Annotated in this window: 60 protein-coding genes and 2 pseudogenes (2 of these 62 running past the window's edge); 37 read left to right on the top strand and 25 right to left on the bottom strand. The window is 72.4% G+C overall.

Translation table 11 applies throughout. The annotated features are described in order from the left end of the window. From EV384_RS11245 to EV384_RS34770, 3 genes are all read left to right on the top strand, one after another. On the top strand, positions 1-143 hold the 3' portion of the coding sequence (locus tag EV384_RS11245; protein ID WP_130332691.1) for a DUF202 domain-containing protein. It extends 157 nt beyond the left edge of the window; 143 of the gene's 300 nt are visible here — the last part of the coding sequence; its start codon lies beyond the left edge, outside the window; the stop codon is at positions 141-143. A 28-nt stretch (positions 144-171) separates the two neighbouring features. Continuing rightward, positions 172-582 carry a PLD nuclease N-terminal domain-containing protein gene (locus EV384_RS11240; RefSeq protein WP_130332689.1) on the top strand — a complete coding sequence of 137 codons (411 nt, stop codon included), beginning with the start codon at positions 172-174 and terminating at the stop codon, positions 580-582. A 75-nt stretch (positions 583-657) separates the two neighbouring features. Then, a complete protein-coding gene (locus tag EV384_RS34770; protein WP_165439918.1) occupies positions 658-990 on the top strand; it encodes a hypothetical protein in 333 nt (110 codons plus the stop codon). Here the strand turns inward: EV384_RS34770 and EV384_RS11230 are convergent. The 4 genes from EV384_RS11230 to EV384_RS11215 form a co-directional block, all read right to left on the bottom strand. Next, positions 974-1,786: an ABC transporter permease gene (locus EV384_RS11230; protein ID WP_130332687.1), complete on the bottom strand. Its 813-nt coding sequence runs from the start codon at positions 1,784-1,786 to the stop codon at positions 974-976. The two genes, EV384_RS34770 and EV384_RS11230, sit on opposite strands and share 17 nt — an antisense overlap. Beyond that, positions 1,783-2,757, bottom strand: a complete 975-nt coding sequence (locus EV384_RS11225; protein ID WP_130332685.1) for an ATP-binding cassette domain-containing protein — start codon at positions 2,755-2,757, stop codon at positions 1,783-1,785. The genes EV384_RS11230 and EV384_RS11225 overlap by 4 nt, the downstream gene beginning before the upstream one ends. 149 nt (positions 2,758-2,906) lie before the next feature. Continuing rightward, positions 2,907-4,529, bottom strand: a complete 1,623-nt coding sequence (locus EV384_RS11220; RefSeq protein WP_130332683.1) for an acetolactate synthase — start codon at positions 4,527-4,529, stop codon at positions 2,907-2,909. Between the two features lie 108 nt (positions 4,530-4,637). Then, the gene (locus EV384_RS11215) at positions 4,638-5,411 is read right to left on the bottom strand and encodes an enoyl-CoA hydratase-related protein (RefSeq protein WP_130332681.1); all 774 of its coding nucleotides are present in this window, start codon (positions 5,409-5,411) and stop codon (positions 4,638-4,640) included. 97 nt (positions 5,412-5,508) lie between these two features. Between EV384_RS11215 and EV384_RS11210 the strand changes: the two genes are divergently transcribed. After that, the gene (locus EV384_RS11210) at positions 5,509-6,027 is read left to right on the top strand and encodes a DUF6232 family protein (protein WP_130332679.1); all 519 of its coding nucleotides are present in this window, start codon (positions 5,509-5,511) and stop codon (positions 6,025-6,027) included. On the opposite strand, the gene EV384_RS11205 is transcribed toward EV384_RS11210, so the two are convergent. Then, positions 5,925-6,380, bottom strand: coding sequence for a nuclear transport factor 2 family protein (locus tag EV384_RS11205; protein ID WP_130332677.1), 456 nt, complete (start codon positions 6,378-6,380; stop codon positions 5,925-5,927). The two genes, EV384_RS11210 and EV384_RS11205, sit on opposite strands and share 103 nt — an antisense overlap. A 325-nt stretch (positions 6,381-6,705) precedes the next feature. Between EV384_RS11205 and EV384_RS11200 the strand changes: the two genes are divergently transcribed. Next, complete coding sequence (locus tag EV384_RS11200; protein ID WP_130332675.1) at positions 6,706-7,476, top strand: hypothetical protein; 771 nt, start codon at positions 6,706-6,708, stop codon at positions 7,474-7,476. 28 nt (positions 7,477-7,504) lie between these two features. Here the strand turns inward: EV384_RS11200 and EV384_RS11195 are convergent, their stop codons facing one another. Beyond that, positions 7,505-8,404, bottom strand: coding sequence for a ribokinase (locus tag EV384_RS11195; RefSeq protein ID WP_130332673.1), 900 nt, complete (start codon positions 8,402-8,404; stop codon positions 7,505-7,507). Positions 8,405-8,420: 16 nt separating this feature from the next. After that, positions 8,421-9,263: an ABC transporter ATP-binding protein gene (locus EV384_RS11190; protein WP_130332671.1), complete on the bottom strand. Its 843-nt coding sequence runs from the start codon at positions 9,261-9,263 to the stop codon at positions 8,421-8,423. A gap of 125 nt (positions 9,264-9,388) precedes the next feature. Here EV384_RS11190 and EV384_RS11185 point away from each other — a divergent pair, with 125 nt between their 5' ends. Next, a complete protein-coding gene (locus EV384_RS11185) occupies positions 9,389-10,408 on the top strand; it encodes an ABC transporter ATP-binding protein (RefSeq protein ID WP_130332669.1) in 1,020 nt (339 codons plus the stop codon). Beyond that, positions 10,405-11,415 carry an ABC transporter permease subunit gene (locus EV384_RS11180; protein WP_130332667.1) on the top strand — a complete coding sequence of 337 codons (1,011 nt, stop codon included), beginning with the start codon at positions 10,405-10,407 and terminating at the stop codon, positions 11,413-11,415. The genes EV384_RS11185 and EV384_RS11180 overlap by 4 nt, the downstream gene beginning before the upstream one ends. Before the next feature lie 139 nt (positions 11,416-11,554). Here EV384_RS11180 and EV384_RS11175 read toward each other — a convergent pair whose 3' ends face one another. Next, the gene (locus tag EV384_RS11175; RefSeq protein WP_130332665.1) at positions 11,555-12,730 is read right to left on the bottom strand and encodes an ROK family transcriptional regulator; all 1,176 of its coding nucleotides are present in this window, start codon (positions 12,728-12,730) and stop codon (positions 11,555-11,557) included. 173 nt (positions 12,731-12,903) lie between these two features. Here EV384_RS11175 and EV384_RS11170 point away from each other — a divergent pair, with 173 nt between their 5' ends. Both EV384_RS11170 and EV384_RS11165 read left to right on the top strand, forming a co-directional pair. Next, entirely contained in the window at positions 12,904-14,355 is a 1,452-nt protein-coding gene (locus EV384_RS11170; RefSeq protein ID WP_130332663.1) for a glycoside hydrolase family 3 N-terminal domain-containing protein, read from the top strand. A gap of 39 nt (positions 14,356-14,394) precedes the next feature. Next, positions 14,395-15,591, top strand: a complete 1,197-nt coding sequence (locus tag EV384_RS11165) for a PP2C family protein-serine/threonine phosphatase (protein WP_130332661.1) — start codon at positions 14,395-14,397, stop codon at positions 15,589-15,591. A 12-nt stretch (positions 15,592-15,603) separates the two neighbouring features. On the opposite strand, the gene EV384_RS11160 is transcribed toward EV384_RS11165, so the two are convergent. Then, positions 15,604-15,960, bottom strand: coding sequence for an STAS domain-containing protein (locus tag EV384_RS11160; RefSeq protein ID WP_130332659.1), 357 nt, complete (start codon positions 15,958-15,960; stop codon positions 15,604-15,606). Positions 15,961-16,135: 175 nt separating this feature from the next. Here EV384_RS11160 and EV384_RS11155 point away from each other — a divergent pair, with 175 nt between their 5' ends. The 3 genes from EV384_RS11155 to EV384_RS11145 are packed head-to-tail and all read left to right on the top strand — an operon-like array spanning position 16,136 to position 17,785. Then, on the top strand, positions 16,136-16,630 hold the full coding sequence (locus EV384_RS11155) for a hypothetical protein (protein WP_130332657.1): 495 nt from the start codon (positions 16,136-16,138) through the stop codon (positions 16,628-16,630). Continuing rightward, positions 16,627-17,145, top strand: a complete 519-nt coding sequence (locus EV384_RS11150) for a thiol-disulfide oxidoreductase DCC family protein (protein WP_130332655.1) — start codon at positions 16,627-16,629, stop codon at positions 17,143-17,145. Before EV384_RS11155 ends, EV384_RS11150 begins: the two co-directional genes overlap by 4 nt. Next, positions 17,072-17,785 carry a TetR family transcriptional regulator gene (locus tag EV384_RS11145; RefSeq protein ID WP_130332653.1) on the top strand — a complete coding sequence of 238 codons (714 nt, stop codon included), beginning with the start codon at positions 17,072-17,074 and terminating at the stop codon, positions 17,783-17,785. Before EV384_RS11150 ends, EV384_RS11145 begins: the two co-directional genes overlap by 74 nt. 134 nt (positions 17,786-17,919) lie before the next feature. Here the strand turns inward: EV384_RS11145 and EV384_RS11140 are convergent, their stop codons facing one another. The 4 genes from EV384_RS11140 to EV384_RS11125 all read right to left on the bottom strand — a co-directional run bounded on the left by EV384_RS11140 (position 17,920) and on the right by EV384_RS11125 (position 20,924). Continuing rightward, positions 17,920-18,585: a GNAT family N-acetyltransferase gene (locus EV384_RS11140; RefSeq protein ID WP_130340441.1), complete on the bottom strand. Its 666-nt coding sequence runs from the start codon at positions 18,583-18,585 to the stop codon at positions 17,920-17,922. Between the two features lie 199 nt (positions 18,586-18,784). Next, positions 18,785-19,456, bottom strand: coding sequence for a class I SAM-dependent methyltransferase (locus EV384_RS11135; RefSeq protein ID WP_130332651.1), 672 nt, complete (start codon positions 19,454-19,456; stop codon positions 18,785-18,787). Beyond that, the gene (locus tag EV384_RS11130) at positions 19,453-20,205 is read right to left on the bottom strand and encodes a TIGR04282 family arsenosugar biosynthesis glycosyltransferase (RefSeq protein WP_130332649.1); all 753 of its coding nucleotides are present in this window, start codon (positions 20,203-20,205) and stop codon (positions 19,453-19,455) included. The genes EV384_RS11135 and EV384_RS11130 overlap by 4 nt, the downstream gene beginning before the upstream one ends. Beyond that, positions 20,202-20,924, bottom strand: a complete 723-nt coding sequence (locus EV384_RS11125; RefSeq protein ID WP_130332647.1) for a glycosyltransferase family 2 protein — start codon at positions 20,922-20,924, stop codon at positions 20,202-20,204. Before EV384_RS11125 ends, EV384_RS11130 begins: the two co-directional genes overlap by 4 nt. Positions 20,925-21,072: 148 nt before the next feature. On the opposite strand from EV384_RS11125, the gene EV384_RS11120 reads away from it, so the two are divergent. The 5 genes from EV384_RS11120 to EV384_RS11100 all read left to right on the top strand — a co-directional run bounded on the left by EV384_RS11120 (position 21,073) and on the right by EV384_RS11100 (position 25,148). Beyond that, entirely contained in the window at positions 21,073-22,452 is a 1,380-nt protein-coding gene (locus EV384_RS11120; protein ID WP_130332645.1) for a hypothetical protein, read from the top strand. 96 nt (positions 22,453-22,548) lie between these two features. Next, a complete protein-coding gene (locus EV384_RS11115) occupies positions 22,549-23,241 on the top strand; it encodes a response regulator transcription factor (RefSeq protein WP_130332643.1) in 693 nt (230 codons plus the stop codon). After that, the gene (locus EV384_RS11110) at positions 23,234-24,262 is read left to right on the top strand and encodes a sensor histidine kinase (RefSeq protein ID WP_130332641.1); all 1,029 of its coding nucleotides are present in this window, start codon (positions 23,234-23,236) and stop codon (positions 24,260-24,262) included. The genes EV384_RS11115 and EV384_RS11110 overlap by 8 nt, the downstream gene beginning before the upstream one ends. 64 nt (positions 24,263-24,326) lie before the next feature. After that, the gene (locus EV384_RS11105) at positions 24,327-24,512 is read left to right on the top strand and encodes a DNA repair protein (protein ID WP_130332639.1); all 186 of its coding nucleotides are present in this window, start codon (positions 24,327-24,329) and stop codon (positions 24,510-24,512) included. 117 nt (positions 24,513-24,629) lie between these two features. Next, complete coding sequence (locus EV384_RS11100) at positions 24,630-25,148, top strand: hypothetical protein (protein WP_130332637.1); 519 nt, start codon at positions 24,630-24,632, stop codon at positions 25,146-25,148. Between the two features lie 47 nt (positions 25,149-25,195). Here the strand turns inward: EV384_RS11100 and EV384_RS11095 are convergent, their stop codons facing one another. Beyond that, complete coding sequence (locus EV384_RS11095; protein WP_130332635.1) at positions 25,196-25,930, bottom strand: Clp protease N-terminal domain-containing protein; 735 nt, start codon at positions 25,928-25,930, stop codon at positions 25,196-25,198. 82 nt (positions 25,931-26,012) lie between these two features. Continuing rightward, on the bottom strand, positions 26,013-26,936 hold the full coding sequence (locus EV384_RS11090) for a LysR family transcriptional regulator (RefSeq protein WP_130332633.1): 924 nt from the start codon (positions 26,934-26,936) through the stop codon (positions 26,013-26,015). 71 nt (positions 26,937-27,007) lie between these two features. Between EV384_RS11090 and EV384_RS11085 the strand changes: the two genes are divergently transcribed. Beyond that, on the top strand, positions 27,008-27,979 hold the full coding sequence (locus EV384_RS11085) for a Rossmann-fold NAD(P)-binding domain-containing protein (protein ID WP_130332631.1): 972 nt from the start codon (positions 27,008-27,010) through the stop codon (positions 27,977-27,979). Then, on the top strand, positions 27,957-28,844 hold the full coding sequence (locus tag EV384_RS11080) for an aldo/keto reductase (protein WP_130332629.1): 888 nt from the start codon (positions 27,957-27,959) through the stop codon (positions 28,842-28,844). Before EV384_RS11085 ends, EV384_RS11080 begins: the two co-directional genes overlap by 23 nt. Before the next feature lie 192 nt (positions 28,845-29,036). Here the strand turns inward: EV384_RS11080 and EV384_RS11075 are convergent, their stop codons facing one another. Continuing rightward, positions 29,037-29,384 carry a hypothetical protein gene (locus EV384_RS11075; RefSeq protein WP_130332627.1) on the bottom strand — a complete coding sequence of 116 codons (348 nt, stop codon included), beginning with the start codon at positions 29,382-29,384 and terminating at the stop codon, positions 29,037-29,039. Further along, a complete protein-coding gene (gene amcA, locus EV384_RS37045; protein WP_341273626.1) occupies positions 29,381-29,548 on the bottom strand; it encodes a multiple cyclophane-containing RiPP AmcA in 168 nt (55 codons plus the stop codon). The genes EV384_RS11075 and amcA overlap by 4 nt, the downstream gene beginning before the upstream one ends. A gap of 418 nt (positions 29,549-29,966) precedes the next feature. On the opposite strand from amcA, the gene EV384_RS11070 reads away from it, so the two are divergent. The 3 genes from EV384_RS11070 to EV384_RS11060 all read left to right on the top strand — a co-directional run bounded on the left by EV384_RS11070 (position 29,967) and on the right by EV384_RS11060 (position 32,905). Next, positions 29,967-31,313 (top strand): hypothetical protein, encoded by a 1,347-nt coding sequence (locus EV384_RS11070; RefSeq protein WP_130332625.1) that lies wholly within the window; start codon positions 29,967-29,969, stop codon positions 31,311-31,313. Continuing rightward, entirely contained in the window at positions 31,310-31,885 is a 576-nt protein-coding gene (locus EV384_RS11065; protein ID WP_130332623.1) for a flavoprotein, read from the top strand. Before EV384_RS11070 ends, EV384_RS11065 begins: the two co-directional genes overlap by 4 nt. 615 nt (positions 31,886-32,500) lie before the next feature. Further along, a complete protein-coding gene (locus EV384_RS11060) occupies positions 32,501-32,905 on the top strand; it encodes a hypothetical protein (protein ID WP_130332621.1) in 405 nt (134 codons plus the stop codon). A 134-nt stretch (positions 32,906-33,039) separates the two neighbouring features. On the opposite strand, the gene EV384_RS34765 is transcribed toward EV384_RS11060, so the two are convergent. After that, entirely contained in the window at positions 33,040-33,216 is a 177-nt protein-coding gene (locus tag EV384_RS34765; RefSeq protein ID WP_165439917.1) for a hypothetical protein, read from the bottom strand. A gap of 223 nt (positions 33,217-33,439) precedes the next feature. On the opposite strand from EV384_RS34765, the gene EV384_RS11055 reads away from it, so the two are divergent. The 7 genes from EV384_RS11055 to EV384_RS11025 all read left to right on the top strand — a co-directional run bounded on the left by EV384_RS11055 (position 33,440) and on the right by EV384_RS11025 (position 37,863). Next, the gene (locus EV384_RS11055; RefSeq protein WP_130332619.1) at positions 33,440-33,844 is read left to right on the top strand and encodes a hypothetical protein; all 405 of its coding nucleotides are present in this window, start codon (positions 33,440-33,442) and stop codon (positions 33,842-33,844) included. Between the two features lie 94 nt (positions 33,845-33,938). Next, entirely contained in the window at positions 33,939-34,235 is a 297-nt protein-coding gene (locus tag EV384_RS11050; RefSeq protein WP_130332617.1) for a hypothetical protein, read from the top strand. 189 nt (positions 34,236-34,424) lie between these two features. Continuing rightward, positions 34,425-34,934, top strand: a complete 510-nt coding sequence (locus tag EV384_RS11045) for a DUF1877 domain-containing protein (RefSeq protein ID WP_130332615.1) — start codon at positions 34,425-34,427, stop codon at positions 34,932-34,934. Continuing rightward, the gene (locus EV384_RS11040; protein ID WP_242624014.1) at positions 34,925-35,572 is read left to right on the top strand and encodes a DinB family protein; all 648 of its coding nucleotides are present in this window, start codon (positions 34,925-34,927) and stop codon (positions 35,570-35,572) included. The genes EV384_RS11045 and EV384_RS11040 overlap by 10 nt, the downstream gene beginning before the upstream one ends. 314 nt (positions 35,573-35,886) lie before the next feature. Continuing rightward, positions 35,887-36,507, top strand: a complete 621-nt coding sequence (locus tag EV384_RS11035) for a YdeI/OmpD-associated family protein (RefSeq protein ID WP_130332613.1) — start codon at positions 35,887-35,889, stop codon at positions 36,505-36,507. 279 nt (positions 36,508-36,786) lie between these two features. Beyond that, positions 36,787-37,173, top strand: coding sequence for a hypothetical protein (locus tag EV384_RS11030; RefSeq protein WP_130332611.1), 387 nt, complete (start codon positions 36,787-36,789; stop codon positions 37,171-37,173). Between the two features lie 231 nt (positions 37,174-37,404). Next, entirely contained in the window at positions 37,405-37,863 is a 459-nt protein-coding gene (locus EV384_RS11025) for a DUF4156 domain-containing protein (RefSeq protein WP_130332609.1), read from the top strand. A 152-nt stretch (positions 37,864-38,015) separates the two neighbouring features. Here the strand turns inward: EV384_RS11025 and EV384_RS11020 are convergent, their stop codons facing one another. From EV384_RS11020 to EV384_RS10995, 5 genes are all read right to left on the bottom strand, one after another. After that, positions 38,016-39,278: an MFS transporter gene (locus EV384_RS11020; RefSeq protein ID WP_242624013.1), complete on the bottom strand. Its 1,263-nt coding sequence runs from the start codon at positions 39,276-39,278 to the stop codon at positions 38,016-38,018. Positions 39,279-40,089: 811 nt separating this feature from the next. Then, positions 40,090-40,821 carry a sigma factor-like helix-turn-helix DNA-binding protein gene (locus EV384_RS11010; protein WP_130332607.1) on the bottom strand — a complete coding sequence of 244 codons (732 nt, stop codon included), beginning with the start codon at positions 40,819-40,821 and terminating at the stop codon, positions 40,090-40,092. A gap of 81 nt (positions 40,822-40,902) precedes the next feature. Beyond that, the gene (eccCb, locus tag EV384_RS11005; RefSeq protein ID WP_130332605.1) at positions 40,903-45,228 is read right to left on the bottom strand and encodes a type VII secretion protein EccCb; all 4,326 of its coding nucleotides are present in this window, start codon (positions 45,226-45,228) and stop codon (positions 40,903-40,905) included. Between the two features lie 3 nt (positions 45,229-45,231). After that, positions 45,232-45,675 carry a hypothetical protein gene (locus EV384_RS11000; RefSeq protein WP_130332603.1) on the bottom strand — a complete coding sequence of 148 codons (444 nt, stop codon included), beginning with the start codon at positions 45,673-45,675 and terminating at the stop codon, positions 45,232-45,234. Between the two features lie 231 nt (positions 45,676-45,906). Continuing rightward, positions 45,907-46,491 carry a hypothetical protein gene (locus tag EV384_RS10995; RefSeq protein ID WP_130332601.1) on the bottom strand — a complete coding sequence of 195 codons (585 nt, stop codon included), beginning with the start codon at positions 46,489-46,491 and terminating at the stop codon, positions 45,907-45,909. Between the two features lie 966 nt (positions 46,492-47,457). On the opposite strand from EV384_RS10995, the gene EV384_RS10990 reads away from it, so the two are divergent. The 3 genes from EV384_RS10990 to EV384_RS10980 all read left to right on the top strand — a co-directional run bounded on the left by EV384_RS10990 (position 47,458) and on the right by EV384_RS10980 (position 49,998). Further along, the gene (locus tag EV384_RS10990) at positions 47,458-48,276 is read left to right on the top strand and encodes a basic amino acid ABC transporter substrate-binding protein (protein ID WP_130332599.1); all 819 of its coding nucleotides are present in this window, start codon (positions 47,458-47,460) and stop codon (positions 48,274-48,276) included. An 82-nt stretch (positions 48,277-48,358) separates the two neighbouring features. After that, the gene (locus tag EV384_RS10985) at positions 48,359-49,153 is read left to right on the top strand and encodes an amino acid ABC transporter permease (RefSeq protein WP_130332597.1); all 795 of its coding nucleotides are present in this window, start codon (positions 48,359-48,361) and stop codon (positions 49,151-49,153) included. A 5-nt stretch (positions 49,154-49,158) separates the two neighbouring features. Beyond that, positions 49,159-49,998 (top strand): amino acid ABC transporter ATP-binding protein, encoded by an 840-nt coding sequence (locus EV384_RS10980; protein ID WP_130332595.1) that lies wholly within the window; start codon positions 49,159-49,161, stop codon positions 49,996-49,998. Between the two features lie 668 nt (positions 49,999-50,666). Here the strand turns inward: EV384_RS10980 and EV384_RS10975 are convergent. Continuing rightward, entirely contained in the window at positions 50,667-51,017 is a 351-nt protein-coding gene (locus EV384_RS10975; RefSeq protein ID WP_130332593.1) for a DoxX family protein, read from the bottom strand. Positions 51,018-51,154: 137 nt separating this feature from the next. On the opposite strand from EV384_RS10975, the gene EV384_RS10970 reads away from it, so the two are divergent. Then, complete coding sequence (locus EV384_RS10970; protein WP_242624012.1) at positions 51,155-52,351, top strand: protein phosphatase 2C domain-containing protein; 1,197 nt, start codon at positions 51,155-51,157, stop codon at positions 52,349-52,351. Positions 52,352-52,570: 219 nt separating this feature from the next. After that, positions 52,571-52,868 (top strand): annotated as a pseudogene (locus tag EV384_RS10965) (transposase); the annotation flags it as partial. On the opposite strand, the pseudogene EV384_RS37220 reads toward EV384_RS10965, so the two are convergent. After that, positions 52,823-52,957: pseudogene (locus EV384_RS37220) on the bottom strand (cyclophane-forming radical SAM peptide maturase AmcB); the annotation flags it as partial. The pseudogenes EV384_RS10965 and EV384_RS37220 overlap by 46 nt on opposite strands. A gap of 110 nt (positions 52,958-53,067) precedes the next feature. Between EV384_RS37220 and EV384_RS10960 the strand changes: the two are divergent. The 3 genes in view from EV384_RS10960 to EV384_RS10950 are tightly spaced (each overlapping or abutting the next) and all read left to right on the top strand, a layout consistent with a single transcriptional unit that may run on beyond the window. Further along, entirely contained in the window at positions 53,068-53,592 is a 525-nt protein-coding gene (locus EV384_RS10960; RefSeq protein ID WP_130332589.1) for a PadR family transcriptional regulator, read from the top strand. Beyond that, positions 53,589-54,269: an ABC transporter ATP-binding protein gene (locus EV384_RS10955; RefSeq protein WP_130332587.1), complete on the top strand. Its 681-nt coding sequence runs from the start codon at positions 53,589-53,591 to the stop codon at positions 54,267-54,269. Before EV384_RS10960 ends, EV384_RS10955 begins: the two co-directional genes overlap by 4 nt. Next, positions 54,266-54,678, top strand: partial view of an ABC transporter permease gene (locus tag EV384_RS10950; RefSeq protein ID WP_130332585.1) — the 5' portion only. It continues 1,750 nt past the right edge of the window; the window shows 413 of its 2,163 coding nt (coding positions 1-413); the start codon lies at positions 54,266-54,268; the stop codon falls past the right edge of the window. Before EV384_RS10955 ends, EV384_RS10950 begins: the two co-directional genes overlap by 4 nt.

Genomic DNA, 54,678 nt, shown 5'->3' with positions numbered 1-54,678 from the left:
TCGGCACGCTCGCCCTGACCTGGCGGCGGGCCACCGGCGCCGGGCCGCGCCGGGCGCAACGCTGGTCGTTCCCGCTGACCGCGCTGGCCGCCGCCGGGTTCGCCGTGCTCGGCGTGCTGCTGGTGGTACGCGGGCTGCGCTGAACGGCATCGGTAGTCCATGATGTCCGACATGATTCGCCTGTACGGGCTTCTCTTCCTGGCCGAGGTCGTGCTCGGCATCTGCGCACTCATCAGCTGCCTCTCCGCGGAGGAGGGTGAGATCCGGGCCCTGCCCCGCATCGCCTGGGTGCTGATCATCCTGTTCTTCCCGCTGGTCGGGTCGATCGCCTGGTTCGTCGCCGGTCGGGAGGCGGGCGCGGGCCGCCCCCGGACCGCCTGGCCGATGGGGAACGGTTTCTCCGAGCGGGACCGTGGTCACCGCCAGGTGGCGCCGGACGACGACCCGGCGTTCCTGTCGTCCATCGGGGAGCGGCCCCGGCAGCAGGACCAGGAGCTCTTCCGCCGCTGGGAGGACGACCTGCGCCGCCGCGAGGAGGAGCTGCGCCGCCGGGAGACCGAGCAGGACCGGCCGGAGGTCTGAGCACCGGGTCGCGGCGGCGGCCGGGCAGAATCGACGGCGTGCAGATCTGCCTGCTCGGACCGCTGGAGGTCGGCCGTGGCCGGTGACCTGGTGGCCGCCCGGGCCCGCCAAGACCAGGCCCTGGAGCTGGCCGTCGGCTCGCAGGACGCCCCGGTGGTCGGCGCGGTGCTGGTGGGCGTCGCCGACCTGGCGCTGCGGCTGGGACGACCGGCCGCCGCCGCCCGGCTGCTCGGCGCGGCGACCGGGGTGCGGGGCGGCCCGGACCACTCGGTGCTGGACCGCCCCCGGGTGGAGGCCGCCGCCCGCGACGCGCTCGGCGAGGAGGCCTTCGCCGAGGCGTACGCGGGCGGGCTGGGCTATCGGCTGGAGACGGCCGCGGAGGCGGTCCGGGTCACACTCGACGCCTGAGCGCCCGCACGGCGAGCGGGGCGAACACGGCGGCGAGGGCGGCGGCCCAGATCAGCGACTGGACAACCGGCCCGGCCACCGGGCCGCCGACCAGCAGGCCACGCAGCGCGTCGGCCAGGATGGTGACCGGGTTGACGTCCACCCAGTGCTGCAGCCAGGACGGCATCTTGTCGGTCGGTACGAAGGCGTTGCTGGTGAACGAGAGTGGGAAGATCACCATGAAGCCGAAGATCTGCACCTTCTCCGGCTCGCTGACCAGCACCCCGACCAGCACCGAGATCCACGAGGCGGCCAGCGAGAAGGCGAGCAGCAGGGCGAACGCACCCAGCAGCCCGAACAGGCCCTGGTGCACCCGGAAGCCGAGGATCATCCCCACCCCGAGCAGCAGCGACACCGACCATGCCTGCTTCACCGTGTCGGCGACGATCCGCCCGGCCAGCGGCGACCAGCGGGCGATCGGCAGCGCGCGCAGCCGGTCGAAGACACCCTTGGTCAGGTCGTTGTTGAGCCCGAACCCGGTGGTCATGGTGGCGAAGAGGGCGTTCTGCACGATGATCCCGGGCAATGCGAACTGCAGGTAGTCGCCCGGGGAGCCGGAGATGGCCGTGCCGAAGACGTACGTGAAGAGCAGCACGAACATCACCGGCTGGATGCTCAGGTCGAGCAGCTCCATCGGGTTGTGCTTGATCTGCACCAGGCTGCGCCAGGCGAGCGTGAGGGTATGCCGCAGGCCGGCGGCGAGGCCCGGCCGGCGGGCCGGGGCCAGCGGGGCCGCGGTGAAGGTGGCGGCGGTCATGCCGGAATCCCTTCCAGTTCAACATCGGAGCGGCCGTCCTGCTCGGCCCGGTGGCCGGTCAGGGAGAGGAAGACCTCGTCCAGGCTGGAACCGCGCAGGGCCAGCTCGGCGATCGTGATCTCGGCCTGGTCGAGCCGGCGCACCACGGCCGGCAACACGCCGGGGTCGTTCACCGGCACGGTGACCGTGGTCTGGGCGACCTCCGGGCTCCCCCCGGCGACCTCCGCGGCGATGGACACCACGGTCGGCAGGTCGCTGGCGTCCGCCGGCCGGACTGTCAGGATCTGCCCGCCAGTCTTCGCCTTCAGCTCCTCCGGGGTGCCCTGGGCGATGACCCGGCCGTGGTCGACCACGGCGATCTCGCCGGCGAGCTGGTCGGCCTCCTCCAGGTACTGGGTGGTCAGCAGCACGGTCACCCCGTCGGCGACCAGGCCCCGGACGATGTCCCACAGCTCGTTGCGGCTGCGCGGGTCCAGGCCGGTGGTCGGCTCGTCGAGGAAGAGCACCTGCGGCCGGCCGACCAGGCTGGCGGCCAGGTCGAGGCGGCGGCGCATGCCGCCCGAGTAGGTCTTGGCCGCCCGGTCGGCGGCGTCGGTGAGGTGGAAATCGGCGAGCAGCTGCCGCGCGCGGGCCCGGGCGTCGGCCCGGCGCATCCCGAGCAGCCGGCCGATCAGCAGCAGGTTCTCGGTGCCGGTCAGCGTCTCGTCGACCGAGGCGTACTGGCCGGTCAGGCCGATCAGCTGGCGGACCCGGTGCGCGTCGCGGCGGACGTCGTACCCGCCCACCGTGGCGTGCCCCTCGTCGGCGGCGAGCAGGGTGGCGAGCACCCGTACCGCGGTGGTCTTGCCCGCCCCGTTCGGCCCGAGCAGACCGAAGACCGTCCCGGTGGGGACGGCGAGGTCGACTCCGGCGAGGGCGGTGGTCGCGCCGAAGCGGCGGACCAGACCCTCCGCCTGGATCGCGTATGTCATCGGAACTCCCGTCGTATCGCTGGCCACCCCACGATGAGCGACGGCGCTGACGTTACGTCGACACCCGCTGACATTCCGCTGATTTTGCTGAGGACAGAAACGCGACCGCCGCCGCCGGCCACCCGGCGACGGCGGTCCAGCGGTCGTGGTCAGGCCAGGTTCGACGAGCGGGGGTACGCGTCCGCGGGATCGGTCAGCACGTTGACCAGGTACGGCACGCCGGAGTCGAAGGCGCGGGTCAGGGCCGGGCCGAGGTCGGCCGCCTTCTCCACCGTCTCGCCGGCGCCGCCGAGCGCCTCGACCACCTTGTCGTAGCGCAGCCCGGGCTGGAGGTCGGCGGCGACGTCGTAGCCGTACATGGCCCGCATCGGGTGCTTCTCCAGGCCCCAGATGCCGTTGTTGCCGACCACGATGACCACCGGGAGCTGCTGGCGGGCCAGGGACTCGACGTCCATCAGCGAGAAGCCCGCCGCGCCGTCGCCCATCAGCACGCAGATCTGCCGGTCGGGGTGGCTGACCCGGGCCCCCATCGCGTAGCCCATGCCGGTGCCGAGGCAGCCGTACGGGCCGGGGTCGAGCCAGGTGCCGGGCTGCGCCGGCTCCAGGTAGCGGCCGGCGTACGAGACGAAGTCGCCGCCGTCGCCGATGGTGATGGCGTCGGGGGCGAGGACCTTGCGCAGCTCGCCGTAGACCCGGGCCGGGCGGATCGGGTCGGTCTCGGCGGCAATCTCCTCGGCGTCGCGGGCCCTGGCGGCGTCCTCGGCGACCCGGAGCTGGGCGATCCAGTCGGCGTGGTCGGCCCGGTCGCCGGGGTGCTCCGCGAAGGCGGTGAGGATGAGCCGCAGGTCGCCGGCGGGAGCGGCGGCGGGCTGCACGTGCCCGGCGCGCTGGCTGGGCGCGTCGACGACGTGCACGACCTGGGCGTCGCCGAAGTCGCCGAAGCCGAGCCGGAAGTCCAGCGGGGTGCCGATCACCACGACCACGTCCGCGCCCTTGAGCGCGACCCGGCGGGCCTTGGCGAAGGCGAGCGGGTGGGTGGGTGGCAGCGCGCCGCGCCCCATGCCGTTGGTGAAGACCGGCACCTGCAACGCCTCGGCGGCCGCCCGCAGGGCGTCGATCGCGTCACCGGCGTAGACGTCGGAACCGGCGATGATGACGGGCCGGCTCGCGCCGGCGATCAGGCCGGCGGCCTTCGCCACCTCCGCCGGGTCGGCCTCGATCGGGGCGATCGGCGACACCGCCGGCAGGTCGGCGTCGCCGACCGAGAAGACCGCTTCGAGGGGAAAGTCGAGGAAGGCCGGGCCGCGGTGCGGGGTGAGCGCCGCGGTGAGGGCGGCGGTGACCGCGCGCGGGATGTCGTCGGCGCTGAACACCGTCTCGGCGTGCTTGGTGACCGGAGCGACCAGCGGCAGGTGGTCCATCTCCTGGAGGCTGCCGGAGCCCCAGCGGAACTGCGGGGCCCGGCCCCCGAGCACCAGCACCGGGGAGGCGTTGAAGAAGGCGCTGGTCAGGCCGGAGACGCCGTTGGTGACGCCGGGTCCGGCGGTGAGCACGGCCAGGCCGGGCCGGCGCTGGAGCTTGGCCACCGCCTCGGCGGCGAAGACGGCCGACTGTTCGTGCCGGACGTCGTAGATCGGGAAGCCGGTCTTGTGCGCGGCGTCGTAGAGCGGGAAGACGTGCCCGCCGGAGAGGGTGAACATCTCCCGTACGCCGTGCGCGCGCAGCGCCGCCAGCGCCAGCTCCCCGCCGTGACCCTCGACCCGTTCCGTCATCGCCGCTCCCCTTCGTCACATGACCGGAGTCACACGCTACTGGCCGGTAGGAAGAATGTGAACCGTTCTCGGGTCGGCGGCGGGTCTCCGCCGCCGACCCGGACCGGCTCAGCGGCCGGTGAAGTCCGGCTTGCGCTTCTCGACGAACGCGGCCATGCCCTCGCGCCGGTCGTCGGTGGCGAAGAGCGCCGCGAAGAGCTGGCTCTCCCAGGCCAGGCCGGAGTTGAGGTCCATGTCGAGGCCGCCGTCGACGGCCAGCTTGGCCGCCCGCAGCGCCTGCACCGGGCCGGTCAGGAACGGCTTCACCAGGGCGACCGCGGCGTCGTAGACCTCGGCAGCCGGGACCACCCGGTCGGCCAGGCCGATCCGCAGCGCCTCCTCGGCGCCGACCATCCGGCCGGACATGATCAGGTCCTTGGCGCGGGCCGGGCCGACCAGCCGGGCCAGCCGCTGGGTGCCGCCGGCGCCGGGGATGATGCCGAGCTTGATCTCCGGCTGGCCGAGCTTGGCGTCCTCGGCCACCACCCGCCAGTCGCAGGCGAGGGCCAGCTCGCAGCCGCCACCGAGGGCGTACCCGGTGATGGCGGCGACCACCGGCTTGGGGATCCGGGCGATCGCGCCGAGCGCGCTGGAGAGGTCGGCGGCCCGCTCCGACATGTCCACGTAGGACATGTCGGCCATTTCCTTGATGTCCGCGCCGGCGGCGAAGACCTTCTCCCCGCCGTACACGATGACCGCGCGGACCTCCGGGTCGGCGGTGGCGGCGGCCGCGGCGGCGCGTAACTCCTCCTGCACCTGGGTGTTCAGCGCGTTCATCGGCGGCCGCTCCAGCCGGATGGTGCCGATGCCGTCCTTGGTTTCCAGCCGAACGAACTCGCCCACGCTGCCCTCACTTCCTCGTCGAAGTCGCGTGCCAACCTTACGACCCGGCTCGTTGGGGTAAGTAGTCTGGTGTCCGCCCGCCACCGGGAGTCAGGCCATGATCACTTACTACGACGACAGGTCGGTGCAGGTCACCTCCACCGCCATCCGGGTGGACGGCCGGACCTTCCCGCTCGCGGAGCTCACCATGGTGTGGCACCGGCGCGGCAGCCGCTCCTGGCGGGCGCTCGCCGGCCGGGGCGCGATCGGCGCCGCGCTGGCCGGGCCGCTGGTGGCCGCCCTGCTCGGTGTCGGGCTGGCGCTCTGGCTGCACCGCTCCCCCACCGTCACGGTCGCCATTGTCGGGGCGTCGGTGCTGGTCGGGCTCGGGGTCGGCCCGCTCGCCGACTTCCTCTTCGAACACCTGGACCGCTCGTACGCCCGGGGCGCCCGGCAGCTCGAGATGTGGGCCCGCTGGCGCGGCCAGCCGGTCCGGCTGCTGTGCACCGGCGACGCGCTGCGCTTCGGCCAGATCTACCGGGCCGTGCAGCGGGCGATGGAGTCCGCGCCGACCGCCGGCCGGCAGAACGTGATCGGCTCGTCCGGCAGCAGCCCGAGGCCGCGCAGCAGGCCGTAGGTGTCCTGCTCGCCCCAGAACTGCACGATCCGCCCGCCGGCCAGCCGGTACATCTTGCAGGCGCTCTGCACCGTGGTCGCCCCGGTCGCGTCCCGCCGGTACGTCTGCGCGAACGAGACGACCACCCGGTCGTCGACCGCGAGCAGCTCGACGATCCGCTGGTCGAGCACGGTCAGGCCCGGCGAGGAGACGGCGCCCTCGACGTGGTGCCGTCCCTGCACCGCCGTACCGGAGCCGTAGATCCGTACGTCCTCCGCGACGACCTCGCGCAGCTCGGCCATGTCCTTGGTGACGAAGGTCCGCAGGTACCGCCGGACCACCTCGACGTTGCGCTCCCGCTCATCGACCCCCATGCGCCCCGACCGTACGCCGGCCGACGCCTCCGCGCCGGCGCCGGCAGCGACGGCTGCGCACCGCCCACCCTCCGCTCGCCGACTACGAAGCTGATGACGTCAATGAATCACCCGTGGGGCCGGCCCCGGGTGCACACACCACCCGGCCGCGATTCATGCACGACATCAGCTTCGTAGCGTCGTGGCAGGACCTCCGGCGGCCGACCGGTCGAGGGGCGGCGAGCCGGTCATAACTCCGCCCCCCGGTCGGCCGGGCGCGGGACGTGGCGCGGACCGCGCCGTCGCCGCCGCGCGCCGCTGGCGGACCCGACGCACACTGGGGGACATGGCGATCCCCCTCCCCCGGCCCGGCGCCGTCGTCGGCCTCACCCGCTCCGCCCTGGACCAGGCGTTCGGCTCGGCCGCGTCGTTCGCCGCCGTGCCGGCCCGCGCCTTCGCGGTGCTCGACGGGGTGGAGGCGCTGCTGCACCGGATCAACGGGGTGGTGGACCGGATCGAGGGCACCCTGGACCGCACCGACCGGGTGCTCGACGACGCCGAGGCGGCGGTCCGCGAGGTCGCGGTGATCAGCGCGGCCGCCACCACCGCGATCGAGAGCGCCACCGAGGTCGCCGCGGCGGCCGCCGTGGTGGTGGGCGAGGCCGAGCGGGTCTCCGCCGCCGCGGCCGTGGTGGTCGGCGAGGCCGAGCGGGTGGCCCGGGCCGCCGGCACGGTGGTCGCGGAGGCGGACGCGGTGGCCGGGCGGGCCGCCGGCACGGTCCTCGCCGCCGAGGAGGCCGCCGGCACCGCCGCCGAGCTGCTGGCCGCGTACGAGCCGGCGCTGCGCCGGGCCGCGCCGATGGCGACCCGCTTCGTCGAGCAGCTCAGCCACGACGAGGTGACCGCGGCGATCCGGCTCGTCGACGAGCTGCCGAAACTCAAGGAGCACCTGACCGCGGACATCCTGCCGATCCTGGCCACCCTGGACCGGGTCGGCCCGGACCTGCACGACCTGCTCGACGTCACCCGCGACCTCAAGCTGGCCGTCGCCGGCATCCCCGGGCTGGGCATGCTGCGCCGCCGGGGTGAACGCCGCACCGACGAACCGGCCGACTGACCGCCCGGAACCGGAGCGGCGGGCCGGGTCAGGCGGGCGGGGCGTACAGCTCGTCGATCTCGACCCGGCGGGGCAGCGCCACCGAGGCGCCGAGCCGCCGTACGCAGGCCGCTCCGGCCGCCGCCGCCCAGTGCACCGCGTCGACCAGCTCCCGCCCCTCGCCCCAGGCGACGGCGAGGGCGGCGGTGAACGCGTCACCGGCCGCGGTGGAGTCCACCGCCTCGACCTTCACCGGCGGGACGTGCACCGACCGGCCGTCCCGGTCGCCGTACCAGGCGCCCTGCGCCCCGAGGGTGAGCACCGCGCGGGGCACCAGGTCGAGCAGCGCCGCGGGCTCGTCCCGGCCCCGGCCGGTGAGCGCCTGCGCCTCAGTCTCGTTGACGACCAGCAGGTCCACCGCGGCGAGCAGATCCGCCGGCACCTGCCGGGCCGGCGCCGCGTTGAGGATCACCCGGGTGCCGGCGTCCCGGGCCGCGACCGCCGCCTCGGTCACCGTCTCGACCGGCACCTCCAGCTGGGCGACCAGCACGTCCGCCTCGCGTACGGCGTGCAGCTCGCCCTCGGTCAGCCCGACGAACGCCCCGTTGGCGCCGGGCGTCACCAGGATCGCGTTCTCCCCCTCGGCGCCCACCATGACCAGCGCCACCCCGGAGGCCCCGTACACCACCCGGAGCTGGCCGGTGTCCACCCCGGCGGCGGTGATCCGGGCCTTGAGGGTGACCCCGAAGGCATCCGAGCCGATCGCGCCGAGGAAGACGCAGGACCCGCCGGCGCGGACCGCGGCGATCGCCTGGTTGGCGCCCTTGCCCCCGGGGAGCATGACGAAGTCGCTGCCGAGCAGCGTCTCGCCCGGCCGGGGCAGTGCGGGCGCGGTGCCGACCAGGTCCATGTTGGCGCTGCCCACCACGGCCACCCGGGTCTGCTGCACGGTGTTCCTTTCCGCCTCAGGCGGCGCGGGCGGTCCAGCGGTCGCCGGAGCACTCGACGACCAGGGGCAGGCCGAAGGTCTTCGAGAGGTTGTCGGCGGTGAGGGTGTCGGCGAGCAGGCCCTGCGCCACCACGCCGCCCTCGCGCAGCAGCAGCGCGTGGGTGAAGCCCGGCGGGATCTCCTCCACATGGTGGGTCACCAGCACCAGCGCCGGAGCGTCCGGGTCGTACGCCAGCTCGGCCAGCCGGGCCACCAGGTCCTCGCGACCGCCCAGGTCGAGACCGGCGGCCGGCTCGTCGAGGAGCAGCAGCTCGGGGTCGGTCATCAGCGCCCGGGCGATCTGCACCCGCTTGCGCTCCCCCTCGGAGAGCGTGCCGTACACGCGGTCGGCCAGGTGCCCGACGCCGAGCTGCCCGAGCAGGGCCCGGGCGCGGGCCTCGTCGGTGCGGTCGTAGCTCTCCCGCCAGCGGCCCACCACCGACCAGGCGGCGGTGACCACGACGTCACTGACCCGCTCGTCGGCGGGGACCCGCTCGGCCAGCGCGGCGGTGGAGAGGCCGATCCGCATCCGCAGCTCGTTGACGTCGGTGCGGCCGATCCGCTCGCCGAGCACGTACGCGGCGCCGGTGGTCGGGTGCAGCCGCCCGGCGGCCAGGTTGAGCAGGGTCGTCTTGCCGGCCCCGTTCGGCCCGAGCACCACCCAGCGCTCGTCCAGCTCGACCCGCCAGTCGACGTCGTGCAGCAACGCGGTGCCGGAGCGCTTGACGCCGACCCCGTCGAGGCTGACCACCAGATCCGCGTCCACGGTCGAGGGGGCGGCGGGGGCGCCGGCGGCGCCGGGGATCAGGTCACCAGTCACCGGTCCATCCAATCACGCACCGGGCGAGCTGCCCCCCACGGGCGGCGTCACCGCCATAGGGTGAGGCGCCGTGTCGTTGGTCACCTACCCGGAGGACGGTCCATGCCCTGTCAGGAGCCGCGCGGATGAGCGCGGTCATCGAGATCGACGGTCTCCGTAAGACCTTCCATACGCTCCGCCACGGGCGTCGGGTCGCCGTCGACGGTTTCGACCTGCTGGTCGAGGCCGGCCAGGTGCACGGCTTCCTCGGGCCCAACGGTTCGGGCAAGACCACCACGCTGCGCGCCCTGCTGGGGCTGGTCCGGGCGGACGGCGGCCGGATGAGCGTGCTCGGGGCGCGCTCGCCGGAGCGGCTGCCCGAGGTCGCCGGCCGGGTCGGCGCGATCGTGGAGAGCCCGCAGTTCTTCGGCAACTTCACCGCGCACCGGACGCTGCGGCTGCTCGCCGTGGCCGGGGGCGTGCCGACCAGCCGGGTGGACGAGGTGCTGGAGCAGGTCGGCCTGCGCGATCGGGGCAACGAGCGGGTCAAGGGCTACTCGCTGGGCATGAAGCAGCGGCTGGCGGTGGCGTCGGCGTTGCTGAAGAGCCCGGAGCTGCTGATCCTGGACGAGCCGGCGAACGGGCTGGATCCGGCGGGGATCCGGGAGATGCGGGACCTGATGCGGTCGCTCTCGGCGGCGGGCGTGACGGTGCTGCTCTCCAGCCACATCCTGGCCGAGATCCAGCTGATCTGCGACCACGTGACGATCATCAGCCGGGGCCGCCGGGTGGCGGCCGGGCCGGTGGGCGAGGTGCTCGCCGGTTTCGACCAGCACGAGTGGCAGGTCCGGGTGGCCGAGCCGGAGCGCGCGGCGGAGCTGCTGCGGGCGCTCGGGCTGGCGGTCACCGCGCACCCCGACCACCTGGTGGTCGCCGGGGTGGACGAGCCGGAGCTGATCAGCCGCACGCTGGGCGAGCAGGGCTTCTGGGTACGCGAGCTGGTCCCGCTCCGGCCGGACCTGGAGAGCGTCTTCCTGGAGCTGACCGGGACCATGCCGCACCCGACGGTGCCCCGCCAGCTGGACGGGTCGGTCCGGCCGGACGACGGGCCGGACGACGCGGTGATCGAACTCGACGCGCGCGAGAACCGGGAGGTGGGGGCGTGAACCTGGTCCGTGCCGAGTTGGAGCGGCTCTCCGCGCGCCGCTTCGTGCAGTTGATGGTGGTGCTGCTGCTGGCCGCGTTCGCGGTCACCGCGGCCACCACGCTCGCCGGGTCGCACCGGCCGAGCCCGGACGAGATGAGCCGGGCCCAGGCCCAGGCCGCCGAGCAGCGCAGCAGCATGGAGGCGGCGCACGACCGGTGCCTGCGGATCAAGGCGGGGACGGTCGCGCCGGACGAGAGCGACTACGTCCCCGCGGACTGCAGCGAGATCGACCCGGTCCGGATGGAGAGGGTGCCGGTTGCGGCGGACTTCCTCAGCGGCGTCTTCGTCTTCGCCAACCAGGCCCGCCCGCTGCTCTACTTCCTCGTCGCCTTCCTGATGCTCTTCGGCTTCCTGGTCGGGGCGTCGTACATCGGGGCCGACCTGAACTCCGGCGGGGTGGTGAACCTGCTGCTCTGGCGGCCCCGCCGGTGGGCGGTGCTCGGCGCGAAGCTCGGCACCCTGCTGGGCGCGCTGCTGGTGCTCTCGGCGGCGGCGTCGGCGGCGTACCTGGCCGTGTTCTGGATGATCGGGCAGACCGCCGGGCTGCCGGGGCGGCTGGACGGCGAGTTCTGGCAGTCGTTGAGCGCGACGTACGGGCGGGGACTGGTGCTGGTGCTGCTGGCCGCGGCGTTGGGCTTCGCGATCGCCACGCTGGGCCGGCACACGTCGGCGGCGCTGGGGACCGTGGCCGCGTACCTGGTGGTGTGGGAGCTGGGCGCCCGGCTGGTGCTGCAGATCGTCGGGGCGGCCCGCCCGGACCGGTGGATGCTCTCCAGCTACGTGGCCGCCTGGCTCACCGGGAGGGCCGAGTTCTGGGACAGCCACGCGTGTCGGGGGGACACGAGCGGCTTCTGCGACAACGTCTACACCCTCGGCTGGGCGTCGGGGCTGGTGATACTGCTCGGTCTGACCGCGGCGCTGGTGGTGGCCGCCTTCACCGCGTTCCGCCGCCGCGACCTGATCTGATCGCACGGAAACGGCCTCCGCCGCGGCGGGGGCCGTTCCGTGCGCGGCAACTCCTTGCAGAGACAAACCAGCTAGTGAAGAATTCCTTCACATGGCGGCGCCACCGACGACGGATCCGGCCGGCGGGGGCGCCGGCCGGTCAGCCGACCGTCGAGCCGAACACCTCGTCGCGGACCGCGTCCAGCGCGGTGCGCAGCGCGCCCCGGAGGATCGGCTCCTCGGTGAGCCCGGTGGGCACCACCCGGGGTCGGACCAGCGTGATCGCCGCGACCTCGTGCTGCACCCGCTCGGCCAGCGCCGCCCCGCCGGCCTGGCCCACCTCACCGGCGAGCACCACCAGCGGTGGATCGAGCACCACGCAGGTGCTGGCCACCCCGAGAGCCAGCCGGCGGGCCAACTCGTCGAGGACCGGTCCGCCCGCCGCGCCGGCGGCGATGGCGGCGCGCACCGCGTCGGCCGCGGTGTCGGCGGCGAAGCCGTGCTCGGCGGCGACCGCACCGACCGCGTCGGCGCCGGCGAGCTGCTGAAACGCCGGCTTGGCCCGCTTGGAGACGTCCCGCGGGATCGACGCCCCGGGGACCGGAAGGTAGCCGATCTCGCCGGCCGCGCCGCTGCTGCCGTGGTGCAGCCGGCCGCCGAGCACGATCGCCAGGCCGACGCCCGCCCCCACCCAGACCAGCACGAAGTCCGACACACCCTGCGCGGCGCCGGACTGCGCCTCGGCGACGGCGGCGAGGTTGACGTCGTTCTCGAAGACCACCGGGGTGTGCAGGTCCTCGCGGAGCGCGGCGAGCAGGCCGCTGTGCCAGCGCGGCAGGTTGAACGCGAAGGTGATGTCCCCGGTGCCCGGGTCGACCAGGCCGGGGGTGCCGAGCACGATCCGCCGTACGCTGGACAGCTCCGCGCCCGCGCTGCTCGCCGCCCGCACCACCGCGTTGTGCACCACGCCCACCGGGTCGTCGGTGTCCTTCGTGGACTGCTCGACCCGACCGATCACCGCGCCGGTGATGTCGGCGCAGGCCGCCACCACCCGCTCCGCGCCGACGTCCACCCCGACCACGTGGGCGCTGCCCGGCCGGACCGCGTAGAGCTGGGCGTTCGGGCCCCGCCCGCCGGCCTGCTCGCCGACCCGGGTGACCAGGCCCCGCTCCTCCAGCCGCTCCACCAGCTGGGAGGCGGTGACCTTGGACAGCCCGGTCAGCTCGCCGAGCCGGGCCCGGGTGAGGGGGCCTTGCTCGAGGAGGAGCTCCAGCGCCGCGCGGTCGTTGAGCGCCCGCAACAGGCGGGGGGTGCCGGGCAGCCGGGTCGCACTCATGCCACGTCCTCTATTTTCAGTAAACTTTGCTAACCACAAAAACCTGCAGACGGGTGCCCGCTAGCGTATCGGCCACCCGGATCCGGAGTCTTCGGACGACCCGGCAGCGACGCCGTCCGGGACGGCCGCTCCGGTGCGACACTCGTGCCGTCCGGCACCGAAAGGGGCAACACGTGGGGTTGGATCCAGGACTTCGCCGGCTCGCGCTGGGCACCCTGCTCGCCGCGTACCAGGGGCCGGTCCCGCCCGACTGGGCGGTGGACCTGCTGGCCGAGGGGCTCGCCGGGCACACCCTGTTCGGCACCAACATCCACGACCCGGCCCAGGTGGCGGCGGGCACCGCCGCGCTGCGGGCCGGCCGGCCGGACGTCATCATCGCGATCGACGAGGAGGGCGGTGACGTCACCCGGCTGGCCCACGCCACCGGCAGCCCGTACCCCGGCAACGCCGCGCTCGGCGCGGTCGACGACGTGGTGCTGACCCGCCAGGTCTACGCGGCGATCGGCGCGGAGCTGGCCGCCCTCGGCATCACCGTCGACCTGGCCCCCACCGTCGACGTCAACACCGCGGACGAGAACCCGGTCATCGGCACCCGCTCGTTCGGTGCCGACCCGGCCCGGGTGGCCGCCCACTCGGCCGCGGCGGTGGCCGGCCTCCAGTCGGCCGGGGTGGCCGCCTGCGCGAAGCACTTTCCCGGCCACGGCGCGACCGTCGCCGACTCCCACCACGAGCTGCCGACCGTCGACGTGCCGCCGGCCCTGCTGCGCCAGCGGGACCTGCCGCCGTTCGCGGCCGTCGTCGACGCCGGCGTCCGCGCGGTGATGACCGCGCACATCCGGGTGCCGGCGCTGACCGGCGACGGCCCGGCCACCTTCAGCCGGGCGGTCCTGGTCGACCTCCTCCGCCGGGAGTACGGCTTCACCGGCACCGTGATCACCGACGCGCTGGAGATGAAGGGCGCCGCGCTGGCCGCGGGCGGCGTCGGTCCGGCCGCCGTCCGGGCCCTGGCCGCCGGGGCCGACCTGCTCTGCATCGGCGCGAAGGTCGACGCCGACCTCGTCGAGCGGGTGGCGACGGAGATCGTCGAGGCGCTCACCGCCGGCCGGCTGGACCGGGGCCGGGTCGAGGAGGCCGCCGGGCGCGCCACCGACCTGGCCACCTGGACCAGCGCCCCCGGCATGCCGAAGCCCGGCGTCGACGGGCTCGGGTACGCCGCCGCGCTCCGGGCGGTACGCGTCGAGGGCGACGTCGCCGAGCTGGCCAAGCCGCTCGTGGTGCAGCTGCACGCGGATTCCACCATCGCCGAGGGCCGGGTTCCGTGGGGGCTGGGCCCGCACCTCGCCGACGCCGAGGAGGTCCGCGCGGTGGCCGGCGAGACCGACCCGGAGGCCCTGCGCCGGCTCGCCGGAGACCGGCCGATCGTGCTGGTCGGCCGGCACCTGCACCGGCTCCCGGGCGGCCCGGAGCTGGTCGACGCGCTCGCCGCCACGCATCCGGTCATCGTGGTGGAGATGGGCTGGCCGGGTCGCTGGCGGCCGACCGGCGCCCGGGCGTTCGTCAGCACGTACGGCGCCAGCCACGCCAATGGCCGGGCGGCGGCGCAGGTGCTCGGCATCGCCGGCTGAACTGGTCTGACCAGGCCCGATCCGGGGTACACCGTGGGAATGACCACCACCGAGCCCTGGCTCCGCGCGCTGGCCGACCTGCTCTTCCGGTCGCACCGACTGCCGCCGGACCAGCTCACGACCGTGGTGGACGCGGCGCTGGACGGGCTCGGCGTCACGGTGACGACCTACCTGGTCGACGCCGAGCAGGAGTCGCTGCACCCACTGCCCGGCCCGGGCCGGCCGGCGCCGCTGCCGCTGCCGATCGACACCAGCCTGCCCGGCCGTGCCTACACCGAGGTGCGGGTGCGCGCCGGGCAGGACGGGCGGCTCTGGGTGCCGGTGGTGGACGGCACCGACCGGCTGGGGCTGCTGGAGATGCTCCTCCCGCCCGGTCTCGACCCGACCGACGAGGCCGTACACGACGGTGCCCGGCTGATCGCCGGGCTGATCGGTCACCTGGTGGCCAGCAAGGCGGCGTACGCCGACGTCCTGCACCGGACCCGCCGCAGCCGCCCGATGACCGTCTCGGCCGAGCTGCTCTGGCAACTGCTGCCGCCGCTCACCTTCGCCACCGACACGGTGGTGGTCAGCGCCATCCTGGAACCCTGCTACGAGGTGGGCGGGGACGCCTTCGACTACTCGCTGAACGGTCCACGGACCGCGCTGGCGATCATGGACGGCGTGGGGCACGGGCTGCCCGCGGTGCTCACCACCTCGGTCGCGCTGTCCGCGCTCCGGGCGGCCCGGCGGGCCGGAGCGGACCTGCCCGACCAGGCGACGGCGGTCGACGCGGCGATCCGCGCGCAGTGGACCGACGGACGCTTCGTGACCGGGGTGCTCGCCGACCTTGACACCGCCACCGGCACCCTCCGGTACGTCAACGCCGGGCATCCCGCCCCGGTGGTGCTGCGTCACGGCCGGGCGGTGCGGGCGCTGGCCGGTGGCCGCCGGGCCCCGCTCGGCGTGTCGGCGGGTCCGACGACGGTGGCGGAGGTTCGGCTGGAGCCGGGCGACCGGCTGCTGCTGCACACGGACGGGGTGACCGAGGCCCGAAACGCGGCCGGGGAGATGTTCGGGCTGCCCCGTCTGGCGGACCTGGCCGAACGGCACATCCGCTCCGGCCTGCCCGCCCCTGAGACGCTGCGGCGGTTGAACCGGGCGGTAGCCGAGCACCGGGGCGGCGCGTCCCGGGACGACGAGACGATCGTGCTGGTGGAGTGGTCGGGCGGGGCCACGGCCCGGGCCGAGCCGTGACACCGGCCCCGGTCAGCTGAGCCCGCGCCAGCCCGGCCCGGCGGTGGAGCGGCCGTCGCCGTCGGTCAAGCCGAGCAGGACGTCCACTGCGGTGATCCGCAGGACCCGGGCCACCACCGGCCGCGGGTTGGCCACCCGCAGGGTCGCGCCGCGGCCGACCGCCTCGGCCGCGCCGCGCAGCAGGGCGGCCACCCCGGTCGAGTCGAGGAACAGGACGTCGGTCAGATCGATCAGGATCTCCACCACCCCGGGCCGGTCGAGGAGAGCGTCCAGCACCTGATCGAACACCGGGACGCTGGCCATGTCGATCTCGCCGACCGGGGCGAGGACCACCTGGCCGGGCCCCGCCTCGCGCGTTCCGACCTGCATGACCCGCCCTAGTGAGAGAACCGATTCCGCGACCGTCGATCGGCGCCGAGGCGACGATACCGGGCGGGGCCGGGTCCGGCCACGGACGACCGCGCCAGACCGTCTTGAACATGTTCAAAAACTGTCCTACGCTGAGCCCAACCTCAATTTGAACGCGTTCAAGAAGGGTGGCACGATGGACTTCAAGGTCTGGATGTACCTGATCTACCTGGCGGTCAGCATCGGCCTGACCGTGTGGGTGGCCCGGGCGCTCTCCCGCAACGGGCTGGTCTTCCTGGAGGAGGTCTTCGCCGACCGGCGGCTGGCCGACGCGGTCAACAGCCTCCTCGTGGTCGGCTTCTACCTGCTCAACCTCGGCTACGTGACGGTGGCGATGAAGCACGCCGACCCGGTGGTCACCGCCAGCCAGGCCCTGGAGGAGCTCTCCATGAAGGTCGGCCTGGTGCTGCTGGTCCTCGGCCTGCTGCACTTCTTCAACGTCTTCGCGCTGGGCCGGTACCGCCGCAACCGGCTGCGGCAGCTCGCCCCGCACCCGCCGATCGCGCCGGTGGGTCACCTGCCGGTGCAGCCCGGCTCCCGGCCGGTCGGCCCGGCGATGGCCGGCCCCGGGACGCCCGGGCCCGGTGGCCCCGCGCCGGCCGGCCCGACGCCGCCGCCACCGGCGCGATGAGCGCCACGCCGGACGGCGGAGCGGGACTGACCCCCGCGGACCCCACCGGGCACGGGGCCGGTGGGGTCCGTGGGTTCACCGTCCTCTACGACGCGCGCTGCCCGCTGTGCCGGGCGGCCCGGCGGTGGCTGGCGTCGCGGCCGCAGCTCGTACCCCTGGAGTTCGTGCCGGCCGGCTCGGCCGAGGCCCGGCGGCGCTTCCCCGGCCTCGATCACGAGGCGACCCTGCGGGACCTGACCGTCGTCGCCGACACCGGCGCGGTGTACGCGGGGGACGGTGCCTGGTTCGCCTGCCTCTGGGCGCTGGCCGACCACCGGTCCACCGCCGAACGACTGGCCCGCCCGCACCTGCTGCCGCTGGCCCGGCGGGTGGTGGCGACCGCCTCCTCGGTACGCGAGCTGGTCCGGGAACCATCGCCGGACCCGGGATACGGTGACGACGATGACCGAGCAGACTGCCCCGACGACCGGTGCGGGTGGCCCGACCACCGGCGAACCGGCGACCACCCGGGGTGAGCAGACCCGGCAGCTCATCCTGGACACGGCGATGCGGCTGTTCCGGGAGCGCGGCTACGCCCGGACCACGATGCGCGCGATCGCCCAGGAGGCGGGCGTGGCGGTGGGCAACGCCTACTACTACTTCGGCTCCAAGGACCACCTGATCCAGGAGTTCTACGCGGACACCCAGACCGAGCACCAGGCGGCGGCCGCGCCGGTGCTCGCCCGGGAACGCGAGTTCGCCGCGCGGCTGGCGGGGGTGCTGCACGCCGGCGTGGACGTGCTCACCCCGTACCACTCGTTCGCCGCGAGCTTCTTCAAGACGGCGGCCGAGCCCACCTCACCGATGAGCCCGTTCTCCGCCGAGTCCTCCGCGCCCCGGGAGGCGTCCATCGCGCTGTTCCGGGAGGTGCTGGAGGGTTCCACCGTCCGGGTCGACGCGGAGCTGCGCCCGGCGCTGCCCGAGCTGCTCTGGCTCGCGTACATGGGAGTGGTCCTCTACTGGGTGCACGACCGGTCCCCGGAGCAGGTCCGCACCCGCAAGCTGATCGACGGCGCGGTGCCGCTGGTCGACCGGCTGGTCGGGCTCTCCCGACTGCGGGTGCTGCGCCCGGTCACCCGCCAGGTGCTCGACCTGATCCGCACCCTGCGTCACTGACGCCGACGGCGTCGCCGACACGTAGCGTTACCACCATCGGGGCCTGGGGAGATGGCCGCGGACCGTGGATCCGGCCCGTGACACACGGTCCGCGACCGCCGGTGGCTCAGCTCGGCCCGGCGAACGGAGGGCGGTCAGCTCGGGAAAACCCCGTACGACGTCCAACCCCGGTCCGGGAAGCCGGCCGCCTCGGCCACCCGGGCCGACGCGGCGTTGCCGAAATCGTGCAGGTAGGTGGGGACGGCGCCCTCGTCGAGCACCCGCCGGGCCGCCTGCGCGACGAGCCGCCGGGCCAGCCCCCGCCCCCGGGCGGCCGGTGCCGTGCCGACGGCCAGCTCGTGCCCGTGGGCGTCGTGTCGTTTGATCCCCGCGCCGGCGAGGTATCCCCCGTCGGCGTCCCGCACCACCAGCACCTCCCGGTCGAAGAGCCGCAGCCAGGGCGGCAGCCCAGGCCCGGTCGGCGCGGACCACTCGCCGACGTCGGGCAGCGGCGCCGGGGCCAGGCTCCACCGGAAGGCGCCGCCGTGGGTGGGCCAGTCCGGCAGCCCGACCGCCGTCGGCAGCGCGGGCACCAGGCCCGCCAGCGGGCGTCCGCGGGCCACGGCCCGGACCGCCTCGACCCGGTCCGGCGGCACGGAAAGGACGGCGCAGCCGGGGGCGGCGACCGCGATGGCGGGGCGCAGCCGGCCGTCCCAGGCCGGGCGCGCGCGGCGGTGCGAGCGGACCACGTGCACCCCCGGACCGGCCGGCCACTGCCCCAGCCAGGTCGCCAGGTGCAGGAACAACCGCCGGTCGAGCACCGGGGCCACCTCCTCACCCGCCGGACCGTCCGCCACGCCGACGATCACGGTACGCCGGGCGGCCCGCCCGGATGTCCGGATCCCGACCGCCCCGGACGTGAGCCGGGCCTCCCGCTCGCGGCCACCCGGCCGTCGCACCGGCCAGCGGTCGGGTGGGCCGGCCGTCGGGTGAGCCGGCGGTCGGGCAGGGCTGCGGGGCCTACCGGCGGACCAGTTCGACGAACCAGCGGCGGTCGAGCGGCAACACGGCGGCGACCCGGAAGCCGGCGGCGGACGCCAACGGCTGGGCCAGTTCCATCCCCACCCGGGCCCAGCGGAACGCCGGCCCGCGCTCGTCGTCGCCGACACGTCCGCCCGAGCTGACGTACGCGCGCCCCCGCCACAGGCTTGCACCCGGCGGCGCCAGCTCGACCAGCGCCGTGCCGCCGGGACGCAGCAGGCCGGCACAGCGGCGCAGCAGGCGTACCGGGTCGCCGCCGATGCCGATGTTGCCGTCGACCAGCAGGGCGTGCGCCCAGCGCCCCTCGCCGGGCAGCGGCGCGAGGACGTCCCGGCGCAGGGCCGCCGCGCCCCGGCCCCGGGCCAGCCGGACGGCGACCGCCGAGACGTCCACGCCGAGGGCGACCAGCCCCCGCTCGGCCAGCGCGGCGGTGAGCCGGCCCGGCCCGCAGCCCAGGTCGACGGTCGGCCCGATGCACCGCCGCACCACCTCGGTCAGGGCCGGCTCGGGTGGCCCGTGCCACCGGCGCACCGGCAGCGGCACCCGCACCCCGTCGTCGAGCACCAGCCAGTGCGCGTCCTCGCCGCAGTGGTCGTCGGGGTCGGCCAGCGCGGCCTCGAAGCCCCCGGCGAGCAGCGCGGGCCCGGTCACCGGGTTGCCCCGCCCGCGCGCGCCGCGACCGCCCCCGGTCCGGCGGGTCGGCCCGCGATCTCCCGCCGCGTTCCGGCGAGGCGGCCGGTCAGCCCACGGTCGATCTCCCGTACCGCCGCGGCGAAGCGACCGGCCGGCGCGGCGGCGGCGACGGCGACGGCGGTCGGCCACTCGTCCACGTCGGCGAGCTCCGGCAGGGCGTCGACCCGCAGGCCCCGGCCGGCCAGCGCGGCCCGGGTCGACCGCCCGGTCACCGGGGTGGACATCGGCACCGCCCGCAGCACCACCGCCACCGCCGGGTCGCGCAGCCCCAGCGCCCACCAACCGCCGTCCGCGGCCGGGCCGAGCACCGCGTCCGTGCCGGCCAGCGCCGCCACGGCCGCGCCGAGCAGGTCCGCGTCGACCTGCGGGGTGTCCATGCCGAGCTGCAGCACCGGTCGGCCGGGGAACGCCGCGCCCGCGTCCACGTGCGCGGCGGCCAGCCGGTCGCCGAGGTTGCGGCCGCGCTGGGGCAGCAGGGTCCAGCCGGCCAGCGCGGCCCGGATCTCCGCACCCCGTACCGCGCGATTGAGGGGGCCGGCGTGGGCCAGCACCGGCGCCACGCCGGGCACCGCCCGGACCGCGTCAAGGGTGTCCAGCAGCGCGGCGGCGGCGACCGCCGCGGCCCGGTCGGGGTCGAGCGGCGGGCAGAGCCGGGTCTTCACCCGGCCCGGCACGGGCGCCTTCGCCATCACCAGCAGCACCGTCACGAGGGCCGTCCTTCGTTCGCGACCGCGGGGCAACGCCGTGCCGCCCTCACCGGAGCGACCCCTGCCCGCAGCACCGCCGTCATGTCGCGCACCGCGCGGGCGGTGCCCCGGACCGAGCCGGAGACCTTCGACCGGGTGCCGGCCGCCCGCGGCGCGTACGGCACGTCCAGCTCGACGATCCACCACCCGGCGGCGGCCGCGCGGAGCAGCAGCTCCAGCGGGTAGCCGAAGGCGCGGTCCGCGACGCCGAGGTCCAGCAGCGCCGCGCGGCGGGCCACCCGGATCGGGCTCAGGTCGTGCACCGGTACGCCCCGGCGGCGCAGCCCGGCGGCGAGCAGCGCGTTGCCGGCGCGGGCGTGCCAAGGCCAGGCGGCGCGGGTGACCGGCCGGCGCCGCCCGGCGACCAGGTCGGCCCGGCCCGCCAGCACCGGCCCGGCCAGCCTGGGCAGCTCCCCCGGGTCGAACGAGCCGTCCGCGTCCAGCACGCAGACCAGTTCGGTACGGGCGGTGAGCAGTCCGGTGTGGACAGCGGCGCCGTAGCCGCGTCGGGGTTCGTGCACCACCCGGGCGCCGTGTGCGGCAGCCACCTCGGGCGAGCCGTCGGTGGAGCCGTTGTCCACCACGACGGCGCGGTACCCGGGCGGCAGCCCGGCGAGCACACCGGGCAGGGCGGCCGCCTCGTCCAGGCACGGCAGCACCACGTCGACCTCTGTCTCCATGCCGGCGACGCTAGGCCGCCCCGGCCCTGGTCCGGGCCCTCGTCGCGGTTACGGAACCCTTACGCCGCAACGGTTCCTTACGAGTCGCTGACGTACCCGTCGGAGCGCTTCCGGCCGGCCGCCGGCGGCCGTAGCCTCGGCGGTCACCATGACCCGCCACCCGACCGCCGGCCGCCGCCGCGACCTGACCGTCCTCGCCGTCGAGGCGGCGCTGCTGGCCGCGGCGGTGGCGGTCGGCGCCGTGCTCAACCACCGCGACGCCGGGCTGCACGCCGACGCCGCGCCGCTCTACGCCACCTGGCGACCGCACGCCGGCTGGGGCACCCTCCCGGCGGTGCTGCTCGCCGCCGGCGTGGTGGCGCGCGGACCCCACCTCGCCCGGCGGCTCTCCTGGCCCCGGCTGCTGGCCGCCGGCTGGCTCGCCACGGTCGCCTGGACCCTGTCGCTGGCCCTGGTGGACGGTTGGCGGGCGGGGCTCACCGAGCGGCTCACCGTGCAGGCCGAGTACCTGCACGAGGTGCCCCGGGTGCGGGACGTGCCCGCCATGCTGGCCGGCTTCACCGAGCGGATCCTCGACTTCCGGCCGGACTCCTGGTCCACCCACACCGCCGGGCACCCGCCGGGCGCGCTGCTGGTCTTCGTCGGGCTGGACCGGATCGGCCTCGGCGGCGGTGCCGCGGCGGCCCTGGCCTGCGTCCTGGTCGGGGCGACGGTCAGCGTCTCGGTGCCGGTGACGCTGCGGGCGCTCGGTGCCGAGCCGGCCGCCCGCGCCGTGCTGCCGTTCCTGGTGCTGCTGCCCGGCGCGGTCTGGGTGGGCGCCTCCGCCGACGGGATCTTCGCCGCCGTGCTGGCCGCCGGGCTCGCCCTGCTGGCCCGTCCGGGACGCTGGGCGCCCGGGGTGGGTGGGCTGCTGCTCGGCGTCGCCCTGCACCTGTCGTACGGGCTGGTGCTGGCCGGGCTGCTGGCGCTGACCGTGCTGGCGCTGCGGGCCGCCGACCGGGTCCGCGCGCTGCTCACCGCCGGGCTGGGCGTGGCCGTGGTGACCGCCGGGTTCGTCGGCTACGGCTTCTGGTGGCTGGACGGGTACCACCTGGTCGTGCGGCGCTACTACCAGGGCTGGGCGGCGGATCGCCCGTACGCCTACTGGGTCTGGGCGAACCTGGCCGCGCTGCTGCTCAGCGCCGGCCCGGTGGCCGGCCCGGCCCTGGCCCGCACCCTCCGCCCGGCGCTGGCCGGCGCCCGCGCCCGGCTCGCCGCGCTGACCCGCGGCCCCGCCCGGACCGCCGCGCTGAGCCCGGCCGGCACGGCGGGGCCGGCCGTCTGGCTGCCGCTGGCCGCCGCGCTGACCGTGGCCGCCGCCGACCTCTCCGGGCTCTCCAAGGCCGAGGGGGAGCGGATCTGGTTGCCCTTCGCGGTCTGGCTGCTGGTCGCCGTCGCCCGACTCCCGGCCGGCGACCGGCGCTGGTGGCTGGCCGGGCAGGCGGTCACCGCGCTGGCGGTCAACCACCTGCTCTGGACCGTGTCCTGACCGGGTGCGGGAGCCTCGGGCGGCCCGTAAGAAACTCGCAATGGTTCGGCCGACCCGCCCGTCGATACGCTGGGCGACACCAGGGGGAGGTACGCGGTGGCGCAGCGGGTGCTGGTGGTCGACGACGACCGGACGGTCAGCGACGTGGTCTGCCGGTACCTGGAGCACGCCGGCTACCAGGTCGACCACGTCGGCGACGGGGCCGCCGCGCTGGCCGCCGTGGCGCGGCACCCACCGCACCTGGTGGTGCTCGACCTGATGCTGCCGGTGCTGGACGGGTTGGAGGTCTGCCGCCGGCTGCGGGAGCGGCCGGACGGCGTACCCATCGTCATGCTGACCGCGCGCGGCGACGAGGCCGACCGGATCCTCGGCCTCCAGCTGGGCGCGGACGACTACCTGAGCAAGCCCTTCTCCCCGCGGGAGCTGGTGCTGCGGGTGCGCTCGGTGCTGCGCCGGGCCGGCGGCGAGCCGGTCGCGCCACCGGAGGTGCTGAGCGACGACGGCCTGGAGGTGCAGACGGGCCCCCGGGTGGCCCGGCTGCACGGCCGGGAGCTGACCCTCACCCTGCGCGAGTTCGACCTGCTGGCCCACCTGATGCGGCATCCGGCGCGGGTGTTCCGCCGGGCGGAGCTGCTGGACCGGGTCTGGGGCTGGAGCTTCGGCGACCAGTCCACCGTCACCGTCCACGTCCGCCGGCTGCGGGAGAAGATCGAGGCCGACCCGGCCCACCCCCGCCGGATCGTCACCGTCTGGGGCGTCGGCTACCGGTACGAGCCGGCCGATGCGTGACCTGGCGCTGATCTTCGGGGCGGCGCTCGCCGCGGCGCTCTGCGTCGGGCTGCTCGGGGCGGTCGCCCTGCGGCTGCTGCGTGGCCGCTCGATCCTGGTGCACGTCGTCGTGCTGCTCGCCATGACCGTCTCCGCGGTGGTGGCCGGGGTGGCGGTGGTCGCCGAGGCGATGTTCCTCTCCCCGCACGACCTGGAGGTGGTGCTGATCACCGTCTCCGCCGCCGCCGTGGTGAGCCTCGCGGTCGGCTGGCTCTTCGGCCGCCGGCTGGCCGCCGCCGCGGTCTGGGCGGGCCAGGCGCGGGAGCGGGAGCGGCGGATCGAGAAGGGCCGCCGGGACCTGGTCGCGTGGGTCTCGCACGACCTGCGGACGCCGCTCGCCGGGCTGCGCGCCATGGCGGAGGCGCTGGAGGACCGGGTGGTCCGCGACCCGGAGACCGTCGACGAGTACCACCACCGGATCCGGGTGGAGACCGACCGGATGACCCGGCTGGTCGACGACCTGTTCGAGCTGTCCCGGATCAACGCGGGCGCGCTGCGGCTGTCGCTGTCCGCAGTGCCGCTGGGCGACGTGGTCTCCGACGCCCTCGCGAGCACCGCCCCGCTGGCCGCGGCCCGGCGGATCCGGCTGGTCGCCGCCGAGTCGGGCTGGCCGACGGTGACCGCCAGCGAGCCGGAGCTGGCCCGGGTGGTCGGCAACCTGCTGCTGAACGCGGTCCGTTACACGCCGGAGGACGGCACGGTCCGGGTGGACGCCGGCCGGGACGCGGAGACCGCCTGGCTGGCGGTGGCGGACACCTGCGGCGGCATCCCCGAGTCCGACCTGCCCCGCCTCTTCGACGTGGCGTTCCGGGGGGAGCCGGCGCGGACCCCGCGCCCCGGCAACGGCGGCGGGGAGGGCTCGGGCGGGCTGGGGCTGGCGATCGTGCGCGGGCTGATTGAGGCGCACGGCGGGCGGGTAGACGTACAGAACATCACCGATGGCTGCCGGTTCGTGGTCAGGTTGCCGGTCGCGGGAACCTGACGCATCGATCGAGCGTCATATCCATTTCCATACATGTACAACTTTCTCTGGGACGGTAATGGTCATGCCGAATCAGCCGAATGACCGGTACCAGCAGGACACCGAGCGGAGCTGGCGGGCGGCCGGGGTCGCCGGGCGGTTCCCGGCGCAACCGCCGTACCGGGAGGCCCGGAGCGGCGCCCCGCTCTCCTGGGCCGAGCTGAACGCACTACCACCGGCCGCCACCCGACGCGGCCTCAACGCCCACTGACCCGTACGCGGAGGAAAGCGGCGACACACCCGGACGCTCCAGCCGGGTCTTTCGCACACGTGTCGGGTAGCGTCTCCTGGTCCGAAAACTCGGCCTACGACAGGAGAAGCTCCGCGCATGGGCAAGAAGACGATCCACGTCTCCGACTTCAGTGGCACGGTTCTGCAGCGGGACGACGAGGTGGTCCGCGTCGTCGTGCTGGAGCACCCTGACCTGGTCGCCGGCCCCGTGCAACTGGATGCCACCCCGGTCGAGGTGGAGAGCATCGACGACGCTGCGCTGGACGTGGCGGTGGTGGAGATCCACGACCGGCACGGCGGCGGCGAGCCGCGCCGGGTGGTGCTGACCGCCAGCGAGTTCGACGCGATGGCCACCGACGTGCCGATGGCCCAGCTGCTGCGGACGGCCGAGCGGGTGAAGCCGCCGAAGGCCCGCAAGAGCGCGGAGAAGGTCGACTACGGCACCATCGAGCACGCCGGCAAGCCGCACCGCGGCCGGGTCACCGAGGAGGAGGCCCGGCTGGTACGGGAGCGGCTCGACGAGGTGAACAAGCGCCTCGCCGACGCCGGCATCCGCCAGGTCGACCCGGCCGACCCGGAGCACGCCGCCCGCTACGGCTTCCCCACCGCCGACTGAGCACGCCGCCCGCTCGGGTGCGCGCCGCACCTGAGTCGGGCGGGATGTCAGGACTGGGGCCGCCGCGCGACCTCGGCGAGGGCGCCGGTGACGGCCACCTCCATCTCCGACTTGTTCAGGCCGAGTCCCGTGAGGACGCCCTCCCCCGCCTCCTCCTCGAGCAGGGCGAGCAGGATGTGCTCGGTGCCGACGTAGTTGTGGCCGAGCCGCAGCGCCTCCCGGAAGGTCAGCTCGAGCACCTTCTTGGCGCGCGCGTCGTAGGGGATCAGCTCGGGGACCTGGTCGGCCGGCGCCGGGAAGGTCGCGGTGACGACCTCCCGCAGCCGCTCCAGCGGTACGCCTCGCGCCACGATCAGCCGGGCGGCGAGCCCGTCCGGCTCGGCGAGCAGCCCGAGGGCGACGTGTTCGGGGCGGATCTCCGGGCTGCCGGCGGCCCGCGCCTCGTTCTGGGAGGCGACCACCACGTTGCGGGCCCGGTCGGTGAAGCGGCCGAAGCCGGCGTTCGGGTCGAGGGCGGCGGCGGTCTCCGCCTTGGCGGCGGACCGCTTCTGGGCCGCCTGCTTGGTGACGCCCATGCTGCGCCCGATCTCGGTCCATGAGGCGCCGGAGCGGCGGGCCTGGTCGACGAAATGGCCGATCAGGTGGTCGGCGACGTCGCCGAGGTGGTCGGCGACCAGCACCGCGTCGCTGAGCTGGTCCAGCGCGTCGGTGTGCACCTTCTTGATGGCCTCGATCAGCTCGTCGAGGCGTACCGGGTTGCTGATCTGCACGGGATTCGTCATGCGTCAACCATAGGTTGACGGCCCGACTCCGTCAACCAGCGGTTGACGTTGCGGCTCGCGGCCCGCCGCGCCCCGCCGGACCTCAGCGGTGAACTGGCCCGGTCCGGTGCGGTGCCCCGGCGACGGCCCCCAGCTCCGTGACGAGCAGGTCCACCTCCGGGCGCGGCCGGCGACGGCGGGCGGTGACCACGCCGATGTGCCGAGTGGGCCGGGGCGGCTCGAGGGGGATGACGGCGAGCTCCGGCGCGGACGGGAGCAGCGCGATCTCCGGGATGAGCGACACGCCCACGCCCGCACCGACCAGCAGTTGGGCGAAGAAGTAGTCGCTCGTGCTGCCCGCGAACCGGGCCTCGAAGCCGGCGAGCGCGGCGAACCGCCGCAGGTACGCCTCCGTCCGGCGGCAACCCAGCACCCACCGCTCGTCGGCCAGGTCGAGCAGGTCGACCGACTCCTTGCCGGCCAACCGGTGGTTCCGCGGGGTCACCACGGACAGCGGGTCGGCGAGCAGCGGCGTCCACTCCAGGCCGGACCGGTCCCCGGTCCGTCCGGGTAGCGGACCGTCGAACTGGTACGCGACGGCGAGGTCCGCCGCCCCGTCGCGGACCGCCGGGAGGCTGCTCTCCGGTTCCATCTCCACCACGTTCACCTCGACATCGGGGTGTGCGGCGACGAAGCGGGTGAGCACGGCCGGCAGCAGGTGCCGGCCGCCGCTGCTGAAGGTGGCGATGGTCAGCCGGAGCGGCCCGGCCAGCCGGTCGATCTGCGCCTGGGCCTGGCGCAACTCGGCGGAGATCACCGCTGCCGCGTCGACCAGCAGCCGGCCCGCCTCGGTGAGCGTCACCCCGCGGGTGCTGCGGGCCACCACCGCGGTGCCGATGCTGCGCTCCAGCGCGGCGATCTGCTGCGAGACGGCGGACGGGGTGAGCCGCAGGGTCGCCGCCGCCCGGCTGAAGCTGCCGTGCAGCGCCACCGCCTCCAGGATCCGCAACCGGTGCGGGTCGATCATCAGATCTCCTAACAACGCGTTAATCAAATCGACAGTTCCGCTGGAAGCCACGGGCTGTCAAGGTCGATCGCATGCGAGAGGTGTTGGTCATCGGCGGTAGCCGGTACTTCGGCCGGCTGCTGGTCACCCTGCTCCAGGAGGCCGGCAGCCGGGTCACCGTCGTCAACCGTGGTTCCCCGCCCCCGGCCGGCGTCGCGCACCTGGTCGCCGACCGGGACGACGAGGCAGCGCTGCGGGCGGCGTGCGGCCCCCGTACCTTTGACGTGGTCATCGACCAGGTCTGCTACACCCCGACGCAGGCGGAGGTGGCGTGCCGCGTCTTCGCCGACCGCGTCGGGCGCTACATCATGACGTCCACCATGGAGGTGTACGACCCGGCCACCTCGCCGGGCGGCCTGCCGGCGGCCCCCGGCGTGCCGGTGGTGGAGGACGCGGTGCGGCCGGCGGACTGGCCCGTGCGACTGGACCTGCCCTGGCACGACCCCGAGCGGCTCGCCACGGTCTTCGACCCGGCCACCGGCTACGCGGAGGGGAAGCGGCAGGCGGAGGCGATGTTCACCCGATCGGCGCCGTTCCGGTATGCCAGCGTGCGCAGCGCGCACGTCCTCGGCGGCGGGGCCCGGGACTTCACCGGGCGGCTCGCCCACTACGTCGAGCGGGTGAGCGCCGGGCAACCGGTCGCTGTGCACCCTGATCCGCTGCCGACTTCGTTCATCCAGGAACGGGAGATCGCCGAGTTCCTCCGCTGGGCGGCCGCGGCGGACTTCGTCGGGCCGGTCAACGCGACGTCGCACGGCGAGCTGACGGCCATCGAGCTGTGCGACCTGGTAGCCACCCGGGTCGGCACGCCGCCCCGCTACCAGGTCGTCGCGGACGGCCCGGCGTCACCGTTCTCGTTCGACCGGTACTACGCGATGGACAACGGCCGGGCCGAGCGGCTCGGTTTCCGGTTCGGCGCCGTCCGGGACTGGCTCCCGACGGCCATCGACGACGCCCTGGCGGCGACACAGGAGGGCCGGCATGCGGTCACGCGCGATCGGTGACGTTCCGGTAAGCGCCATCGGCCTGGGCGCCATGCCGCTGTCCATCGAGGGCCGGCCGGCCGAGGACCGGGCCATCGCCACCATCCACGCCGCGCTCGACGCCGGCGTCACGCTGATCGACACCGCCGACTCCTATCACTGGTACGCCGGGGAGGCCGGCCACAACGAGGAACTGATCGCCAAAGCGCTCGCCGGGCATCCGGGGGCGGCCGAGGTGCTGGTGGCGACCAAGGGAGGGCGGGGCCGCCCGGGGGACGGCTCGTGGACCGTGACCGCCACCCCGGAGCACCTGCGACGGGCCTGCGACGCCTCACTGCGCCGGCTCGGGGTCGAGGCGATCGGCCTGTACCAGCTGCACAAGCCGGACCCGGAGATCTGGCCGGACTCGGTGGGCGCGGTGCGGGACCTGGTCGACGCCGGCAAGGTCCGGATGGCCGGCGTCTCGAACGTCACGGTCGACCAGCTCCGGCAGGCCCGGAAGATCCTCGGCGATCGGCTGGTCGCGGTACAGAACCGGTACTCGCCGGCAGTCCGGGACAGCGAGCCGGTGCTGCAGCTCTGCCACGACCTGGGGCTCGCCTTCCTGCCCTGGAGCCCGCTCGGCGGCATCTCACGCAGTTCCCTCGATGACCCGTCCGGACCAGCCTCAACCGGCACGGCGTTCCACGCGGTCGCCGCCGAGCACGGCGTGAGCCCGCAACGGGTCTGCCTGGCCTGGTTGCTCGCCCGGTCCCCGATGGTGGTGCCGATTCCCGGCGCCAGCCGGCCGGCAACGATCCGTGACTCGGCGGCGGCCGCCGACCTGCTCCTCGACCCGGCGGACCTGGCCCGGCTGGACGCGACGGAGCTCGCCATTTCGGCGTGACGGTGGTCGGGCAGCGACCCGCTGTCGATGCCCGGGTGCCCTTTGAGGTAGGCGGTCTCGCGGGCGGTGAACGTCGAGTGCTCGAAGTAGCGGTTGCCGGCTGGGCGCTCCACGGCAGAAGTCGTAGAAAGGCGCAGTGATCCGCGCATGTGTTGCGGGCGGTCACGAACTCGGCGATGAGACCAATGCCGTTCACGGTGACGGCTCCTCGGTCCGCGCGCCTTCGAAGGTGGTGACGCGGTAGGCGTGGGTGTGCCGGGCGGGCCAGCCGAGGAACCGGTCGAACATGTCCGCGGCACTGCCCGTCACGCTCGGGTTGAGCCGGTGCAGATCGTCGATCGCGTCGTGCAGGCAGCCGGCCAGATAGAGGAACAGGCTCACCGGCGCGTCCTGGTACTCGACTACCAGCGCGAGCTTCGCCGCACCGCAGGGCCACGGCTGCCCGCACCGGCGGCACAACCACAGCGGGCGCAACGGCAGATGCGCCACCGCAGCGGGCCCGATCCGGTGCGCCGACGGGCGGCGCTGCTGCCCGGTCACCGGCGATCACCCTCCCGGGCCTGCTGCTCGAACAGCCGCCGCCACACATGGGTGAGCAACGGCGGATCAGCAGGCCGCACCTGCCACTGCGAGGACGCATGCCCGGGCTCAGGCCGCCGCCGGGACTGGTCGGCCATCGCGTTACGCGAGACGTAAACCGTCATGCCGGCGCCCCCACCCGAGACGGCGGACGGTGGGCTCGCCGGGGGAAAGGCGAGCCCACCGCCGCATCACGGCGGCCGGGAGCAGCCCGCCGATCACCCACCGACGCAGCCCTCATGGCGGTACGCAGGCGGGGCGTCAAATGCACGCGTAAGGGAGCGGGCTGGGACGTCAGCGGCCGAAGCACCAGGGCGCACTCCTGTCTCCCGGCGATCCCGTCGTTCATCTCGAGCTCCCCGGCGTGAGGTTGCGATTGCGTGCCGGCCACCTACTCGCCGTGGGCGGCGCACCAGCACAATCAGGTTCGCCCGGTGAGCACGACGATGGGGATGACCTGTCGGTGCACTCACGGTGCACCTGCCAGCACGCCAATCGCCGTTACGATCGTCCGGCCGACTGTCCCCCTCGAGAGGACGTGCGATGGCCGCGGTGACGACCTGGACCGGCCGGGAAGCAAACGCTCTGCGCCAGGCCTTGCGGATGAGCGTTACCGGCTTCGCCGAACACCTGGGCGCGGCCCGGCGGACGGTGGCCAAGTGGAGCAGCCAGGGCGACAAGATCCATCTGCGTGCCGACATGCAGGCCGCCCTGGACACGGTGCTGACGCGGGCCACCCCGGACGTCCGCGAGCGCTTCGAAGCACTGGTGAAAGCAGGTACCAGCGGTGCACTTGCGGATCCCGCGACGCTGCCCGTCACCGACGCGCACATCCATACTGGCGAAGGCGGCATTGACGACATCGACTCGGACGGCGACGTGCGGCGCAGAGATCTCCTGACCGGCGTGACGATCAGCGGCATCACCCTGCCGACCGTCGCAACCCTGCTCGAAGCACTGGTCGCACCACGACCTCGCAACGCCGAGCCAGTTGCCCTACCCCTCCGACAGTTCGCACAAGATGTCGCCACCGCGAAGATCGACTACCAGGCATGCCGTTACGAGCAGGTTCTCGCCGGGCTCGTGGCCCTGTTGCCCGCCCTGGAACCAACTCGAGCGGACGCCGAAGGCGAGCAGCGAACGCGAGTCGATGCCCTGGCCAGCGACCTCTACCACGTCGTCGGCAGCGTGCTGCTCAAGGTCGGTGACAAGGGCATGGCCCTGGTCGCCGCCGAACGCAGCACCCGCGCCGCCTCGATCAGTCAGGACCCGGTGGCGATGGCCGCGAGCGCCCGGATCATGACCCACGCCCTCATGAGCAACGGCCACAGCACTCAGGCACGGCAGCTTGCCGAAGACGCGGCCGAGACCCTCCGACGCGGCACCCGACTTGCCTCGACCGACGCGGTGGCCGTCTACGGCGCCCTGCTGCTGCGCGGTGCTATCGCCGCCGCCCGCGACGAGAACCGAGACAGCGCACAAGCCATGCTCGACGAGGCCTCCCATGCCGCCGGACGACTCGGCTACGACGGCAACGACCGGTGGACCGGCTTCGGTGCCACCAACGTCCTGCTGCACCGCGTCAACATCGCGCTGACCCTGGGCGACGCCGGCACCGCCATCGCACTCGCCCGCCAGGTACCACTGGACAAGATCCGCCTCGCCGAACGCAAGGCCACCCTGTTCGTCGACATGGCCCGCGCCTACACGCAGTGGGGACGCTACGAGCACGGCCTGAACGCGCTACGCAGCGCGTACGACGTGGCACCAGAGGAGATCCGGTGCCGGCCAGCGGTTCAGCGCATCGTCAGCGACCTGGCAGTCCTTACCCGGGGGCACGTTCGCAGCGCTGCCCTCGACTTCGCCCAGCACGCCGGGATCCGCGTATGACTCGCGGCCACCTGCAGATCGTCGTCTGTGCTGCCGGGCCCGCCGCGGACGTGACACAACTGGTCACCACCGCGACACAGCATTCGTGGACAACGGCGGTCACCGCCACCCCCAGCGCCCTCGACTTCATCGACGCCGAAGCGATAGAGCGGCTAACCGGGCACCCGGTCCGGTCCGCCTACCGGTCGTCCCTCGGCACCCGCCGATCTCTCCCCGCCGCGGACGCGCTCATCATCGCCCCCGCCACCTACAACTCCGTCAACAAGATCGCCCTTGGCATCGCCGACAACTACGCGATGACGACGGTCGCCGAGCTGATCGGCCGGCAGGTGCCGACCGTGGTCGTCCCGTTCGTCAACGCCGCACTGGCCGCCCGCGCACCCTTCCAACGCGCCGTGGCGGGCCTCCGCGATGAGCGCGTCCGAGTCCTTCTCGGGACCGACGACGGATGGGAGCCACACCCACCGGGCAGCGGCAACAGTCGCCAGAAAGCCTTCCCGTGGACGACGGCGTTCAAAGCGGCGACCCGGCTGGCCGGCGAGGCGCCGGCCGGCAGCACTGACCGCAGCTGACTCCAAAGTGCATCACGGTTTCGGAGGCATGAGACGAGATCAAACCCCGAGGTCAGTCAGCCGCCGGGCGATGCCGTCCCCATTGGGCGAAGCGCCGGCGGGCCGGAGCACCCCCGGCGCGAGAACCGCTCGCCGCCGCCCGTCAGACCCGAGCACGTGTCCATGGTCACGGCACCACGTCCACCAACGGCCGGAACGGTCCCACCGCTCCCGAGCACCCACCGAGCAGCCGGCCATCGCCATGGACACGAAAAAGCTCTGGCCAGGTCGGCACGTGTTCTGAGCCATGCCGAGTGCCCTGCGGGGACGGACAGCGGTGGGCTGCACGTCCGGCGTAGCCGGCCGAGCGGCTGCGGTCGGCAGGTGGTCGACCCACCTCCGGCCGGGCGGTGCGCACCCACCACCTCGACCGCGTCGCTCCCGACAATGAGAGATCGGCCCGCACAGTGGTGCCAGGAAAGTTGCACTCATGATCAAGTTACCGGATCTGCCGAGTTGAGGATGCCGTTCGGACGATCTTCAGTGCGATCATCTCCTACGGAGAATGGCGCGAGTACGACGCGTGCCGTAAACAGCACGGGCGAGCGGACGGATCCGTGGCCGAGCGGAGCGCAGATGATCACGGGATACGACACGGTTCTCATCACCGGTGCGCCGGTCGAAACCGGCATCCGAGCGATGCTGGACGGTCTGCATGGCAGATGGCCGAACATGTTGGTCGCCTTGGGCGGGGAGCATGTCGGGCCGTTTCTCCCATGGGGGAGGACGCGTGCACAGGTGCCGGCCGGCGCAGGTGGGGTGTATGTCGCGCGCGATGCGGAGATGGAGCGGCGCTGGGACGATGTCGGGTACTCACTCATGGAGCACGCCGAGGGACCGTTCGCGGTGCTCTACGAGTCCTCCAGCCAGCCGGCGGTCGAGATCCAGCTCAATGAGAATCCCTACGAACGAAGGGGTTTTGGCTTCGAGCCGTACTCGGCGACGTTGGTCACCGCCGCTTGTCGCTGGTCACGATCGTGACGCCGGACGCGGACAGCCCCTTTAGCCGAGGGTTACTCGACGCGCTCAGACAGGCGCTGATCAGTCAGGCACACGGCTGATCTTTCCGCTGCGAGCTGCCGGCTCGACATCCTCATCTGCCGCGAGCGGGACACTCAGCGGTCCCAGTCCCAATCCTCCAGCCGGGCGTGAACTGGCACCAGGTTGATGCAGAGCTCTTCATAGCCGCCGGCTTGCCCCAAGGCCTCTAGAAGCCGCTGCGCTTCTTCTTCCGTCGTGAACGCTCCCGCTTGGAACCTCTCGCCCGGCTGGCGGCTGTCGAGGAACTCCACGAGCCATACCGAGATCGGCTCAACGTATCCCTCCGGTGGTCGATCACCCATACGCCGAGCATCTCAGGCTGGACGAGATGGCCGCACCCTCACAGCGGACGTCCGCACATGCCGCGATCCGCGCGCTACGCGGCGTTACGAAGTGCTGACTCGGCCGGCATACGCACATGTCGAGATGAGTGCGTTGTCCGTCGCTCCGATCGTGTAGGGCGCCCGAGAACTCGTGACCATCACCACCCGCCGGCCGGTTACCATCCTGGCAATGGCGGAGTTCGTGCACATCACCGTGGCGCAGTCGGCTCGACGCATCGAGCGCTCGGGAATCGGCGCGCGTAGTCACGGGTGGGCCGGCGGACGGGGCGTGTACTGCATGCCGGTGCTGCCGTCGTTCACTCTCACCTACCAGTGGGTTCGTGAGCTGCGGCGCTGGCACTCGGGCGTGCTGGTAGGGGTGCATCTGCGGCTGCCCGACGACGAGCCGGTGACCGTCGGGCGCTACGGTGCCCCACCGCGCGAGGCCGCCGCTGCACGAGCGGTCGCGGCGGTGCGTGAGCTCGACGATCCCGCGCGGCTACGAGGTGTTCGTGCCCCGCGCGATCACGAGCGCCGAGGTACGACGGATCCGTAACGTTCCGCAGGGAGTCGGTTGGCGGTACTTGCCGGCAGCCCACGGCCGGCGGCCCTGCCCGTGTCCATCCTGTCTCCCGCGCGGGGGGTACAAGGTGGCCAAGTTGCGCCGCCGGTTCCCTTACGACGAGCCACCCAAGCCGAAGCTTGAGCTGATGATGCGGTTGCGGACGGCGAGCACCGCCGACGAGATCATCGACGTGCTCTGCGAGCTGGGCCAAGGCCGGCGCGGCGGCGCCGAGGAGTTGGCATACCTGGCCGATCATCCCGATCCGGACGTACGCGACACCCTGGAAAGCGTCCTGCGGGTTTACCGCGGTCGCGAAGCGCGGCGGCTACGCGAGCGGTTACAGCTCAGCGATCCAACAGCGCCGGATGCGGACAACTGCTGATCGACACCATCGACTCGGCCGGCACCCGTCGTTGCCGACACTGCGGGCTCCTCGGCGTAGGTCGTACGGATCTGCCGCCGACCCGGTCTCGCCGTGCGTCACGAAGGGCCGGGCAGCGGGCGCGTGATCCTGCCGAGGTGAGTGCGTTCAGTAGGCGGTGGCAATCGACGGTCTGAGAAACTCTCGGGCGTGGCGGTAACGCAGCAATTGGCACGACTCTCGCCCGAGCAGCTTGCCGTGTGCCGCGGCTCGGTGGAGGAGTTGGACAAGCTCTGTTCGTTTGAGCTGCTGCCCTCATCGGACTACCTGGACCTCGATTGGGTGCCGGCACCGCTCGTCGGCGTCTTCGAACTAGCGCAGGTCAGTACGCCGATCCTCGTAGCGCTGCGGCGCGGGCTCGGCGGCGACGTGGAGATCAATCCTGCCTACCGCGGCCGCCAAAACACGGTGTGGGAGCACCCCGTGGCGGCGCTTGAACCGGACATCGTCGCTGAGGTTGCCAGGCTGCTTGGGCAGGTTGAGACGGAGGCGGTGCTGGCCGTCCTTCCTGAAGATGCAACGGCGGCGCTGCTGACCATCGACATGCGCGAGTTCGATGGGCACCCGGGGCCGTACCTGCACCGGCATTTCGCCGCGCTGCGCGACTTCTACGCACATGCGGCGCGGCGGCGGCTTGCCGTTGCCATCTGGTGGGACTGAGTCGCACCGAATCGGTCGCGCATACTCAACTGCCGCCGATCGGGCGTCAGGGGCCGCACCTGCGAGACCGACAAGTCAGCCGACCGCTCGTGCCGATGTCCGCTAGTTGCTCCTGGGCGACGGTCTGGAATGCTTCGCCCACGCCTTCCTACCCGCCTACCTTCGCCGACCAGGTCGTCGCACAGCCAGCCCGTGCCCAGTTCGAGGCGTTCCTCGACGAGCACCGCGGCGCGCTCAATGGCTGCTTGGACGGGCTGACAGAGGAACAGGTGCGCCGATCGTTGGTGGCCTCCCGGACCACGCTGCTGGGTCTTGTGAAGCACGCGACTTTCGTCGAGAAGGTCTGGTTTGACGAAGCCGTCACGTGCCGGTCGCGCGCTGAGATCGGCATCCCTGCGACGTCAGACGAGTCGTTCATCCTCGATGACGACGACACGATCGCCACCGTCCAGCACGCACACCGCGAAGCCTGCGAAGCATCACGCCATGCGACGTCATCCCTGGGTCTGGACGACATCCTTCACGGGCACCGGCGGGGCCCGCTTCCGCTGCGGTGGGTGTATCTCCACGTGCTGCGCGAGCTCGCCCAGCACTGTGGGCACGCAGACATTCTTCGAGAGCAGCTCATCAACGAGTAGTGCGCGGACGTCCGCTCACAGCCGCAGACCGAGCGGTTGAGGTGCACGGCTGGATCGCCGGGCGTGGCCGGCTCGTACGGCGTCTGGCCGCCACCGTGGATGGCGCTGGCGATTGTCAGAGGCCCGTGGTCGTGGACGACGCTCGCCGCAACCGGCCCGTGCACGAGGAGTCCGACATGCCGGCCCGACGTCGAGACCGTCCTGAGCGTCGAGGTCCTGCCCCGACGCCGAGCGACCGGCGCGCCGGCAGCCCGGCGAGTCGGTCTGGCCCACAGGCAGAGGCTGCGACAACGGCGCAGCGATAGCCTGCCGTCATGGGCAGCGCCGAACTGGATGAGTTGATCGTTGCGGACGCCGAGGCGCTGCGCGCGTGGTTGTCGGCCAACCACGCCACGTCGCCCGGTGTCTGGCTCGCCCTGGCCAAGAAGGGCGGCACAGTCACGACGCTGACGTGGCAGCAGGCGGTCGACGAGGCCCTGTGTTTCGGCTGGATCGACGGGCAGGCCCGGAAACGGGATCAGGAAACCTCCTGGATCCGGTTCACCCCTCGCAGGCCCCGCAGTTCCTGGTCACAACGCAACGTCGCCCACGTGGCCCGGCTGGAGGCGCAGGGGCGAATGCTGCCCCCAGGCCGCGTCGCGGTAGAAGCCGCGAAGGCGGACGGGCGGTGGGCGGCCGCCTACGCCCCGCCGTCGGAAGCCGAGGTGCCGGCCGACCTACTCGCCGCCATCGCTGCCGACCCCGCCGCCCAGGCCATGTTCGACGTACTCACCAAAACCAACCGGTTCGCTCTCATCCACCGCGTCAATGCCGTCAAACGGGCGCAGACCCGCGAGCGGAAGATCGGCGAGTTCGTTGCCATGCTGGCCCGTCACGAGACGATTTACCCGCAAAAGGCCAAGCCTCCGAACTCGCCGCAATCGGCATCTTCATGATCATGTGCACTCATCTGCCGCGGATAGGGCGCGTCGGTCTCAGCACACCCATCACCGTCCGTGGCCAGCCAGGCTGGCGCTAGGCGTCCTGTCGTGCCGAGATGAGGACGTCTGCCGACGCCGGCCCCGTCCCTTCGGTGTGCTCACGCTGTACCCTCCGGCTTGTGAAGCGCGGGGCGCCCCATGCCGACCGGGGCAGATACGTTCGAACCATCGCGACCCCCAACGGCCCTATCGTTCTTGCACCGTTCGTTGGCGGAACATGGCATGGACGTGGCAGTGAGTACCACAGACGTCGCAGGATCGCGATTGCCGCCGTTCTGGTCGTCACGCTTGCTGGCCGTGGCCTTGTCCGCGTTGTTCGTTGTCGGTCTTGCTCGCCCAGACACGTTGCCTGCCCGCCTGTTCGCCTCGGCGTACGGGCTGACCGCCCTAGCCGGTCTGGCGCTAGGCCGCAAGTGGATCGCGCAAGCGCCGATCCGGCCGCGGTGGGCCGACGACGGCCTGACTGCTTCACTCGGGATCACGATTTTCCTGCTGATCCCGGTCCTTGCCGGTTTTGGCATTGCTCTGCTGCCCGGACTGTTTGCCGCTGACTTTCCTGGCGAACGACGGGCGCGCGAACTCACCACCATGCTTCGGAACACGACGACCAGCAACCGCTAAGCTTGCTTGAGGGCTCCCGCGCCCTTCACCAGGCAGCATCGACGGCGAGCCGCAGCGGCAGCCACGCACGCACATGCCGCTGATCGCGCGGTTGTGCCGATGAGGGTGCGCTCGTTTTGTCGGAAGAGTCGCGCCGGTTGATCCTCGTCATGATCCTCCGCCTCGATAGGGTGACCGCTCATGGAGAGATGGGGAGCTGACCTCTACGGAAACCCTTGCCATGGTTGTGGCTTGAGCTGGGAGCTGACCCCAGCAGAAGCCGTCACTTTGGTCCGGGCGATGCCCGATGCGTACGCGAAGCGGCTAGCTGATGCGACTGGTCAGGAGAGACACCCGGACCTGACCTGGACGACCGCGGCGTACGTCAGCCACGTAACAGACAACCTCCGGACCTGGGCCGAACGCCTCGCTGGCGGCTACCTGGCCGGAGTCTCCGAGGTGCCGGGCTACGATCCCGACCTTCTGTCCCAGGCACGCCACTACAACAAGATCTCTCTGGCCGGCGCGTTGTGGTCGTTGCGCTGGGCCGTCGATGGCTGGGCGGAGTCCGTGGAAACTGCCCTTGCCTCTTGCGTGGTGCTGCAACACGCCACTCGGGGCGCACAGCGAGCGGAGGACGTGGCACGGAACAACGCCCACGACGCACACCACCACCTGTGGGATATCGACCGCATCCTCAGCGCCGAGTAAACCCGGCAACGTCCTCATTTAGCCGCGATCCGCGCGCTACGCAGCGTCACGCCGAGCTGGCCCGGTTGCCGTCCGGACGTGCCGAGAAGCGGACGCGTGGACTGCGCACGAGGGGCGTCATGGCGGGGTTCGACTCCGGAGCGCTACGAGCGCTACGTGCGAATGTCGCGCGGTTGAGGGAGGTTTCGCTGCGGCCCGTTACAGTTGTCCGTCACGGCGAAGCGGATTACGAGCGGACCCCGACGTCCCAGCGCCCACACGGTGAGCGCGAAGCAGCAAAGCGCCGCTCCCGCGATCGTGACCGCTGTCCAGCCGCCCGCGGACCAGAGCGTGGTCGCGGCGGCAGAGCCGATCGCACCGCCGATGAAGTTGCCGGTGCCCAGCGCCGTGTTGAGCCGGCTGCGGGCCTCGTGGGAGACGGCGAACAGCCGCGCCCGGTTGAGGAGGGCCTGCCCCTGGAGCGCGACATCGATCATGATGATCGCGGGGACGAGGAGCACGACGGACCGGCCGGCGAACGCCGCTACGACGAAGGAGCTGAGGGCCAATACCCATGCCACGCCGGTGGCCGGAAGCGACCAACCTCGGTCGTGCAGACGACCGGCGTGCTGGACGGCGAGGGCACCGGCGAGGCCGGCCAACCCGAACAGCCCGATCACCGGTGCCGGGTACCGGAACGGCGGGCCGCTGAGCAGGAACGTCAGCGCCGTCCAGAGCAACGAGAACGCGGCGAACCCGGTGGCGGCCAGGACCAGCGTCCATCGGGCCGCCCGCTCGCGCATGACCACCGCGCCGACCGAGGCGATGAGCGCCGGGTACGGCATGCGCGTCCGCGGTGCCAGCGGTGGAATCGCGCGATAGAGCAGGACCGCGAGCAGGACGGCGACGACCGCGGCGAGGGCGAAGATCGCACGCCACCCGGCGGCAACGGCGACGAACCCGCTGATCGTGCGGGAGGCCAGGATACCGGTGAGGGTCCCGGACCCGACGGCGCCGACAACCCGGCCGCGGTGGGCGTCGCCGGCAAGGTCCCCGGCGAGCGGTGTGAGGACCTGCCCGGAAATCGTCGTCACGCCGAGCACGCCCAGTGCGAGGAGGAGTACGCCGATCGACGGCGCCAGCGCGCACAGCAGCAGTGCGGCGGCCGAGGTCAGCAGCATCACCGGGACGAACCGGCGGCGGTCCAGGACGTCGCCGAGCGGCACGAGCAGCAGCACGCCGACGGCGTACCCGACCTGTGACGCGGTGACGAGCCAGCCGGCCGTCGCGGTCGCGGCGCGCAGGTCGCCTGCGATGAAGCTGAGCAGCGGCTGCGCCCAGTACAGGTTGCCGATGGCCACTCCCGCCGCCACCGCGAACAGGAACGTCAGCCGGCGGCTCATCTCCGACGGCGGTGCCATGCGGGGTGCTGCCACCCTGCCACGCTAAGGCGCGGGATCAAGGCGCGGGGCCCAGCGAGGGCCTGAGCGTGGCAAGGCCGCACCCGCCGAGATGTCCAAATCTCGGCCGGCACCCTTCAGGCGTGCCCGGACAGGTCAACACGGCAGGCAACGACATTCCCACCGGGATCGCAGTAGGGCACCAGACGCTGTCATGGCGATCGCGCGGGTATGGCTCGTCGCGTTCGCCGGCCAGCGGGCGACACCGTCGCCTTGGCATGATCGGGTGCGCACATCTGCCGCTTACCGTGCGCCGTAGTGCTCCAGCCCTTACTACCGGGGCAGCGGCACGAGGACCGGGACCTCGATGATCCCGCCGGACAAGGCATCGAAGCCGTACGGAAAATCTACGTCGGCCTCCACGACCGGATCGTGGCGCTCGCGGCCAGACTCCTGCCCACCAGGGAACCCGGGCCCAGCGTCCGCCCGAGACCGAACGTGGCTACGAACCGGCGTCGCCGCAGGTCAGGGGCGGCGCGACCGTATCATAAATTCGGACATTCCCATACAAGAATCCCGCTCGTGGACCCGATGTGGCAGAACCCGAACCGCATTCACGCTGTTCATGGACCAGTTGTGATTGTCTCGGCGGTCCGGCGACGGACCATGTGACTCAGGTTGGCGCGCGGCGCGGCTCCGAAGGGGCTGTGCCGCGCACTCGGGCCAGCCCCGACCACAACGCGACCACTGCAGCATTCGTCCCTCACTCACACAGGTTTAGTGGTACCTGCGACGCTGTCTCGGTCCATGTAGAGCTCGATGGTCACGTCAGCCTGGCGCGGCACGATCAGGCGGTGGTCCAGGGCCGGAGCTTCTCCGGGTTGCGTACCGCCCAGATCTGGTTGATGCGGTCACCGACGATGTCGAACGCGATCACCATCACGGTGACGCCGTCCCGCTGGGCCACCAGGCCGGGCCGGCCGTTGACCGTGCGCTCCAGCATCGTCATCCCGGGCGCACGGCCGGTGATGTCGACGGTGTAGCGCGCGATCTGCTCACTGCCCTCAACCGAGCGGAGCAGCGCGTTGACGAGGCCGCCGCCGTCGGCGATCGCCGTCGCGGCGGGGTCGAGGAGGCCGATGAGGGCCTCGATGTCCTTGGCCTCCCACGCCTGTTTGAAGGCTCTGACAACGTCGGCCTGCCGGGTCGCCGGGGTGGTGGGAGCCTGCGCGGCCTGGACGCGGCGACGGGCCGAGGAGGCCAGCTGGCGGCAGGCCGCCGGCGTACGCCCCACGATCTCGGCCACCTCCCCGAACGGGTAGCGGAAGACGTCGTGCAGGATGAACGTGACGCGCTCTGCCGGGGTCATCGACTCGAGCATCACCAGGAACGCCATGTTGATCGACTCGTCGAGGGTGACGCGGTCGGCCGGGTCGACCGGCCGTCCGGTCAGCCACTCCGCGGGTTCGGGCAGCGGCTCGGGGATCCACTCGCCCACATAGCGCTCCCGCCGGGCCCGCGCCGAGCCGAGCACGTCCAGACAGATACGGCTGGTGACCGTGGTCGATGGGGTGCTCATGGGCCCTCACATTTCGGGCGGGCGCGAGTGGCCGACCTGCTCGACGCCCTGCCCCCGCCGCGCTGACCTGCCCGGCGTCGGTCAGGGCTCCGACCAGGCGGTCTGGACGACCCGCGCGCCGTCCTGCCGGCGGACCAGGGTCCCCCGGCCGGCCGGCAGCGGCTGCGGTCGCAACCCGCCCAGGATCGCCCCCTCCTCCCGGTTGCCGGACATCAGCAGGCCCGGCGAATCCAACTCGCGCAGGTGTTGCAGCACCGGCTCGTAGAGCGCCCGGGCGGCGCCGCCCACCCGCCGGGCGATGATCAAATGCAGGCCGATGTCCCGGGCCTGCGGCAGCAGGTCGTAGAGCACGCTGAGCGGGTTGCTGCCGCCGCTGGCCACGAGGTCGTAGTCGTCCACCAGGAGGTACAGGTCGGGCCCGTGCCACCAGCTCCGGTCGCGCAGCTGCTGCGGAGTGACCTCCGGGCCGGGCAGCCGGTTCATCATCGCCTCGCGGATCGAGCCGAGCCCCTCCGCGAGGACCTGCCGGGAGTGGGCGTACTCCAGCAGGTGATCGCCCTCGACCGCGCCGAGCAGGCCACGGCGGTAGTCGGCGATGACCAGCCGGGCCTGGGCGGGCGTACGGCGGGCCACGATCTGCCGGGCGATCAGCCGGATCAGGTTCGTCTTGCCGCACTCCGCGTCCCCGAAGACGATAAGGTGCGGTTCCAGGTCCAGGTCGAGGTGGACCGGGGCGAGCGACGACTCGTCCAGCCCGATCGGCAGCCCGGTCCCGGACGGGTCGCTCAGCTCGTTCAGCTCGGCCACCAGCAGCTGACGCGGCAGCAGCCGCACCGGCGGGGCCGGCCGGCCCGGCCACGCCCCCGCGACCCGATCCGCCAGCTCGACCGTCGCCTCGGCCAGGTCCTCCACGCCGTTCCGGCCGTCGATCCGGGGCAGGGCGCTCAGGAAGTGCAGCCGGCCCGGGGCCAGCCCACGCCCCGGCGACCGGGGCACGTTCGCCGCCGCGCGCCGGTCGATCTCGGACTCGCTCGGGTCGCCGAGCCGCAGCTCCAACCGGCTGCCCAGCAGGTCCCGCAGGGTGGGCCGGATCTCCAGCCAACGGGCCGCGGTGAGCACCACGTGGATCCCGAAGCCCAGGCCACGCCGGGCGATGCCGGTGACGACCTCCTCCAGCTCCTCGTACTCCTGCCGCAACGCGCTCCACCCGTCCACGACGAGGAACACGTCACCGAACGGGTCGTCGGCGAACTCCCCCGCCGCCCGGCGCGCCCGGTACGCGGCCATGGACTCCACGCCGCCCGCGGCGAAGCGGGCCTCCCGGGCGTCGAGGACCGCGCTCACGTCGGCGACCGTACGCCGCACCGCCTCGGCGTCCCGGCGGGTGGCGACGCCGGAGACGTGCGGCAACCGCTCCAGCGCCCGCAGCGCCCCGCCACCCAGGTCGAGGCAGAAGAACTGCACCTCCCGCGGGGTGTGCGTCAGCGCCAGCGAGGCCACGATCGAGCGGAGCACGATGCTCTTGCCGGAGAGCGGCGCGCCCACCACGCCGACGTTGCCGCCGCCCCCGCCCAGCTCCAGGCGCAGCGGCTCGCGGCGCTGTTCCTTGGGCACGTCGGCCAGGCCGACGGTCGCGGTCAGCAGCCGCCGGTCCCGGGCGACCGTGAGGCCCCGGACCGGGTCCCGCGTCAGCGGCGGGAGAAGTTCGTCCAGGGTGGACGGTTCGGCCAGCGGCGGCACCCAGATCTGGTGGGCCCGGCTCCCCCGGCCGCGCAGCCGCTCCACCACGATGTCGAGCGGGCTGCGCCCGACCACCTCCGGCGGGACGGCGGCGCCGTCCGCCACCGGCGGCCCCGAGACGTACGAGGCGCGGAAGCGGGTCATCGTCGTACCCGCCTTCAGGTAGCCGTGGCCGGGCGCTCTCGGCAACTCGTACGCGTCCGGCACGCCGAGCACGACCCGGCTCTCCATCGCGGAGAAGGTCCGCAGGCCGATCCGGTACGACAGGTGGCTCTCCAGGCCCCGCAGCCGCCCCTCCTCGAGCCGCTGGCTGGCCAGCAGCAGGTGCACCCCGAGGGACCGGCCGACCCGGGCCAGCTGGACGAAGACGTCGATGAACTCGGGGCGCGCCGTGAGCAGCTCGGAGAACTCGTCGCAGATCACCAGCATCGTGGGCAGCGAGGGCAGCTCGGCGCCGGCCGCCCGGGCCCGCTCGTAGTCCCAGCGGCTGGCGTGGTTGCCGGCGGCGCGGAGCACCTCCTGCCGGCGGAGCAGCTCACTGGTCAGCGCGTCCGCCAGCCGGTCGATCAGCGCCAGGTCGTCGGCGAGGTTGGTGATCAACGCGCTCACGTGGGGCAGCTCGGCCAGCGGGCCGAACGTCGCGCCGCCCTTGAAGTCGATCAGCACGAGGTTGAGCTCGTCGGGGGAATGGGCCGCCGCGAGCGCCAGCACGATCGTCCGCAGCAGCTCGCTCTTGCCGGACCCGGTCGCCCCCACCAGCAGGCCGTGCGGGCCCATCCCGTCCTGGGCCGACTCCTTCAGGTCGAGCAGCAGCGGGCGCCCCCAGTTGTCGAGACCGACGGGCACCCGCAGGTGGTCCGGCCCGAGCGGCGTACGCCGTCCCTCGAAGTGCCACAGCGCCGCCCGGTCCGGCACACCGAGGACGAGCAGGGTCTCGTCCGGCTGCTCCGCGTCCGGGGTGGGACCGGTGGTGGGCGTCGTCCCCGCCGAGGCCGTCCCCCAGGCCTCGGCGATCACCGACACCATCACCCCGCCGCTGTCCGGCACGCCGGCCTCGATCTCCGCCTCGCCCTCGGCGTCGCCGGCCGACAAATCCGGCAGCGCGATGCGGAAGGTACGCCGCCCGTGGATGGCCCAGCCGGGCAGGTTGAGCGGCAGGCGCGCCGCCTGGTCCGGGTTGATCAGCGACTCGTGCGGCTTTGACAACCGCGTCTCGATCCGGGTCTGCGGCAGTTCCCGCAGCTCCTCCGGGATGGCCCGCCAGCTGCGCTCCGCGATGACGACGTGGAACCCGTACCCGAGGCCCTTGTTGGCCAGGTCGACCACGCGCGGGGTGAAGTCGGGCAGCAGGTTGGCGAAGTCCTGCCAGCGGTCGACGACCAGGAAGACGTCCGGGCAGGGCCCGGCGTCGAGGTCGGCCCGCCGGGCCCGCAGGCTCGCCGGCGACTCCAGCTCGTGGTGGCGGAAGAGCTGCTTGCGGTCGAGGACGTCCTGCTCCAGCCGGTCGAGGAGCTTGCTGACGTCGCCCACCTCGTCGTCGCCGCGCACCTCACGCACGTGCGGGAGCCGCCGCATCGGCCCGAGCCAGTTCCCGCCGGACTCCAGGCAGTTGAACGCCACCTCGTCGGCGGAGTGGGTGAGCGCCAGCCCGCCGATGATGGTGCGCAGCAGGGTGGTCTTGCCGGTGCCGGCCCCGCCGATGACCAGCAGGTGCCCCTCGGAGGAGGCCAGGTCCAGCCAGACCGGCTCCCCGGCGGGCTGGTCGATCCGCTGCGCCTGACCGACCGGCACCTTGAGCAGGCCGCGCCGCCGCCAGGCCGTGGCGCAGAGCTTCACCTCGCCGGTCGGCTCCAGCGGCCCGAGCAGGTCGCCGAGGCGGGGATCCCGCTGGTCCCGACGGTGCCGGTGGCGGTGGTGCCCGTCCCGGGAGAGGGCGATGTGGATCTCGTCGCTCGCGCTGCCGAACTGGCACGGCGTCTGCGCCGACCGCTTGGGCAGCTCCAGGTGCACGTACCGCCAGAGGTCGTCCGGGGTGATCCGGCCCTGGCCGCTGATGTCCGCGGCGCCGGTGCTCAGCCCCTGGATGATCGTCTCAGTGAAGGCCGACCGCAGCCGGGGCTCGGTGTCGGAGGCCGGGCGCCCGTCGTCGGCCCGCTCCACGGAGTTGGTCGCGGTGATGACGTACCGGCCGTAGCCGGTCTTCAGCTCGCCGTCGATGGCGAGGTCGTCGGTGGTCTTCAGGCCGTGCCCCTCGAACGCCCCGCTGTAGCAGCAGTCGAGCAGGATGACCGAGCTGGCCGCGTCCGACTCGTCGAGCAGTTCCCGGACGAAGGAGGCGGAGATGGCGGTCGACGAGAGGTGGTCCAGCTCGGTGTTGGCCACCGCCAGGTGCAACCGGCCCCGCTTGCTGGTGCGGACACCGTGCCCGCTGAAGTAGAGCAGGACGAGGTCCTCCGGGCCGGCCGCCCGGAGCATCGACTCGATCGCCCGCTCGATGGAGCTCTTCGACTCGTTCTCCAGCAGCACGGTCTGGTCGAAGGCGCCGACGTCCGCGTCGGCCAGCAGGCTCAGCAGGTCCCGCGCCTCCTCCCGCGGAGCGTAGAGGTCCGCCAGCGAGTCGTCGATGTACCGGTCGTTGGCGATCAGCAGCGCCCGTCGCTGTCCCACGCCTCAGCTCCCGGTGGGGGTGCCCCCGCGGTTCCCGGGCGCCGCGGGCAGCGCGGCGCCCGCCGAAGGATCGGTCGTCGCGGGTACGGCCAGCAGCCGGGCCAGCTGCTCGACGAGCTGCGGGTCCACCCGGGTCGACCCGGTCACGACCAGCTCGTTGTCGCCGCTGCGGAGCCGGATCGAGCGCGCCCGGACCCGGTCCGCGTACGCGACCGCGATCCGGGCGATCGCCTGCATCGTGGTGGCGGAGAAGAGCCCGCCGACGGCGAGCATCCCCAGCTCCCAGGCCTGCGGCGACTTGCCGTGCGTGGTGGCCGGCGACTGCGCGTACCCGATCTGCAACCCTCGGACCGTGCGCAGGTCCTCGGCGAGCCCGGTGGCGAGCGCCTCGACCCGGTCGTCGGGCAACGGCGCGGACGGCTCGATCAGCAGGGAGAGTTCGGGCACAGCACACCTCCGGCAGCAGACTGTCTACATTCAACACCACGGACGCGGGTGCCCCGGTTCCACCTGGACCGGGGGCACCCGCAGAATGGGCGTTACGGCGAACCGGGACAATCGACCGCCGGGTGGCCCACGTCTGAGGGTCTCCATGATGGCGGGTCGCCCGAAGCTGAATACGCCGCTGGCCGGCACCCCTGTCTTGGGGTGCCGGCCAGCGGCGTGTTGCTTTATGGGTCAGCTGTTCCAGTGCTGGGCGACGATGTGGGCGGCCTGCTTCTCCCACTGGGCGTAGGCGTCCGGGTAGGCCGACACCTGCACCGTCTGCGCGGCCTCGGTCAGCGGCATGTCCTGCCACCCGTCGACCTGCTTCAGACCCTTCAGGAACGCCAGGGTCGCGTACTCGGGGTCGGTGATCTGCTCCGGCGTACCCCAACCCGAGGACGGCCGCTGCTGGAACAGGCCCAGCGAGTCGTGGTCGTTGCGGTCACCCAGGTGACCCAGGTTCTCCAGCTTCGACTCCTGCAGGCTCGTGGCGATCGAGATCACCGCGGCCCGCTCCGGCAGACCCGCCTTCTTCGTCGCGGCGATGATCGCCTTCGCGTTGCCGGTCTGCTCATCGTTCAGGGAGATCTTCGACTGCTCGCCCTGCACACCGTGCGGGATCAGCTTGCCCATGTCGGGCTTGTCGGCCTGCACGGCGGCCGGGGTCATCGCGCTGGTCGGGGTGGCGTCGTGGTGGTTCAGCGGACCGGCGGCCAGACCACCGGCGAACGCCAGACCAGCAATACCGAGCACGCTCTTACGCAGCATCGTGTTCATGGGAAAGCTCCTTGGGGGGTTGGCGCACACCCGGTGGGGGCCGGGACATGCGCAAGCACCGTCAGGCGCTGACACGTACAAGGGGGGAAAGTCTCTGCCCGGTTCGACCGCGGGGCGGGGGCCTCTTCGCGGCGCCGGGACCATGTGTAACGACCGGCAGGCCACCATCATTCCCGGGGCCTGTCCGGCCCCTCGAGCGGGCCAGGTACTCGGTCGTACGCCAGATGTAACGACCCCGCCCCCGCCACGATTCCGGCCCGGGGATGCCGCCGGTCACACCCCGAACCGGGCATCCGGCCCACGCGGCAAGTCGCCGGTCAGCCGAACCGGACAGCCGGCACCAACGCCGACCTGACGGTATCCGCGCCCCCGGGACACCGCCACATCGGCGACATGCAGCCGACACACCCATCGAGCACCGAACACGCGGGCGGAGGCGAAGCGGAACCCGTACCGAGGAATTGCCCGACGCCCGAACCCGGCACCGACGCGCGGACCCGCCCACGACGGGGTCCGGCCCGCCCTGGCCGGCGCAGGGATCAGGCCTGACCGCCCGAGCCGGACACAACGGGTCATACGGCCCCACCGTGGAACCGCGTGGGGTCGGCTGGGACGGCGCGACATCTGGCCCGATAGCCGGCGGGAGCGCGGGAGGCCACCCAGCCGAACGGCAGTCGCGGCGAGAGTGGCACCGGCAACGGTGAGTGCGCGGCGTCTGCGCCACCCACGGCCGGACGGGTTGACGCGGACAGAGGTCCGCCGCTGGTCACGGTCTGCTCCTCCGAAGACCGCGTCCGATTGCTTGCCGAGTGTCGGGTTTACCGACCGTGACGGTCACAGCATCGACTCAACGACCCGGCGTGATCTAGGTACGGCTCGTCAGATCAGGTAGCGTCGCCTGTCACACCGTCTTTGCACCAACCCTGGCTGCCCGTCATAAGGGGGCCGAATCGGAGGGACACAGCCGTGAGGTTCGATAGCGCAGTCCGCAAGGCTGGCCTCGTCGTGGCGATCGCCGCCCTCGCGGTGAGCGCGGGATGCGCCAAGAAGGACGAGAGCGAGGTCCAGGCGAACGGGGTCAAGCTCATCGAGAAGGGCAAGCTGACCGTCTGCACCCACCTGCCGTACGCGCCCTTCCAGTCGAAGGATGCCAGCGGCAAGGTGATCGGGTTCGACGTCGACGTGATGGACCTGGTCGCCAAGGATCTGGGCGTCGAGCAGACGATCGTCGACACGCCGTTCGAGGGCATCAAGTCCGGCCAGGATCTGAACACGGGCAAGTGCGACGCGGCCGCCGCCGGCATGACGATCACCGAGGAACGGCAGAAGGTGATGAACTTCTCCGATCCGTACTTCGACGCGACCCAGGCGATGTTGGTCAAGACCGGCAAGCCGTACAAGTCGCTCGACGACCTCAAGGGCAAGAAGCTCGGCGTCCAGGCCGCGACCACGGGCCGTGACTACGCCCGGAAGTTCGAGAAGGAGAAGGGCCTGCAGCTCGTCGAGTTCGAGGATCTCGCCGCCCTGCAGCAGGCCCTCGCCAACGGCCAGATCGAGGCCGCCGTCAACGACCTGCCGGTCTGGACCGAGTACATCAAGGAGCACCCGGGCGGGTTCGAGGTGACCGCCGAGTTCGACACCGGCGAGCAGTACGGGTTCTCGGTGAAGAAGGACAGCAACCCGGAACTGCTCAAGAAGATCAACGAGGTGCTGGCCAAGGCCAAGCAGGACGGCACCTACGACAAGATCTACGAGAAGTGGATCGGCAAGCAGCCGAACTCCTGATTGAAGCTCGTGGTGGGAGGGCGCGCGCCGAGCGCGCCCTCCGCGTACGCAACCTCCCCGTAGGCAAGGAGCGTCTCGAACCGTGAAGCTGCGACGCCGCCAGCGAGAGCGGCTGTCCCTCTGGCTCCAGTACCTGGCCTTCATCGCCATCATCGCCGTGGTGATCTTCGCCGCGGACTGGGGCAGGCTGAGAGACGCGTTCTTCCGCGTCGACATCATCGAGTCGATGTTCCCGACGATCATCACCGTCGCGCTGCGCAACACGATCCTCTACACGCTGGGTGCGTTCGCCTTCGGCCTCGTGTTCGGCACCATCCTCGCGCTGATGCGGCTGTCCCGGGTGGCTCCGTACCGCTGGTTGGCGACGGCGTACATCGAGCTGTTCCGGGGTCTGCCCGCGCTGCTGGTGCTCTTCCTCGTCGGGTACGGCATTCCCATCGCCTTCCCGGAGCGGGAGATCCCGGGCGGCGTGTTCGGTTCGATCGCGATCGGTCTCGGGTTGACCGCCGCGGCGTACATGGCCGAGACCATCCGGGCCGGCATCCAGGCCGTGCCGAAGGGACAGATGGAGGCGGCGCGCACCCTCGGCATGTCGCACTTCACCGCGATGCGCACCATCGTCATCCCGCAGGCGTTCCGGATCGTGATCCCGCCGCTGACGAACGAACTCATCCTGCTCACCAAGGACTCGTCGCTCGCCTACGTGCTCGGCGTGACGGCACAGACCATCGAGGTCACCAAGTTCGGTCGGGACACGCTGAACGACCGGGTGAACGCCACCCCGCTGCTGGTGGCCGGCCTCACCTACCTGGCGATCACCCTGCCTCTCTCCCAGGTGGTACGACGCCTCGAACTCCGCTACGCCAAGGCTCGGTGACCCACATGACGACTACGCAACCCCGGCCCGCCGTCGAGATCCGCGACCTGCACAAGTCCTTCGGGCCGCTCGAAGTGCTCAAGGGCATCGACTTCGAGGTCGGCCACGGCGAGGTGGTCTGTGTCATCGGGCCGTCCGGGTCCGGCAAATCGACGCTGCTGCGGTGCGTCAACCTGCTGGAGGAGCCGACCGCCGGCAAGATCTGGGTGAACGGGATCGAGATGACCGACCCGGATGTCGAGATCGACTCGGTACGCCGCGGCATCGGCATGGTCTTCCAGTCGTTCAACCTCTTCCCGCATCTGACCGTGCTGAACAACCTCACCATCGCCCAGCGCCGGGTACTCCGGCGGGGCCGCGCCGAGGCCGAGCGGATCGCGCGGGACAACCTGGAGCGGGTCGGCCTGACCGACAAGGCCGATGCGTTCCCGATGCAGCTCTCCGGCGGGCAGCAGCAGCGGGCGGCGATCGCCCGATCGCTGTCGATGGAGCCCAAGCTGATGCTCTTCGACGAGCCGACCTCCGCCCTCGATCCGGAACTGGTCGGCGACGTGCTCACCGTCATGCGCAAGCTGGCCGAGGACGGCATGACGATGATGGTGGTCACCCACGAGATGGCGTTCGCCCGGGACGTCGCCGACCGGGTCGTGTTCATGGACGGCGGCGTGGTGGTCGAGCAGGGGCCGCCGCAGGAGGTGCTCGGCGCGCCGCGGCACGAACGGACCCGCTCGTTCCTCTCCCGGGTCCTCGACCCGACCCATGTCGCGCAGCTTGGTCAGCCCGACCAGTCCCCCGAGCCACCGGAGCTGCCTGGCCTGCCGGCCGACGACCGCCACAACCTGTGACAGCGGCTCATCGCGGCTTTGTGCACGCCGGTTGACGCGCGTGGCCGGGTCGTCGTCGATGGGGTGTCGCAGGTGGGCCCGCAGGTGGTCCGCGAAGCGGTTCGTGAAGCTCTCCAGGGCAGCCTTGCCCTCGTCCCGGGCGCGCCAAGCGATGGTCGTCCGATGACTCCGCTGGTGGAGTAGGCGAGAGCGAACTGCACGAGATGACCCCGCATTGGCAGCTCTTCATAGCCCGGAAGGGGCAACGTGTCCTGGGGCTCGCCGGCCAGCAGGGCGGAAGGATTCGCCATGTCTAGGTCGATCCGGACAAGTTGCCGCGGACACAAGCGACGAGCGGAACCTGTCAAGTCCAGCGAGACATGTTGTTGATCGTGGGTTAGCTCGGTGATAGCGCTACTGATGGCGTGATCGATGGGTATCTCGTCGTCGGCTCGGTGGGGTTGCTGGTGTCGGGTTTGTTGATCCATGCCCGGTCCGGCAGCCGGGGGGGGCGCGGGGGCGGCGGGTGAACCGCTCGGGGTGTGGGGCCCAGGCTGCATCGAGGGTGCGTTGCCGCTCGGCGTGGACGAGGTCGGCGGTGCCGTGGCGCACCGAGGTCCCGGGTACAGCCACGGAAGCCCGAGCAGTCGCACGCCTGTTCGATTTCTGGTGCCGACCGTCTCCACGGATCACCAGTGGTAGCCGAGGTTCACGGTTAGTGCGGCCACCGCAGTGGAGAAGAACACGGCCCATCCCACGAGCTGGCGGGAACCCACTCGCAGGTGCGCAAAGAGCGCGCCGAGGAAGTACAGCACGAGGCCAGCGGCGGCGAGTGTCCCCAGCAGTGGCACGGCGAACCCGGCTAGCAGCCCCAAAGAGCCCGCCGCCAGCAACATGCCCAACACCGGTACCCACGACCGTGGCACGCGCTTCATGTCCGCCTGGGCCTTTGGATAGTCGTGGCCGATCAGGTAGGTGACGGCGGCGATGCCGTTGAAGACCGAGGCGAGGATGGTGACCGTGACGTAAGCGGCGAACATGAGCCTCCTCTGTGGTTGTTTGCTTCAAGGACGAGCTAGCCCTGTTGGATGTGACGTGCTGTGTGAAGCACAAGCATTGGCGTGGCCCGGGACTGTACAAAAAACGGCGGATCTACCGATCAAGGGAGAGACGCCAGATGACGACGGAGACCAGCGTCGAGCAGGAGCCGACCGCTGGGACGGCCGGTATGGTCACGGACGGGCAGTTGGTCGTCGCGTTGTTCGCGACACTCCGCACCAGCTGTTCAGGAGAGTTCGAGCACCGCCCGAATCTGAGCCTGATTGATGTTCGCGAGTTTCGGCACCACCTCGGCCGCAGCGCTGCCGTGTCGGCACTGCCGCCTCCGCGCGGAGCTACATCGACGGAGGGTTACATCGTCAGACGCGGGTCCGCGCGCGGATCGCGGCAAGTCCGGATATTGATCAAGAGGCCAGACTGTGAGCCCGACGCGCCTGCGCGGCGGCAGATGTGTGCGCCCCAAGCGCGTCGGCGGTTGTTAATGTCGACGCCTCAACCGGCGGGAGGGCGGCGGCAGGACATGCGGGTGACGATGACGAGCGCTGCGGCACGGACTGGCCACGCGAACGAGGACTTTACTGGCGCCGTACCGACGGCAGCGGTGCTGATCGACGGCGCCGGCATCTCCGGCACCGAATCGATCTGCCGGCACGGCGTGGCCTGGTACGCCAGCCGCCTGGGAGGCAGCCTCCTCAGCCTCTTGTCACTCGTGCGGGACCGCAGCCTTTCGGCGCTGCTCGCCGAGGCCATCAAGCAGGTGACGGACGATCACCGGGACACCTGCGACGTCGCCGACCCCATCAGTCCGTCGGCGACCGTAGCCATCCTGCGCCTGTCCGACGGCCTCATCGAGCACCTGGTGCTCGGTGACTCGGTCCTCGTGCTCGACCGAGCAGACGGTGCGCCGCTCGTCGTCTCCGATCCCCGGGAAGTGATCATCAGCCGGTCGTACCGGTCCGCGCTCGAGGCCGTCGCCGAGGGTAGCGACGAGTACCACCGAGTCCTCCGAGACTTGCGCGCCAACCGGAACCAGCCGGGCGGCTTCTGGGTGGCCAAGGACGACCCGCGGGCGGCAGACGAGGCGATCATCGGAAGCTGTCCGATCTCCGAGCTGACCGGTGCCGTCCTGTTCAGCAATGGAGCCAGCCGCATCGTGGACCGGTTCCGGCTCGCCGACTGGCCGGGGGTCATGGCCGTCCTGGCGTCGAGCGGACCCGCCGAAATCATCCATCGTGTCCGGCAGGCGGAGGCGCGCCACGCGGTGGCGGCGGACGATGCGACGATCGCACACTGTACCGACCTCGGCGAGGCCTGACCGTCGCCAGCGGAGCGTGCCCGGCCGCCTGGCGTGGTATGACTTGCTGCCGCCGGCCACCCTTGGGCAGCGATGGAACCGCCTTGTAGCGCACATCCACTCATCGGCTACTTGTTAGCTAGCGCTACGACCGCAGCCAGAAGCGGATAGGCCAGTCCTCTCCGGCCGTCCCGCGTTCACAGCGGGTAGCCAACGAGCACCGTCGGCGACAACCCCCGCCGGCTCCGCTCCGAAGCGGCCTTCGCCCGGCTCTGCAGCGTCGCCCCCCATCCCCGCCAGGTCAGGACGAACAAACCGCCACCGCCTGCACCGCGGCGGGGACCGCGACGCCAACAGCGCCCTCTGGCGCATCACCCTGGTCCGCATGCGCTGCCACCAATCCACCAAGGACTACGTCAAACGCCGCCCCACACAAGGCAAACCCAAGACCGAATTCATGCGGTGCGTCAAGCGCAACATCGCCCGCGCGCCGCACCATCGCCGGTTGATCAGCGTGGCGTTTGTCTGGATCTCGTGACGCACCCGCCCCGCACGCCGGAGCTCCTCGAACGGGTTCAGCAGATCTCGGAACGTGCCGATGGGCATGGCGGTGGGTTCGCCTCCGTGTACCAGGGTGTGGAATGTGCCGGCGATCGCCGGCCATGGCGTGGCAGCGGACGACTACAAGTAATCCGAGGGTATATACGCGGCGTATACCTTCGGCGTAGTCTGCTGGCATGAGCGTTCCCCTCACCCTTCTCGGCCTGCTCGATCGCGAGCCCAGTCACGGGTACGACCTGAAGCGCGACTACGACGCCTACTTCGGACGCGGCAAGCCGCTGCCGTACGGGCAGGTCTACGCGACCCTCAGCCGCCTGGCCCGGGACGGCAAGGTGGTGATCAGTGAGATCGGCCCCGGCGCCGGACCCGACCGGAAGCGTTACATCATCACCGACCTGGGCGCGACCGAGGTCGACCACTGGCTGACCGAGCCGGTCGAGCCGGAGCCACACCTGCAGACCGTGCTCTTCGCCAAGGTCGTGCTCGCGCTGATGCTGGACCGTCCCGCCGACGAATACCTCGACACGCAGCGCAGCGCACACCTGCAGCGGATGCGCGAGCTCACCGAGATCAAGCGCACCGGCGGCCTCGTCGACGCGCTGCTCGCCGACCACGGCCTGTACCACCTGGAGGCGGACCTCCGGTGGATCGAGATGACCGGCGCCCGGCTGGACGCCCTGAGGAAAGCGGTGCGGCCATGACCATCGTGATCGAAGCGCGGAGCGTGACGTTCTCGTTCGGCGAGACCCCCGCGCTGCGGGGCGCGAGCATCGCCGTGGACGCGGGCGAGATCCTCGCCATCATGGGGCCTAGCGGCTCGGGTAAGTCGACGCTGCTGCACTGCCTGGCCGGCATCCTGGTGCCCGACTCCGGCGAGATCCTGTTCGACGGCCGCCGGGTCGACGCCATGACCGAGACCGAGCGCAGCAGCCTGCGCCGGGACCGCTTCGGGTTCGTGTTCCAGTTCGGACAACTCGTCCCCGAGCTCACCGCGGCGGAGAACGTCGCCCTGCCCCTGCTGCTCAGCGGGGTCCGCCGGACGGAGGCGCTGCGCAAGGCGTACGGCTGGTTCGAGCGGCTCGGCCTGGACGGCATGGAGCAGCGACGCTCGGGAGAGCTGTCCGGGGGGCAGGCCCAGCGCGTGGCCCTGGCCCGCGGCCTGGTCGCCAAGCCGGAGGTCCTCTTCGCCGACGAGCCGACCGGGGCGCTCGACTCGCTCACCGGCGAGCAGGTGATGAACCTGTTGGTCGCCGCGGCCCGCGAGCAGGGCATCACCGTCATCCTGGTCACCCACGAGCCACGGGTCGCCGCGTACGCCGATCGCGAGGTCATCGTCCGCGACGGACGCGTGAACCTGCCGGAGAGGATCGCGTCATGATCGGCTTCGGGCTACGCCTCGCCGTGGCCGGCGGCCGGGAGGCGCTCACCCGCCTCGTCATCATCGCCGCCGCCGTCGCGATCGGCGCCGGGCTGCTGCTGGCCACCCTCGCCGGGGTCAACGCCGTCAACACCCAGCTCACCCGGTACGCCTCGATGTACCCCATGCAGACGTCGGGCGGCCACGCCGACCCGCTGTGGTGGTCGACGCGGGAGGACTACTTCCACGGCACCCAGATCATCCGCATCGACGTCGCCGCGACCGGACCGCATGCACCCACCCCGATCGGCATTCCGAAGACGCCGGGGCCGGGCGAGTACTACGCCTCGCCGTCGTTGCGGAAGCTGCTGGCCGCCAACCCGGCCGACCAGCTCGCCAACCGCTACCCCGGACGTGACGTCGGCCCGAT

The organism is Micromonospora kangleipakensis (assembly GCF_004217615.1).
GTDB classification, from domain to species: Bacteria; Actinomycetota; Actinomycetes; order Mycobacteriales; family Micromonosporaceae; genus Micromonospora; species Micromonospora kangleipakensis.
This window is presented reverse-complemented; position numbering and strand designations above follow the sequence as displayed.

What these genes read in the sequence shown, in the direction of transcription:
- EV384_RS11070 (WP_130332625.1), top strand. Translation starts at nt 29,967, where the DNA reads ATGGCCGCGGTGACGACCTGGACCGGCCGGGAAGCAAACGCTCTGCGC.
- EV384_RS10960 (WP_130332589.1), top strand. Translation starts at nt 53,068, where the DNA reads ATGAGCGTTCCCCTCACCCTTCTCGGCCTGCTCGATCGCGAGCCCAGT.
- EV384_RS11230 (WP_130332687.1), bottom strand. Translation starts at nt 1,786, where the DNA reads ATGACCGCCGCCACCTTCACCGCGGCCCCGCTGGCCCCGGCCCGCCGG.
- EV384_RS11175 (WP_130332665.1), bottom strand. Translation starts at nt 12,730, where the DNA reads ATGAGTGCGACCCGGCTGCCCGGCACCCCCCGCCTGTTGCGGGCGCTC.
- EV384_RS11060 (WP_130332621.1), top strand. Translation starts at nt 32,501, where the DNA reads ATGATCACGGGATACGACACGGTTCTCATCACCGGTGCGCCGGTCGAA.
- amcA (WP_341273626.1), bottom strand. Translation starts at nt 29,548, where the DNA reads ATGACGGTTTACGTCTCGCGTAACGCGATGGCCGACCAGTCCCGGCGG.
- EV384_RS10995 (WP_130332601.1), bottom strand. Translation starts at nt 46,491, where the DNA reads ATGAACACGATGCTGCGTAAGAGCGTGCTCGGTATTGCTGGTCTGGCG.
- EV384_RS10955 (WP_130332587.1), top strand. Translation starts at nt 53,589, where the DNA reads ATGACCATCGTGATCGAAGCGCGGAGCGTGACGTTCTCGTTCGGCGAG.
- EV384_RS10970 (WP_242624012.1), top strand. Translation starts at nt 51,155, where the DNA reads ATGACGACGGAGACCAGCGTCGAGCAGGAGCCGACCGCTGGGACGGCC.
- EV384_RS11220 (WP_130332683.1), bottom strand. Translation starts at nt 4,529, where the DNA reads ATGACGGAACGGGTCGAGGGTCACGGCGGGGAGCTGGCGCTGGCGGCG.
- EV384_RS11100 (WP_130332637.1), top strand. Translation starts at nt 24,630, where the DNA reads ATGGGCAAGAAGACGATCCACGTCTCCGACTTCAGTGGCACGGTTCTG.
- EV384_RS11095 (WP_130332635.1), bottom strand. Translation starts at nt 25,930, where the DNA reads ATGACGAATCCCGTGCAGATCAGCAACCCGGTACGCCTCGACGAGCTG.
- EV384_RS11110 (WP_130332641.1), top strand. Translation starts at nt 23,234, where the DNA reads ATGCGTGACCTGGCGCTGATCTTCGGGGCGGCGCTCGCCGCGGCGCTC.
- EV384_RS10975 (WP_130332593.1), bottom strand. Translation starts at nt 51,017, where the DNA reads ATGTTCGCCGCTTACGTCACGGTCACCATCCTCGCCTCGGTCTTCAAC.
- EV384_RS11200 (WP_130332675.1), top strand. Translation starts at nt 6,706, where the DNA reads ATGGCGATCCCCCTCCCCCGGCCCGGCGCCGTCGTCGGCCTCACCCGC.
- EV384_RS11185 (WP_130332669.1), top strand. Translation starts at nt 9,389, where the DNA reads ATGAGCGCGGTCATCGAGATCGACGGTCTCCGTAAGACCTTCCATACG.
- EV384_RS11145 (WP_130332653.1), top strand. Translation starts at nt 17,072, where the DNA reads ATGACCGAGCAGACTGCCCCGACGACCGGTGCGGGTGGCCCGACCACC.
- EV384_RS11085 (WP_130332631.1), top strand. Translation starts at nt 27,008, where the DNA reads ATGCGAGAGGTGTTGGTCATCGGCGGTAGCCGGTACTTCGGCCGGCTG.
- EV384_RS10980 (WP_130332595.1), top strand. Translation starts at nt 49,159, where the DNA reads ATGACGACTACGCAACCCCGGCCCGCCGTCGAGATCCGCGACCTGCAC.
- EV384_RS11160 (WP_130332659.1), bottom strand. Translation starts at nt 15,960, where the DNA reads ATGCAGGTCGGAACGCGCGAGGCGGGGCCCGGCCAGGTGGTCCTCGCC.
- EV384_RS11210 (WP_130332679.1), top strand. Translation starts at nt 5,509, where the DNA reads ATGATCACTTACTACGACGACAGGTCGGTGCAGGTCACCTCCACCGCC.
- EV384_RS11035 (WP_130332613.1), top strand. Translation starts at nt 35,887, where the DNA reads ATGGGCAGCGCCGAACTGGATGAGTTGATCGTTGCGGACGCCGAGGCG.
- EV384_RS11205 (WP_130332677.1), bottom strand. Translation starts at nt 6,380, where the DNA reads ATGGGGGTCGATGAGCGGGAGCGCAACGTCGAGGTGGTCCGGCGGTAC.
- EV384_RS11150 (WP_130332655.1), top strand. Translation starts at nt 16,627, where the DNA reads ATGAGCGCCACGCCGGACGGCGGAGCGGGACTGACCCCCGCGGACCCC.
- EV384_RS11105 (WP_130332639.1), top strand. Translation starts at nt 24,327, where the DNA reads ATGCCGAATCAGCCGAATGACCGGTACCAGCAGGACACCGAGCGGAGC.
- EV384_RS11090 (WP_130332633.1), bottom strand. Translation starts at nt 26,936, where the DNA reads ATGATCGACCCGCACCGGTTGCGGATCCTGGAGGCGGTGGCGCTGCAC.
- EV384_RS11225 (WP_130332685.1), bottom strand. Translation starts at nt 2,757, where the DNA reads ATGACATACGCGATCCAGGCGGAGGGTCTGGTCCGCCGCTTCGGCGCG.
- EV384_RS11165 (WP_130332661.1), top strand. Translation starts at nt 14,395, where the DNA reads ATGACCACCACCGAGCCCTGGCTCCGCGCGCTGGCCGACCTGCTCTTC.
- EV384_RS11240 (WP_130332689.1), top strand. Translation starts at nt 172, where the DNA reads ATGATTCGCCTGTACGGGCTTCTCTTCCTGGCCGAGGTCGTGCTCGGC.
- EV384_RS11155 (WP_130332657.1), top strand. Translation starts at nt 16,136, where the DNA reads ATGGACTTCAAGGTCTGGATGTACCTGATCTACCTGGCGGTCAGCATC.
- EV384_RS11125 (WP_130332647.1), bottom strand. Translation starts at nt 20,924, where the DNA reads ATGGAGACAGAGGTCGACGTGGTGCTGCCGTGCCTGGACGAGGCGGCC.
- EV384_RS11120 (WP_130332645.1), top strand. Translation starts at nt 21,073, where the DNA reads ATGACCCGCCACCCGACCGCCGGCCGCCGCCGCGACCTGACCGTCCTC.
- EV384_RS11010 (WP_130332607.1), bottom strand. Translation starts at nt 40,821, where the DNA reads ATGAGCACCCCATCGACCACGGTCACCAGCCGTATCTGTCTGGACGTG.
- EV384_RS11065 (WP_130332623.1), top strand. Translation starts at nt 31,310, where the DNA reads ATGACTCGCGGCCACCTGCAGATCGTCGTCTGTGCTGCCGGGCCCGCC.
- EV384_RS11080 (WP_130332629.1), top strand. Translation starts at nt 27,957, where the DNA reads ATGCGGTCACGCGCGATCGGTGACGTTCCGGTAAGCGCCATCGGCCTG.